This is a genomic window from Pseudomonas sp. LABIM340, from assembly GCF_040017195.2.
Lineage (GTDB): Bacteria > Pseudomonadota > Gammaproteobacteria > Pseudomonadales > Pseudomonadaceae > Pseudomonas.
Genome location: NZ_CM200227.1, coordinates 720,491 through 773,796 on the forward strand (window position 1 = coordinate 720,491; position 53,306 = coordinate 773,796).

Annotated in this window: 61 protein-coding genes and 1 riboswitch (2 of these 62 running past the window's edge); of the genes, 36 read left to right on the forward strand and 25 right to left on the reverse strand. The window is 66.4% G+C overall.

Annotation, left to right across the window (positions count from 1 at the left end):
* The 4 genes from nirA to ABKS89_RS03540 form a co-directional block, all read left to right on the forward strand.
* Positions 1-1,421: the 3' portion of a nitrite reductase NirA gene (gene nirA, locus ABKS89_RS03525; protein WP_348589746.1), read on the forward strand. It extends 256 nt beyond the left edge of the window; 1,421 of the gene's 1,677 nt are visible here — the last part of the coding sequence; its start codon lies beyond the left edge, outside the window; the stop codon is at positions 1,419-1,421.
* The gene (locus tag ABKS89_RS03530; RefSeq protein WP_348589744.1) at positions 1,418-1,906 is read left to right on the forward strand and encodes a DUF934 domain-containing protein; all 489 of its coding nucleotides are present in this window, start codon (positions 1,418-1,420) and stop codon (positions 1,904-1,906) included. The genes nirA and ABKS89_RS03530 overlap by 4 nt, the downstream gene beginning before the upstream one ends.
* A 140-nt stretch (positions 1,907-2,046) precedes the next feature.
* Positions 2,047-2,931, forward strand: coding sequence for a sugar nucleotide-binding protein (locus ABKS89_RS03535; protein WP_348589742.1), 885 nt, complete (start codon positions 2,047-2,049; stop codon positions 2,929-2,931).
* A complete protein-coding gene (locus ABKS89_RS03540; RefSeq protein WP_138216888.1) occupies positions 2,924-3,871 on the forward strand; it encodes an NAD-dependent epimerase/dehydratase family protein in 948 nt (315 codons plus the stop codon). The genes ABKS89_RS03535 and ABKS89_RS03540 overlap by 8 nt, the downstream gene beginning before the upstream one ends.
* On the opposite strand, the gene ABKS89_RS03545 is transcribed toward ABKS89_RS03540, so the two are convergent.
* The 6 genes from ABKS89_RS03545 to ABKS89_RS03570 form a co-directional block, all read right to left on the reverse strand.
* A complete protein-coding gene (locus ABKS89_RS03545; protein WP_348589740.1) occupies positions 3,852-4,208 on the reverse strand; it encodes a SirB2 family protein in 357 nt (118 codons plus the stop codon). The genes ABKS89_RS03540 and ABKS89_RS03545 overlap by 20 nt on opposite strands.
* 57 nt (positions 4,209-4,265) lie before the next feature.
* Positions 4,266-4,985 carry an OmpW family outer membrane protein gene (locus tag ABKS89_RS03550; RefSeq protein WP_138216890.1) on the reverse strand — a complete coding sequence of 240 codons (720 nt, stop codon included), beginning with the start codon at positions 4,983-4,985 and terminating at the stop codon, positions 4,266-4,268.
* Positions 4,986-5,123: 138 nt separating this feature from the next.
* Positions 5,124-5,642, reverse strand: a complete 519-nt coding sequence (locus ABKS89_RS03555) for a DUF3299 domain-containing protein (protein ID WP_138216891.1) — start codon at positions 5,640-5,642, stop codon at positions 5,124-5,126.
* Between the two features lie 53 nt (positions 5,643-5,695).
* Positions 5,696-6,961 (reverse strand): ABC transporter permease, encoded by a 1,266-nt coding sequence (locus ABKS89_RS03560; RefSeq protein WP_348589739.1) that lies wholly within the window; start codon positions 6,959-6,961, stop codon positions 5,696-5,698.
* Between the two features lie 2 nt (positions 6,962-6,963).
* Positions 6,964-7,671: an ABC transporter ATP-binding protein gene (locus ABKS89_RS03565; RefSeq protein WP_348589738.1), complete on the reverse strand. Its 708-nt coding sequence runs from the start codon at positions 7,669-7,671 to the stop codon at positions 6,964-6,966.
* A 10-nt stretch (positions 7,672-7,681) separates the two neighbouring features.
* Positions 7,682-8,263, reverse strand: a complete 582-nt coding sequence (locus ABKS89_RS03570; protein ID WP_348589737.1) for a DUF2796 domain-containing protein — start codon at positions 8,261-8,263, stop codon at positions 7,682-7,684.
* Between the two features lie 129 nt (positions 8,264-8,392).
* Between ABKS89_RS03570 and ABKS89_RS03575 the strand changes: the two genes are divergently transcribed.
* On the forward strand, positions 8,393-8,746 hold the full coding sequence (locus ABKS89_RS03575) for a hypothetical protein (protein ID WP_348589736.1): 354 nt from the start codon (positions 8,393-8,395) through the stop codon (positions 8,744-8,746).
* Between the two features lie 323 nt (positions 8,747-9,069).
* Here the strand turns inward: ABKS89_RS03575 and trxA are convergent, their stop codons facing one another.
* From trxA to ABKS89_RS03590, 3 genes are all read right to left on the reverse strand, one after another.
* Positions 9,070-9,939, reverse strand: coding sequence for a thioredoxin (trxA, locus tag ABKS89_RS03580; protein ID WP_348589735.1), 870 nt, complete (start codon positions 9,937-9,939; stop codon positions 9,070-9,072).
* A gap of 218 nt (positions 9,940-10,157) precedes the next feature.
* The gene (locus ABKS89_RS03585; protein ID WP_138216897.1) at positions 10,158-10,814 is read right to left on the reverse strand and encodes a class I SAM-dependent methyltransferase; all 657 of its coding nucleotides are present in this window, start codon (positions 10,812-10,814) and stop codon (positions 10,158-10,160) included.
* Positions 10,811-11,278, reverse strand: coding sequence for a YbaY family lipoprotein (locus ABKS89_RS03590; RefSeq protein ID WP_348589734.1), 468 nt, complete (start codon positions 11,276-11,278; stop codon positions 10,811-10,813). Before ABKS89_RS03590 ends, ABKS89_RS03585 begins: the two co-directional genes overlap by 4 nt.
* Before the next feature lie 129 nt (positions 11,279-11,407).
* On the opposite strand from ABKS89_RS03590, the gene nrdR reads away from it, so the two are divergent.
* The 13 genes from nrdR to ABKS89_RS03655 all read left to right on the forward strand — a co-directional run bounded on the left by nrdR (position 11,408) and on the right by ABKS89_RS03655 (position 21,131).
* The gene (nrdR, locus tag ABKS89_RS03595) at positions 11,408-11,872 is read left to right on the forward strand and encodes a transcriptional regulator NrdR (protein ID WP_045215192.1); all 465 of its coding nucleotides are present in this window, start codon (positions 11,408-11,410) and stop codon (positions 11,870-11,872) included.
* Positions 11,869-12,969 (forward strand): bifunctional diaminohydroxyphosphoribosylaminopyrimidine deaminase/5-amino-6-(5-phosphoribosylamino)uracil reductase RibD, encoded by a 1,101-nt coding sequence (gene ribD / locus ABKS89_RS03600; RefSeq protein ID WP_348589733.1) that lies wholly within the window; start codon positions 11,869-11,871, stop codon positions 12,967-12,969. The genes nrdR and ribD overlap by 4 nt, the downstream gene beginning before the upstream one ends.
* A gap of 122 nt (positions 12,970-13,091) precedes the next feature.
* Positions 13,092-13,254: riboswitch (FMN riboswitch) on the forward strand.
* A gap of 154 nt (positions 13,255-13,408) precedes the next feature.
* Positions 13,409-14,077, forward strand: a complete 669-nt coding sequence (locus ABKS89_RS03605; protein WP_081517123.1) for a riboflavin synthase — start codon at positions 13,409-13,411, stop codon at positions 14,075-14,077.
* 16 nt (positions 14,078-14,093) lie between these two features.
* Positions 14,094-15,191, forward strand: coding sequence for a bifunctional 3,4-dihydroxy-2-butanone-4-phosphate synthase/GTP cyclohydrolase II (gene ribBA / locus ABKS89_RS03610; RefSeq protein ID WP_138216900.1), 1,098 nt, complete (start codon positions 14,094-14,096; stop codon positions 15,189-15,191).
* A gap of 97 nt (positions 15,192-15,288) precedes the next feature.
* Positions 15,289-15,765 carry a 6,7-dimethyl-8-ribityllumazine synthase gene (gene ribH, locus ABKS89_RS03615; protein ID WP_138216901.1) on the forward strand — a complete coding sequence of 159 codons (477 nt, stop codon included), beginning with the start codon at positions 15,289-15,291 and terminating at the stop codon, positions 15,763-15,765.
* A complete protein-coding gene (gene nusB / locus ABKS89_RS03620) occupies positions 15,762-16,244 on the forward strand; it encodes a transcription antitermination factor NusB (RefSeq protein ID WP_138216902.1) in 483 nt (160 codons plus the stop codon). Before ribH ends, nusB begins: the two co-directional genes overlap by 4 nt.
* Positions 16,245-16,247: 3 nt before the next feature.
* A complete protein-coding gene (gene thiL / locus ABKS89_RS03625; RefSeq protein ID WP_348589732.1) occupies positions 16,248-17,207 on the forward strand; it encodes a thiamine-phosphate kinase in 960 nt (319 codons plus the stop codon).
* A 2-nt stretch (positions 17,208-17,209) separates the two neighbouring features.
* Positions 17,210-17,725 carry a phosphatidylglycerophosphatase A family protein gene (locus tag ABKS89_RS03630; protein ID WP_081517128.1) on the forward strand — a complete coding sequence of 172 codons (516 nt, stop codon included), beginning with the start codon at positions 17,210-17,212 and terminating at the stop codon, positions 17,723-17,725.
* Between the two features lie 9 nt (positions 17,726-17,734).
* Complete coding sequence (locus tag ABKS89_RS03635) at positions 17,735-18,520, forward strand: substrate-binding periplasmic protein (protein WP_138216904.1); 786 nt, start codon at positions 17,735-17,737, stop codon at positions 18,518-18,520.
* 5 nt (positions 18,521-18,525) lie between these two features.
* Entirely contained in the window at positions 18,526-19,170 is a 645-nt protein-coding gene (locus ABKS89_RS03640; protein WP_138216905.1) for a retropepsin-like aspartic protease family protein, read from the forward strand.
* A 118-nt stretch (positions 19,171-19,288) separates the two neighbouring features.
* A complete protein-coding gene (gene ribA / locus ABKS89_RS03645; RefSeq protein ID WP_045215168.1) occupies positions 19,289-19,918 on the forward strand; it encodes a GTP cyclohydrolase II in 630 nt (209 codons plus the stop codon).
* Positions 19,915-20,331: an MFS transporter gene (locus ABKS89_RS03650; RefSeq protein ID WP_348589731.1), complete on the forward strand. Its 417-nt coding sequence runs from the start codon at positions 19,915-19,917 to the stop codon at positions 20,329-20,331. The genes ribA and ABKS89_RS03650 overlap by 4 nt, the downstream gene beginning before the upstream one ends.
* A complete protein-coding gene (locus tag ABKS89_RS03655) occupies positions 20,331-21,131 on the forward strand; it encodes a cobalamin-binding protein (protein ID WP_348589730.1) in 801 nt (266 codons plus the stop codon). Before ABKS89_RS03650 ends, ABKS89_RS03655 begins: the two co-directional genes overlap by 1 nt.
* Before the next feature lie 63 nt (positions 21,132-21,194).
* Here the strand turns inward: ABKS89_RS03655 and ABKS89_RS03660 are convergent, their stop codons facing one another.
* Positions 21,195-22,208 carry a zinc-binding alcohol dehydrogenase family protein gene (locus ABKS89_RS03660; protein WP_518300986.1) on the reverse strand — a complete coding sequence of 338 codons (1,014 nt, stop codon included), beginning with the start codon at positions 22,206-22,208 and terminating at the stop codon, positions 21,195-21,197.
* Between the two features lie 24 nt (positions 22,209-22,232).
* Entirely contained in the window at positions 22,233-22,520 is a 288-nt protein-coding gene (locus ABKS89_RS03665; RefSeq protein WP_138216909.1) for a putative quinol monooxygenase, read from the reverse strand.
* Between the two features lie 103 nt (positions 22,521-22,623).
* Between ABKS89_RS03665 and ABKS89_RS03670 the strand changes: the two genes are divergently transcribed.
* Positions 22,624-23,538 (forward strand): LysR family transcriptional regulator, encoded by a 915-nt coding sequence (locus tag ABKS89_RS03670; protein ID WP_138216910.1) that lies wholly within the window; start codon positions 22,624-22,626, stop codon positions 23,536-23,538.
* A gap of 7 nt (positions 23,539-23,545) precedes the next feature.
* Here the strand turns inward: ABKS89_RS03670 and ABKS89_RS03675 are convergent, their stop codons facing one another.
* Both ABKS89_RS03675 and ABKS89_RS03680 read right to left on the reverse strand, forming a co-directional pair.
* On the reverse strand, positions 23,546-24,862 hold the full coding sequence (locus ABKS89_RS03675; RefSeq protein ID WP_348589728.1) for a bifunctional DedA family/phosphatase PAP2 family protein: 1,317 nt from the start codon (positions 24,860-24,862) through the stop codon (positions 23,546-23,548).
* A complete protein-coding gene (locus tag ABKS89_RS03680; RefSeq protein ID WP_348589726.1) occupies positions 24,859-25,578 on the reverse strand; it encodes a DNA-3-methyladenine glycosylase in 720 nt (239 codons plus the stop codon). The genes ABKS89_RS03675 and ABKS89_RS03680 overlap by 4 nt, the downstream gene beginning before the upstream one ends.
* Before the next feature lie 63 nt (positions 25,579-25,641).
* On the opposite strand from ABKS89_RS03680, the gene ABKS89_RS03685 reads away from it, so the two are divergent.
* On the forward strand, positions 25,642-26,496 hold the full coding sequence (locus ABKS89_RS03685) for a class I SAM-dependent methyltransferase (protein WP_138216913.1): 855 nt from the start codon (positions 25,642-25,644) through the stop codon (positions 26,494-26,496).
* 215 nt (positions 26,497-26,711) lie between these two features.
* Here ABKS89_RS03685 and ABKS89_RS03690 read toward each other — a convergent pair whose 3' ends face one another.
* Positions 26,712-27,938 (reverse strand): alpha/beta fold hydrolase, encoded by a 1,227-nt coding sequence (locus tag ABKS89_RS03690; RefSeq protein ID WP_348589724.1) that lies wholly within the window; start codon positions 27,936-27,938, stop codon positions 26,712-26,714.
* A 346-nt stretch (positions 27,939-28,284) separates the two neighbouring features.
* Here ABKS89_RS03690 and ABKS89_RS03695 point away from each other — a divergent pair, with 346 nt between their 5' ends.
* The 12 genes from ABKS89_RS03695 to lipA all read left to right on the forward strand — a co-directional run bounded on the left by ABKS89_RS03695 (position 28,285) and on the right by lipA (position 39,548).
* Entirely contained in the window at positions 28,285-29,550 is a 1,266-nt protein-coding gene (locus ABKS89_RS03695) for a glutamate-5-semialdehyde dehydrogenase (RefSeq protein WP_348589722.1), read from the forward strand.
* The gene (gene nadD, locus ABKS89_RS03700) at positions 29,550-30,206 is read left to right on the forward strand and encodes a nicotinate-nucleotide adenylyltransferase (protein WP_045215141.1); all 657 of its coding nucleotides are present in this window, start codon (positions 29,550-29,552) and stop codon (positions 30,204-30,206) included. Before ABKS89_RS03695 ends, nadD begins: the two co-directional genes overlap by 1 nt.
* A gap of 19 nt (positions 30,207-30,225) precedes the next feature.
* Complete coding sequence (gene rsfS / locus ABKS89_RS03705) at positions 30,226-30,579, forward strand: ribosome silencing factor (RefSeq protein WP_045215138.1); 354 nt, start codon at positions 30,226-30,228, stop codon at positions 30,577-30,579.
* 7 nt (positions 30,580-30,586) lie between these two features.
* The gene (rlmH, locus tag ABKS89_RS03710; RefSeq protein ID WP_015475414.1) at positions 30,587-31,054 is read left to right on the forward strand and encodes a 23S rRNA (pseudouridine(1915)-N(3))-methyltransferase RlmH; all 468 of its coding nucleotides are present in this window, start codon (positions 30,587-30,589) and stop codon (positions 31,052-31,054) included.
* A 15-nt stretch (positions 31,055-31,069) separates the two neighbouring features.
* Positions 31,070-32,959: a penicillin-binding protein 2 gene (gene mrdA / locus ABKS89_RS03715; protein WP_348589721.1), complete on the forward strand. Its 1,890-nt coding sequence runs from the start codon at positions 31,070-31,072 to the stop codon at positions 32,957-32,959.
* A gap of 44 nt (positions 32,960-33,003) precedes the next feature.
* Positions 33,004-34,107: a rod shape-determining protein RodA gene (gene rodA, locus ABKS89_RS03720; RefSeq protein ID WP_138216950.1), complete on the forward strand. Its 1,104-nt coding sequence runs from the start codon at positions 33,004-33,006 to the stop codon at positions 34,105-34,107.
* 8 nt (positions 34,108-34,115) lie between these two features.
* Positions 34,116-35,138 (forward strand): lytic murein transglycosylase B, encoded by a 1,023-nt coding sequence (gene mltB, locus ABKS89_RS03725; RefSeq protein WP_138216917.1) that lies wholly within the window; start codon positions 34,116-34,118, stop codon positions 35,136-35,138.
* Positions 35,135-36,157, forward strand: a complete 1,023-nt coding sequence (locus ABKS89_RS03730) for a septal ring lytic transglycosylase RlpA family protein (protein WP_192404788.1) — start codon at positions 35,135-35,137, stop codon at positions 36,155-36,157. Before mltB ends, ABKS89_RS03730 begins: the two co-directional genes overlap by 4 nt.
* A 98-nt stretch (positions 36,158-36,255) precedes the next feature.
* Positions 36,256-37,413, forward strand: coding sequence for a D-alanyl-D-alanine carboxypeptidase family protein (locus ABKS89_RS03735; protein ID WP_138216919.1), 1,158 nt, complete (start codon positions 36,256-36,258; stop codon positions 37,411-37,413).
* A 190-nt stretch (positions 37,414-37,603) separates the two neighbouring features.
* Positions 37,604-37,903, forward strand: a complete 300-nt coding sequence (locus tag ABKS89_RS03740; RefSeq protein ID WP_045215124.1) for a DUF493 domain-containing protein — start codon at positions 37,604-37,606, stop codon at positions 37,901-37,903.
* On the forward strand, positions 37,903-38,556 hold the full coding sequence (gene lipB, locus ABKS89_RS03745) for a lipoyl(octanoyl) transferase LipB (protein WP_045215121.1): 654 nt from the start codon (positions 37,903-37,905) through the stop codon (positions 38,554-38,556). The genes ABKS89_RS03740 and lipB overlap by 1 nt, the downstream gene beginning before the upstream one ends.
* The gene (gene lipA / locus ABKS89_RS03750; RefSeq protein ID WP_192290498.1) at positions 38,553-39,548 is read left to right on the forward strand and encodes a lipoyl synthase; all 996 of its coding nucleotides are present in this window, start codon (positions 38,553-38,555) and stop codon (positions 39,546-39,548) included. The genes lipB and lipA overlap by 4 nt, the downstream gene beginning before the upstream one ends.
* 54 nt (positions 39,549-39,602) lie before the next feature.
* Here the strand turns inward: lipA and ABKS89_RS03755 are convergent, their stop codons facing one another.
* From ABKS89_RS03755 to arfA, 3 genes are all read right to left on the reverse strand, one after another.
* A complete protein-coding gene (locus tag ABKS89_RS03755; RefSeq protein WP_348589719.1) occupies positions 39,603-40,865 on the reverse strand; it encodes a lytic murein transglycosylase in 1,263 nt (420 codons plus the stop codon).
* A gap of 218 nt (positions 40,866-41,083) precedes the next feature.
* Positions 41,084-41,383 (reverse strand): hypothetical protein, encoded by a 300-nt coding sequence (locus ABKS89_RS03760; RefSeq protein WP_348589717.1) that lies wholly within the window; start codon positions 41,381-41,383, stop codon positions 41,084-41,086.
* 73 nt (positions 41,384-41,456) lie between these two features.
* Positions 41,457-41,609: an alternative ribosome rescue factor ArfA gene (gene arfA, locus ABKS89_RS03765; protein ID WP_045215115.1), complete on the reverse strand. Its 153-nt coding sequence runs from the start codon at positions 41,607-41,609 to the stop codon at positions 41,457-41,459.
* 178 nt (positions 41,610-41,787) lie between these two features.
* On the opposite strand from arfA, the gene ABKS89_RS03770 reads away from it, so the two are divergent.
* Positions 41,788-42,138 (forward strand): YciI family protein, encoded by a 351-nt coding sequence (locus tag ABKS89_RS03770; RefSeq protein WP_348589716.1) that lies wholly within the window; start codon positions 41,788-41,790, stop codon positions 42,136-42,138.
* A gap of 635 nt (positions 42,139-42,773) precedes the next feature.
* Positions 42,774-43,085 carry a hypothetical protein gene (locus ABKS89_RS03775; protein ID WP_138216925.1) on the forward strand — a complete coding sequence of 104 codons (312 nt, stop codon included), beginning with the start codon at positions 42,774-42,776 and terminating at the stop codon, positions 43,083-43,085.
* 100 nt (positions 43,086-43,185) lie between these two features.
* Here the strand turns inward: ABKS89_RS03775 and holA are convergent, their stop codons facing one another.
* The 3 genes from holA to leuS form a co-directional block, all read right to left on the reverse strand.
* Positions 43,186-44,223, reverse strand: a complete 1,038-nt coding sequence (gene holA / locus ABKS89_RS03780) for a DNA polymerase III subunit delta (protein ID WP_081517157.1) — start codon at positions 44,221-44,223, stop codon at positions 43,186-43,188.
* Positions 44,224-44,259: 36 nt separating this feature from the next.
* Positions 44,260-44,874 carry an LPS-assembly lipoprotein LptE gene (locus ABKS89_RS03785; protein ID WP_138216927.1) on the reverse strand — a complete coding sequence of 205 codons (615 nt, stop codon included), beginning with the start codon at positions 44,872-44,874 and terminating at the stop codon, positions 44,260-44,262.
* 80 nt (positions 44,875-44,954) lie between these two features.
* Positions 44,955-47,576 (reverse strand): leucine--tRNA ligase, encoded by a 2,622-nt coding sequence (gene leuS / locus ABKS89_RS03790; RefSeq protein WP_348589715.1) that lies wholly within the window; start codon positions 47,574-47,576, stop codon positions 44,955-44,957.
* Positions 47,577-47,812: 236 nt separating this feature from the next.
* Between leuS and ABKS89_RS03795 the strand changes: the two genes are divergently transcribed.
* Both ABKS89_RS03795 and ABKS89_RS03800 read left to right on the forward strand, forming a co-directional pair.
* Positions 47,813-48,244 (forward strand): hypothetical protein, encoded by a 432-nt coding sequence (locus tag ABKS89_RS03795; RefSeq protein WP_081517160.1) that lies wholly within the window; start codon positions 47,813-47,815, stop codon positions 48,242-48,244.
* Between the two features lie 46 nt (positions 48,245-48,290).
* Positions 48,291-49,052 (forward strand): YdcF family protein, encoded by a 762-nt coding sequence (locus tag ABKS89_RS03800; protein WP_348589714.1) that lies wholly within the window; start codon positions 48,291-48,293, stop codon positions 49,050-49,052.
* Between the two features lie 48 nt (positions 49,053-49,100).
* On the opposite strand, the gene lnt is transcribed toward ABKS89_RS03800, so the two are convergent.
* The 5 genes from lnt to miaB form a co-directional block, all read right to left on the reverse strand.
* Entirely contained in the window at positions 49,101-50,633 is a 1,533-nt protein-coding gene (lnt, locus tag ABKS89_RS03805; RefSeq protein ID WP_138216930.1) for an apolipoprotein N-acyltransferase, read from the reverse strand.
* Between the two features lie 224 nt (positions 50,634-50,857).
* Positions 50,858-51,697 (reverse strand): CorC family transporter, encoded by an 840-nt coding sequence (locus ABKS89_RS03810; protein ID WP_138216931.1) that lies wholly within the window; start codon positions 51,695-51,697, stop codon positions 50,858-50,860.
* A gap of 21 nt (positions 51,698-51,718) precedes the next feature.
* Positions 51,719-52,180, reverse strand: coding sequence for an rRNA maturation RNase YbeY (gene ybeY, locus ABKS89_RS03815; protein ID WP_348589712.1), 462 nt, complete (start codon positions 52,178-52,180; stop codon positions 51,719-51,721).
* Positions 52,173-53,174: a PhoH family protein gene (locus ABKS89_RS03820; protein ID WP_138216933.1), complete on the reverse strand. Its 1,002-nt coding sequence runs from the start codon at positions 53,172-53,174 to the stop codon at positions 52,173-52,175. Before ABKS89_RS03820 ends, ybeY begins: the two co-directional genes overlap by 8 nt.
* Before the next feature lie 125 nt (positions 53,175-53,299).
* On the reverse strand, positions 53,300-53,306 hold the final stretch of the coding sequence (miaB, locus tag ABKS89_RS03825; RefSeq protein ID WP_348589710.1) for a tRNA (N6-isopentenyl adenosine(37)-C2)-methylthiotransferase MiaB. It continues 1,331 nt past the right edge of the window; the window shows 7 of its 1,338 coding nt (coding positions 1,332-1,338); its start codon lies off the right edge, out of view; the stop codon is at positions 53,300-53,302.

Sequence of the window (53,306 nt, forward strand, 5' to 3'; positions counted from 1 at the left end):
CCACGCGGCAGAACATCCAGTTCAACTGGGTCGAGCTGGCGCGGGTGCCGGACATTCTCGAGCGCCTGGCGGACGTCGAGATGCACGCCATCCAGACCTCCGGCAACTGCGTGCGCAACATCACCACCGAGGCCTTCGCCGGTGTCGCCGCCGACGAGTTCCTCGACCCGCGCCCGCTGGCGGAAATCCTCCGCCAGTGGTCGACGGTGAACCCCGAATTCCTCTTCCTGCCGCGCAAGTTCAAGATCGCGATCTGCGCCGCCGAGGAAGACCGCGCGGCGGTGATGATGCACGACATCGGCCTCTACCTGCGCCGCGCCGAAGACGGCGAACTGCGCCTGAAGGTGCTGGTGGGCGGCGGGCTGGGGCGCACGCCGATGCTCGGTCAGGTGATCCGCGACGACCTGCCCTGGTGGCACCTGCTGTCCTATGTCGAGGCGATCCTGCGCGTGTACAACCGCCACGGCCGGCGCGACAACAAGTACAAGGCGCGGATCAAGATCCTGGTGAAGGCGCTGGGCATCGAGGCGTTCTCCCGCGAAGTGGAGGAGGAGTGGCAGCATTTGCGCGATGGCGAGGCGCAACTGACACTCGACGAGTACCAGCGCGTTGCCGCGGCATTCGATCCGCCGAGCTACAGGGAGAATCAGGAAGCGGCCGACGAGCTGGCCTATGGCAGCGCGTTGGCCGCCGACGCGGCGTTCGCGCGCTGGGTTTCGCGCAATGTGCGCCCGCACCGCGTGGCGGGCTATGCCAGCGTGGTCCTGTCCACCAAGCCGGGCGCCGAGGCGCCGCCGGGGGACGCCACCGCCGAGCAGATGGAGCAGGTGGCCGACTGGGCCGAACGCTTCGGCTTCGGCGAAATCCGTGTCGCCCACGAACAGAACCTGGTGCTGCCGGACGTGCGCAAGTCCGATCTCCATGCGCTCTGGCGGGAAGCCTGCGCGGCAGGCCTGGGCACGCCGAACCAGGGCCTGTTGACCGACATCATCGCCTGCCCCGGCGGCGACTTCTGCGCACTGGCCAACGCCAAGTCGATCCCCATCGCCCAGGGCATCCAGCAGCGCTTCGAGGACCTCGACTACCTGCACGACCTGGGTGATCTCAGCCTGAACATCTCCGGCTGCATGAACGCCTGCGGCCACCACCACATTGGCAATATCGGCATCCTCGGCGTCGATAAGAACGGCAGCGAGTGGTACCAGATCACCCTGGGCGGCGCGCAGGGCGTGAAGAGCGCGCTGGGCAAGGTGATCGGCCCGTCGTTCAGCGCGGCCGAGGTGCCGGACGTGATCGAGGCGCTGGTGCACACCTATGTGGAGCAGCGCGGTGCCGGTGAGCGCTTTGTGGAAACGGTCGAGCGCATCGGCCTGGAGCCTTTCAAGGCGCGGGTCTACCGCCAGGCGGAGGTGCCAGCATGAAGAACCTGATTCATCTGCGAGACGGTGTGGCGGAAGTGGCGCCGGGCGATCCCTGGGAGTTGCTGCGCGAAGTGCCGGAGGCCCTGCCCGAGGGGCGACTGATCTTGCCGCTGAAGAGCTGGCTGGCGCTGGAGTCCGGTGCGGGATTCGGTGTCTGGCTGGCGCCGGAGGACGATCCCGAAGACCTCATCTGGCGCCTGAAGGAGCCGGCACTGATCGCCATCGACTTCCCCAGCTTCCGCGATGGCCGCGGCTACAGCCTGGCCTACCTGTTGCGCAGCCGCCTTGGCTGGCGCGGGGAGTTGCGCGCGGTGGGCGACGTGCTGCGTGACCAGTTGGCGCACATGCGCCAGTGCGGTTTCGATGCCTTTGCCGTGCGCGAGGACAAGTCCGTGGAAGACGCGCTGAAGGGCCTGGCGGGCCTTAGCGTGCTCTATGGCCGCTCGGTGATCGAGCCGCGTCCGCTGTTCCGTCGCCGCTCCTAGACAGGAGTCGCCGCGCGCGGCGAAGGCGGCAGCGGGTCGGCCAAGCTTGACGCTGTGCCGGGGCACAGGAAAAATGCGGGCATCATCCCCGGCGCCGTGCGCGCCGGCGGTAACCCACGGATTCGAGTGACCCCCAGAATATGCGCATGCGCCTGATGCTGTTGGGTGGCGGTAATGCCCTTGGACAGGCGCTGATCCGCCTTGGCGCCGAGGAAGACATCGGCTTCCTCGCCCCCCGGCCGCCCGAACAGGGCTGGGACGCTTCCAGCCTCACCGTCCTGCTGGACGAGACCCGCCCCGACGCGGTGATCAACCTCGCCTACTACTACGACTGGTTCCAGGCCGAGGCCGTCGACGCCGCTCGCCTGGCCAGCCAGGAGCGTGCGGTGGAGCGTCTGTCCGAACTCTGCCAGCACCACGAGATCCTGCTGATCCAGCCGTCCAGCTACCGCGTGTTCGATGGCGCCCGCGCCACCGCCTACAGCGAGAAGGACGAGCCGTTGCCCCTGGGCCCGCGTGGCCAGGCGCTGTGGCGCATGGAACAGTGGGTGCGGGCGACCAGCCCGCGCCATGTGCTGCTGCGTTTCGGCTGGCTGCTGGATGACAGCGCCGACGGCGTGCTCGGCCGCTTCCTCGGGCGTGCCGAGAAGGAGCAGGTACTGTTCCTCGCCGACGACCGGCGCGGCAACCCGACCCCGGTGGATGACGCCGCGCGGGTGATCCTCTCGGTGCTCAAGCAACTCGACTGCCAGGCACCGCTGTGGGGCACCTACCACTACGGCGGCCTGGAGGCCACGACCACCCTGTCCCTGGGCCAGGTGGTACTCGGTGAGGCCCGCGCCTTCCATACCCTGGCTGTCCAGGAGCCGAGCCCGCAGGCCCACGCCGCGCGCCCGGACGCCGGTGACGAACCGCAGCATGCGGTGCTCGCCTGCAAGAAAATCCTCCATACCTTCGGTATCAAGCCGCGCGCCTGGCGCGCCGGCCTGCCCGCCTTGCTGGATCGCTATTACCGCCATGTCTGATCGTCTTTCCCCCTCCGCGCAGCCCATCCTCATCACCGGCGGCGCGGGGTTCATCGGCTCCCATCTGGCCGACGCGCTGCTGGCGCAGGGTTTCGCCGTGCGCGTGCTGGACGACCTGTCCACCGGCCGGCGCGAGAACCTCGACAGCCGTGTCGACCTGATAGTCGGCAACGTCGCCGATGAAGCCACCCTGCGTGGTGCGCTGAACGGTTGCCAGGGCGTCGTGCACCTGGCGGCCATCGCCTCGGTGCAGGCTTCGGTGGAAGACCCGGTGGGCACCCACCGCGCCAACTTCATCGGCACCCTGAACCTCTGCGAGGCCATGCGCCAGGAAGGCATCCACCGGGTTTTGTTCGCGTCCAGCGCGGCGGTCTACGGGCAGAACGGCGAAGGCTCCGCCATCGACGAAGACGTGGTAAAGGCGCCGCTGACGCCCTATGCCGCAGACAAGCTGGCCAGCGAGTACTACCTGGACTTCTACCGTCGCGAACACGGCCTGGAGCCGGCGATCTTCCGCTTCTTCAACGTCTATGGCCCGCGCCAGGACCCGTCGTCGCCCTATTCCGGGGTGATCAGCATCTTCGCCCGGCGCGCCGAGCAGGGCCTGCCGATCACCGTGTTCGGCGACGGCGAGCAGACCCGCGACTTCATCTACGTCGGCGACCTGGTGAAGCTGCTGGTGACCGCGCTGCTGGCCGAAGACGTGGCCGAGTCAGCGATCAACGTCGGCCTCGACCAGTCCACCAGCCTCAACCAGTTGCTGGCCGAGATCGGCAAGCTCACCGGTGGCCTGCCGGAGATTACCTACCTGCCGGCGCGCCACGGTGATATCCGCCATTCCCGCGCGGACAACCGCCGCCTGCTGCAGCGCTACAGCCTGGATGCGCCTACGCCGCTGGCCGAAGGCCTGGCCCAACTGATCACCACCAGGGTTTGTTGACCGCCAGGTAGAAGATGCCGGCCAGCGAGCCCAGCGCCAGAACGCTGAGCAGCGCCTTGGCTGGCTTCGACGCGCTGCGCAGGGCGAACGCCGCCAGCACGATGTAGAGCACCAGCAGGCCGAGCTTCACCTGCAGCCAGACCGGCAGTGGCCAGGGCATCGCCAGGTGTACCAGGCCCAGGGCGCTGAGCAGCAGCAGGGTGTCGATCAGATGAGGCAGCCCGCGCTGCCAACCGGTTGGGCGCCTGCCCCACCAGCTAAGGCCCAGGCGCAGAAGGAAAAGCAGGGTGCTGATGATCGCAAGGCTGACGTGCAGTGCTTTGAGTTCGAGGTACATACCGGTTCCCTGAAAGTGAAAAAGGCGCCCTTGGGCGCCTTTTTCATGTTTGCTCCGTCAGAAACGGTAGCCGAAACCGACCATGTAAACCCAGGGGTCGACGTCAACCTTGACCTTGGTTTCCTTCACGCCCAGGGCAGACGGGCCGTCGACGCTGGCCTTGGTGTCGATGTCCATGTACCAGACTGCGGCGTTGACGAAGGCGTGCTCGTTGAGCATGTAGTCCATGCCCAGTTCGGCGGCCAGGCCCCAGGAATCCTGCAGCTTCAGGTTGCTGAAGCCCTGGTCCTTGCGGTTGCTGGCCAGGTCTTCGTCGAAGAAGGTGGTGTAGTTGATGCCCAGGCCGCCGTACGGCTGGAAGGCAGAGTTGGTACCACCCATGGGGTAGTACTGCAGCAGCACGGTCGGCGGCAGCTGCTTGATGTCGGCCAGCTTGCCGTCCAGGCCGGTCAGGCCGGTGGCGCGGTTGAGGCCCTTGACGTCGACCTGGTGGTTGAACGGGGTGGCGGCGACCAGTTCGATACCGATCTTGTCGGTGAGCAGGTACGCGAAAGTCAGGCCCAGCTGGGTGTCGCTGTCGACGGTAGCCTTGGTGCCCCCCACCTTGCCGCCGTCGAGCTTGATGTCGGAGCTGCTGTCGTTGGGTGCCACGGTGGCGAAACCGCCGCGTACCAGGAAGTCGCCAGCCTGGTGGCCGCGGATGTCGGCGGCCTGGGCTGCGACCGGCGCTGCGACGGCAAGTGAGAGAAGCGAGGTGGTGAGCCAGGACTTACGCATGATGAGCTCCAATATCTCTTTGGTATAAGTGTTGGTGCCCAGAATAGTAGACAGCGCTAAAAGCGCTCTTTTGATTTGGCTCAATAAAGCCCGCAAGCTTTGTAGGAATTGGGGGTGCGACAAGGTGCCGCGCAGTGCTTACTGCCCGGTGTATTCGTAGGGTTCGATGCTGCTGGCCTGCATCTGGTAGCCGGCCTCGGCGAGGTCGCTTTCCATCGCCTTCACGCTCATCCTGCCGATGATCCAGAAAGGCTGATAAAGCTCGTCGACTTTTACGCCCTTGCCGCCTCGAACATAGACGATCTGGTTGGACGGCGGCGCCGGCACGTGGATGCAGGCACCGTAATAGGGCACCAGCAGGAAGTCGCGCACGGTCTGGCCGTCTTCCTCCACTTCCAGCGGCACGATGTAGCCCGGCATCTTCACTTCCTGGCCGTCGAGCTGCTGTACCACGGGAGCGTTGGGTATCTGCTGCTTCACCGCCGGGCCACTTTCCGAATTGAGTACATCGGAGAGCTTGGACATGTCGTGCAGCGGCACCGGCGGCGGGGGCGGCGGCGCGCCTTCGGGGATCAGCTCGGGCCAGCTCAGCTCACGCGGCGCCGCCCAGACGGTGGCGCTGAACGCGAGGAGCAGCAGGAACAGCAGGCGGCGCATGGGACTTTCGTTCACGGGGCTGGCTCGCAGGGGCTGGCTCGCTGGTAGCTGAATCAGAGACGGATCGACAGGCCATCGGCCAGCGATTGCCGATAGGCACGCCACGCCGGCACACAGCCGATCAGCAGCGCTGCCAGGAGTATGCCGCCCAGCAGTGACCATTCATAGGCGCTGGGTAGCGCCAATGGCAGGAAGATGCCGTAGTTCGCCTGGACGAAGCCCTGGCTGCCGGCGATGCCCGCGTAGAGCAGCCCGACGCCCAGTGCCACGCCCGCCAGCGCCAGGGCGAAGGCTTCCGCCACCAGCAGACTGAAGATGTGCCAGGGCCGCGCGCCCACCGAGCGCAGGATGGCCATCTCCCGGCGGCGTTCGTTGAGGCTGGTGAGGATGGCGGTGAGCATGCCGATCAGGCCGGTCAGCACCACGAACAGCGAGACCACGAACAGCGCCTTTTCCGCCGTGCCCATCAGTCCCCACAGCTCCTGCAGCGCGACGCCCGGGAGGATCGCCATCAGCGGCTCGCCGTCGTATTCGTTGATCTGCCGCTGCAGGGTGAAGGTCGCCACCTTGCTCTTCAGGCCCAGCAGGAAGGCGGTGATCGCCTTGGGCTGCAGGTCCATGCCGCGCGCCTGGTCTTCGCTGACGCGGTCGGCGCCGCGTGCCGGGACGCCGTTCTTCCAGTCGACGTGCAACGCCTCCATGCCCTGCAGCGAGATGTGCAGGGTGCGGTCCACCGGCGTACCGGTGCGCTGGAGGATGCCGACCACGGTGAACGGCTTGTCGTCGTGCTGCACCAGGCTGATGGTGCTAACGCCGTGGGCCAGGACGATCTTGTCGCCCAGTTTGTAATGCAGGGCCTGCGCGACTTCTGCGCCGAGCACCACGTCGAACAGGTCCTGGCCGAACGGCCGGCCCTCGGCCAGCTCCAGCGTCTGGCCACGGCCGAAGCGGTAGTGCTCGAAGTAGCCGGTGTCGGTACCCATGACGCGGTAGCCGCGGTGCGAGTCGCCCAGGGAAATCGGGATAGCCCATTTCACCAGTGGGCTGTGGGTCACCGTCTCGTAGCTTTCCCAGCGAATGTTGTTGGTGGCGTTGCCGATGCGGAACACCGAGTAGAGCAGGAGGTTCACCGAGCCAGAGCGGGCGCCGACGATCAGGTCGGTGCCGGAGATGGTGCTGGCGAAGCTGGCCTTGGCCTCGGTGCGCACGCGCTCCACCGCCAGCAGCAGGCAGGCGGAGAGGGCGATGGCGAAGATGGTCAGCAGCGCGGTGAAGCGGCGGTTGGACAGGCTGGCGAGCGCCAGGCGCAACAGGTACATGCTCAGATTCCCGGGGCGCGGGCGGCGCGGTTGAGGTCGGTCAGCGACAGGCTGCGATCGAACAGGGCGGCCAGGCTCTGGTCATGACTGACGAACAGCAGGCTGGCGCCGGCCTCTCGACATTCGGCGAACAGCAGCTGGAGGAAGGCTTCGCGGGCGTCGGCGTCCAGCGCCGAGGTCGGTTCGTCGGCGATCACCAGTTCCGGCTGGCCGATCAGCGCGCGGGCGGCGGCGACGCGCTGCTGCTGGCCGATGGACAGGCTGTCGGCGCGACGCTCGATCAGCGCCACATCGCCCAGCCCCAGATGACCCAGCAGCGCCTCGGCGGCCTTGGCCACGCTGCCGTGGCGCAGTGTCGCGCGCTCGGCGCGGCTGTGGGAGAAATGACAGGGCAGCTCGACGTTCTCCCGCACCGAGAGGAATGGCAGCAGGTTGAACTGCTGGAAGATGTAGCCGGTGTGGTCGACGCGAAAATGATCGCGGCGCGCCGACTTCATCTGCGCGATGTCCTCGCCGAGCAGCTTCACGCTGCCCCGCTGGGGACGCTGCACGCCGCCGAGCAGGCCGAGCAGGGTGGTCTTGCCGCTGCCGGACGGGCCCTTGAGGAACAGGGTCTCGCCACGGGCCAGGGCGAAGGCGGGGATGTCCAGCAGCTCCGCCTGGCCGGGCCAGGCGAAGCCAAGGTTGTCGAGTTCGAGCAGTGCGGTCATTTCAGGGCTTTCAGAAGTTCAGGGTCGGGTTGGCGGCGGTCAATTCTGCACCTTGCTGGCCGCTCGGGCCGATCAGTTGTACCTGAATCTTCTGGGTCGCCGGGAATCGCTTGAACAGCGGTGCGAAATCGAGGGTGGCGAGATCCTGCGGCTGGGCGCAGGTCAGCTGGTAGTGGGCGTCGATGTCGGCGTGCTGGTGGCCTTCGTGCTCGTCATGGTCGCCGTCGGCGTGCTCGTGGTCATGATCGTGGTCTTCCGCCTTGGGCGCATCGCCGAACAGCGGGCTGGAGAGCTCCACCGACTGCACGCTGCACCGGGCCGAGGCGGGCAGGGTGAGCAGTTGCAGCGGCTGCTTGAGCTGGGCCTGCACGGCGGCGACCGTGGCCTTGTCGGCGTCGCTGGTGGCGGCGTGCTCGAAGCCGACGAAGTTCATCGCCGGGCTGTCCATCTCCAGTTCCAGGGTCTTGCCGTCGAGGGCGACGTTGAGCTGGGCGACGCCATGCTCGTGCTTGCCGAGGCTGCCGTGTTCATGTTCGTCGTGGGCTTGGGCGGCCAGGGGCAGCAAGGCGACAGCGAGGAGCAGGGGGCGCATGGGAAACTCCGGTCCGTTGAATGATTTTGTTACGTTATAACAGATGAATTATTAACGCCAGCTTAGCGTGCGTTTGGCGCGAAGGGCGCGCCGTGGGAGCATGCGCGAAAGGCCGCGAGGAGAAGGGCGATGCTGAGAATCAAGGGCACCATCGGCGACTGGCCGGTGGATCTCACCGTGGAGATGGATGACGCCGATTGGGCGCGGCTGGCGCAGAACCTGCCGGCTGCCGCCGTGGCGCCGGTGGCTGCTGCTGCGCCGGCACCTGTGGCAGGCGCGCCAGTGGATCAGCTGTGGCTGGCCGCGCAGGACCTGCTGCGCCGCAGTGGCAGCAGCGAGGGGCCGCAACTGCTGGATGAGCTGGCGGCGCTGGCGGGGAGTTCAGGGGCAGCGAAGGGGTTGCTGGTGCGCCTGCGGCACAGTCCGAAGGTGAAGATCGAGGTGCGCGAGGGTGTGCAGGTGTTCAACTGGGTCGAGGAGTAGAAGCCTTCGCGGCCTGCTCTGGTAGGGCGGATAACGCGCCAGCGTTATCCGCCGCGAGTTTGATGGCGGATAACCTGTTCCAGGTTATGCGCCCTACGGTTCTGCATGAGATTTCTGCGCTCGGATCGGCCCTCACCCCAGCCCTGGCTGCGCGCCCCGCTCCGAAGCGAGAGGGAGCCGATTGTGCCGGCTGACGCCATTGTTTCATCCAGTGCCGAACAGTCCCCTCTCCCTCTGGGAGAGGGTTAGGGTGAGGGAAAAGCATCGGCACGGACCCAATCCGTATCGCCATGAAAAAGGGCGCCTAGCGGCGCCCTGATCATTCAGTACAACACGTTCGCCAATTTGCGCCGGTAGGCGAGCACCAGCGGGTGGTCGTTGCCCAGCAGGTCGAACACCTGGACCAGCGTCTTGCGCGGCAGGTCCTCGCCGTAGCTGCGGTTGCGCACGAACAGCTTGAGCAGGGCGTCCAGCGCCGCCTCATACTGCTGGCGGGCCAGTTGCTGGACGGCCAGCTGGTAGGTGGCTTCGTCGTCCTTGGCGTTGGCGGCCAGGCGGGTCTTCAGCGTGGCAGCGTCGGGCAGATCGGCGGCCTGGCGCAGGAAGGTCAGCTGGGCCTTGGCGGCGGCCAGCGCCTGCTTGTGCTCGTCGCTCTTCACCGCGTCGAGCACGGTCTCGGCTTCACCCAGCTCGCCGCGCTCGGCGAGGCAGCGGGCGTAGAGGATCAGCGCGGCGGCATTGGTGTTGTCTTCGCCCAGCAGCGCCTTGAGTTGCGCCTCGGCTTCGGCGAAGCGGCCTTCGTTGAAGGCGCTCTGCGCAAGCTCCAGCGGGTTGTCGGCGGCCGGAGCGGGCGGTTGTACGTGCTGCTCGAGCATCTGGCGGATCGCCGATTCGGGCTGTGCGCCAGCAAAACCATCCACCGGCTGGCCGTCCTTGAACAGCACCACGGTGGGCAGGCTGCGGATGCCGAAGCGCATCACGATGTCCTGCTCGACGTCGCAGTTGACCTTGGCCAGCAGCAGCTCGCCCTGGTAGGACTCGGTGATCTGCGCCAGCAGCGGCATCAGCGCCTTGCACGGGGCGCACCAGTCGGCCCAGAAGTCCACCAGGACCGGCTTGTGGAAGGAGTTCTCGATGACGACCTGATCGAAGTTGGCGATGCTGGCGTCGAAGATGTAGGGCGTATCGCTCATGGGGAATCTCGAATCGAGTGGGGCGATGAAGGTGGTTGCCACTATAAGTGGGGGCGCCGGTGAACGGAAACAACCCAGATGCCGGGCGCCGGCCTTCCCCTGTAGGAGCGGGCCATGCCCGCGATCGCGCCCATGGGGCGCTCCTGCACGGTGCACTGGTCACGCATCGAGCGTAGGGGCGGACGTTGTCCGAGATCGTTTGACCCGCCGCGCCCGCGCTACCCGCGGCGCGCGTGATAGAGGCTCACATGGCGGAATTCGGCCGGCTCGGCCAGGTCCGGCCAGGTGCAGCCGTCGAGAATGCCCAGGCGCTGGTACAGCGGATGGCTGAAATCGCGGACCCGCGAGTCGGCCACCAGGGCCTCGCGGCCACGGCTGAGGAACTCGTCCAGCAGCGGCAGGTTGGCGCGGTCGTAAAGCACGTCGGCGACGATGATCAGGTCGTAGCGGTCCTCCTCCTGGAAGAAGTCCGCCGAGTAGGTCAGCTCCACGCCGTTCAGCTCGGCGTTGGCGCGGCAGGCATCCAGCGCCAGCGGGTCGAGGTCGCAGGCCACCACTTCGGCGGCGCCGGCCTTGGCCGCGGCGATGGCGGCGATGCCCGAGCCCGCGCCGAAATCCAGCACGCGCTTGCCGCGCACCCATTCGGGTTTCTCGGCCAGCCAGTGCGCCAGCACCAGGCCGCTGGCCCAGCAGAAGCACCAGTAGGGCGGTTCTTCGAGGATGCGCCGGGTTTCGTCGGGGCTGAACTCGCGGTCCATGTTCTGTGCGTCGATCAGCCAGAGGCGGATGTCGGTGCCGGGCAAGGTTTCGGCGGACAGGCGCGCGTCGCCGAGCAGTTCACCGAGGGCCGTCTGCAGGGAAAGCGGTGGCGTCACGGCGCGCGCTCCAGGCGCAGCTCGCCGAGGGCGCGGGTTTCCGGCTGGGTGATGCGCACCGGCGGCAGGCGCCAGGCCAACTGGCCGGACTGCGAGACGCGGCCGTGCAGTTCGACGCGGGCGCCGGCCGGGAAGGACTGCGGGTTGAACACCACGCGGAACGGCAGGGCCTGGCCGGTGGCGATCATCTTCTCGCTGGAGAGCAACTGCTGCGGGCGGTCGCGCTGGTCGATCACCAGCAGCGCCAGCTCCACTTCGCTGCCGGCCGGCAGGAAGCCCTGGGAGCTGCTGAGCTGGCCGCTGAGGGCGCGCATGTTGGCCGGCACGGGCTCATCCAGCGGGGAGGTCGATGGCTTCGTGACGGCGACCGGCTGGGTGACCGGCGCGGGCTTCTCGCTGGCGCAGGCGGCCAGCAGGACAGTAAGGGACAGGCAGAGCAGGCGGGCGAACATGGCGGGCTCCATCGCAACAGATTCCAGGCGGGCGCCTATATAGCCTAATGCCTGCGGCCTGTCTCGTGGGAGCGGGGTTTATTCGGCCAGTCGATGCGCTACCATGAGCCTCTTACCTTTCCTGACTGCCCAAGACTCGCCATGCACTGTCCTTTCTGCGGCGCCCACGATACCAAAGTCATCGATTCGCGCCTGGTCGCCGAGGGCGACCAGGTCCGCCGGCGCCGTGAGTGCCTGAACTGCGGCGAGCGTTTCACCACCTTCGAAACCGCCGAACTGGTCATGCCGCGCCTGATCAAGCAGGACGGCAGCCGCCAGCCCTTCGACGAGGACAAGCTGCGCGCCGGCATGCAGCGTGCGCTGGAGAAGCGCCCGGTGAGCATCGAGCGGCTCGAGGAGGCGATGGCGCACATCAAGCACAAGCTGCGCGCCACCGGCGAGCGCGAGATCAAGTCGCGAGTGCTGGGCGAGCTGGTGATGGCCGAGCTGCAGAAGCTCGATGAAGTCGCCTACATCCGCTTCGCCTCGGTCTATCGCCGCTTCCAGGACCTCAACGAATTCCGCGAGGAGATCGAGCGCCTGGCCCGCGAGCCGTCGAAGGAATGAGTGGCATGGACGAGCTCTGGATGGCCCGCGCCATTGAGCTGGCCCGCAAGGGCTGGTACACGACCCATCCCAATCCGCGCGTCGGCTGCGTCATCGTCCGCGATGGCGAGGTGGTCGGCGAAGGCTGGCACGTGCGCGCCGGCGAGCCCCATGCGGAAGTCCACGCCCTGCGCCAGGCCGGCGACAAGGCCCGTGGTGCCACCGCCTACGTCACCCTGGAACCCTGCAGCCACTTCGGCCGCACGCCGCCGTGTGCTGACGCGCTGATCGGCGCCGGCCTCGCCCGCGTCGTCGCGGCCATGCAGGACCCGAATCCGCAGGTCGCCGGCAGCGGCATGCGGCGCATCGCCGAAGCCGGCATCGAAGTGCGCTCCGGCGTACTGGAAAACGAAGCCCGCGCGCTGAACCAGGGTTTCCTCAAGCGCATGGAAACCGGCCTGCCGTTCGTCCGCGTGAAGCTGGCGATGAGCCTGGACGGTCGCACCGCCATGGCCAGCGGCGAGAGCCAGTGGATCACCGGCCCGGCCGCGCGCCGCGCCGTGCAGCGCCTGCGTGCGCAGGCCAGCGTGGTGCTGTCCGGCGCCGATACCGTGCTGACCGATGACGCCCGCCTGACCGTACGCCCGGACGAGCTGGGCCTGGATGTCGAACAGACCGAACTGGCCTCCCAGCGCCAACCGCTGCGCGTGCTGATCGATGGCCGCCTGCGCGTGCCGCTGACCGCCACCTTCTTCCAGGCCGGTCCCGCGCTGGTGGTGAGCACCCAGGACGACCCGAACTACGCCGTGGTCGGCCACGAATTGCTGAACCTTGCCGGCCTCGACGGCCAGGTCGACCTGATGGCGCTGCTGGCCGAACTCGGCCGCCGTGGCATCAACGAGGTGCTGGTGGAAGCCGGTCCGCGCCTGGCTGGCGCCTTCGCCCGCCTCGGGCTGGTGGACGAATACAGCATCTTCATGGCGCCCAAGCTGCTCGGCTCCTCCGCGCGCCCGCTGCTGGAGCTGCCGCTGGAGCGCATGAACGAATCCCGCGAGCTGAAGATCGTCGACATCCGCGCAGTGGGAGACGACTGGCTGGTCACGGCCAGACCGCTGTGATGGCGCGCTGGCGCCACTGACTTGGGCTTGCCGCCGGGCGCGGAGCGATCAATAGGAAGCTTCCGACTTGCGCCGGCCTGTGGTAAAACGCCACACGCGGTCGACGCTGTAACGACCGCGATTGACGTTCTCAGGGCGGGGTGCAAGTCCCCACCGGCGGTAATGGCGCGCAATGCGTCTAGCCCGCGAGCGCCTGTCCAGACCGGTTCGCCGGATGGCCAGGGTCAGCAGACCCGGTGTGATTCCGGGGCCGACGGTAATAGTCCGGATGAAGAGAGAACGGGATGAGCCATCGGGGCGTGCCTGCGCGCGTCCGTGAAATCCCTTCGATCGATACGCCCTGTTTTTTAACCAAAACAGGAGTTCGCCACATGCATCATCTTTCCCAGTTGGCTACGCGGCCTTGCCGGCCAGCGGCCTTTGCCGTGCGGGAGGCCTCATGTTCACCGGCATAATCGAATCCATCGGCACCATCGCATCCATCACCCCGAAAGGCGGTGACGTGCGTCTGTACGTGAAGACCGGCAAGCTCGACCTCGCCGACGTCAAGCTCGGCGACAGCATCGCGGTCAACGGCATCTGCCTGACGGCGGTGGAGCTGCCCGGCGACGGCTTCTGGGCCGACGTCAGCCGCGAAACCCTGGCACGCACCGCCTTCGCGCAGCTCAAGATCGGCAGCCGGGTAAACCTGGAAAAGGCCCTGACACCGACCACCCGCCTGGGCGGTCACCTGGTCAGCGGCCACGTCGACGGTGTCGGTGAGATCGTCAAGCGCGAGGAAAACGCCCGCGCCATCCAGTTCACCGTGCGCGCACCGCGTGAGCTGGCCAAGTACATCGCGCTCAAGGGCTCGATCACCGTGGACGGCACCAGCCTGACGGTGAACGCGGTCAACGGCGCCGAGTTCGAGCTGACCATCGTCCCGCACACCGTGCAGGAGACGATCATGGCGGACTACCGCGGTGGTCGCCTGGTCAACCTCGAAGTCGACCTGCTGGCGCGCTACCTGGAGCGCCTGCTGCTCGGCGACAAGGCGGCGGACCCCGCTGCCGGCGCTGGCGGCATCACCGAAGCATTCCTGGCCGAAAACGGCTTCATGAAACACTGATAAGGCTCTTCCCCGTATGGCACTCAACAGCATTGAAGAACTGCTCGACGACATGCGTCAGGGCAAGATGGTCATCCTCATGGATGACGAGGACCGCGAGAACGAAGGCGACCTGATCATCGCCTCCGAGTGTGTCCGCACCGAAGACATCAACTTCATGGCCCGCTTCGCCCGTGGCCTGATCTGCATGCCGATGACCCGCGAGCGTTGCGAGCGCCTGGGCATCCCGCTGATGGTGCAGCGCAACGGTTCCGGCTTCGGCACCAAGTTCACTGTCTCCATCGAGGCCGCCGAAGGCGTCACCACCGGCATCTCCGCCGCTGACCGCGCCCGCACCGTGCAGGCCGCCGCCGCGAAGAACGCCGTCGCTGCCGACATCGTCAGCCCCGGCCACATCTTCCCGCTGATGTCGCAGCCCGGCGGTGTGCTGGCTCGCGCCGGTCACACCGAAGCAGCCTGCGACCTGGCGCGCATGGCCGGCTTCGAGCCGTCCGGGGTGATCTGCGAGATCATGAACGACGACGGCACCATGGCCCGTCGCCCGGAACTGGAAGAGTTCGCCCAGCAGCACGGCATCAAGATCGGCACCATCGCCGACCTGATCCACTACCGCCTGATCCACGAGCGCACCGTCGAGCGCCTCGCCGAGCAGCCGCTGGATACCGAACTGGGCCAGTTCAACCTGATCACCTACCGCGATTCCGTGGAAGGCGACGTGCACCTGGCGCTGACTCTGGGCAACGTCTGCCCGGAAGAGCCGACCCTGGTGCGCGTGCACAACCCCGATCCGCTGCGCGACCTGCTGATGGTCAACCAGGCAGGCCGCTGGAGCCTGCGCGCGGCCATGGCCAAGGTGGCCGAGGCTGGCACCGGCGTCGTCCTGCTGCTGGGCCACCAGGTCGGCGGCGACGATCTGCTGGCGCATGTCCGCGAGATCACCAATACCCCGGCGCCCGTGCAGAAGCCGACCACCACCTACAGCACCGTAGGTGCCGGCTCGCAGATCCTGCGCGACCTGGGCGTTCGCAAGATGCGCCTGATGTCGGCACCGATGCGCTTCAACGCGATATCCGGTTTCGACCTGGAAGTTGTAGAATACCTGCCCGCTGAATGAACCTCGCCGCCGTGCCCTGGCACGGCGGTGCCGTTCTTCTACCCTATTTGCGGAGCGCCACTGTGACGCTCCGGCTCTTTAACAGTGAGACTTGTCCATGACCCTGAAGACCATCGAAGGTACCTTCATCGCCCCCAAAGGCCGCTTCGCCCTGGTGGTTGGCCGCTTCAACAGCTTCGTGGTGGAAAGCCTGGTGGAAGGCGCCGTTGACGCGCTGGTGCGCCACGGCGTCGCCCAGAGCGACATCACCGTGATCCGTGCTCCGGGCGCCTTCGAAATCCCGCTGGTGGCGCAGAAAGTCGCCCAGCGTGGCGAGTTCGACGCCATCATCGCCCTCGGCGCGGTGATCCGTGGCGGCACCCCGCACTTCGAATACGTTGCTGGTGAGTGCACCAAGGGTCTGGCGCAGGTTTCCCTGCAGTTCGGCGTGCCGGTCGCCTTCGGCGTGCTGACTGTCGACTCCATCGAACAAGCCATCGAGCGCTCCGGCACCAAGGCCGGCAACAAAGGCGCCGAAGCTGCCCTGTCCGCCCTGGAAATGGTGAGCCTGCTGTCGCAGCTGGAGGCCAAGTGAGCACCCAGGACGGCAACAACACCCCGGCAAAGCCCGCCAAGCCGAACAAGATCGCCATGCGTCGCAAGGCCCGCAGCCTCGCGGTGCAGGCCCTGTACTCCTGGCAGATGGCTGGCCAGCCGCTCAACGAGATCGAGGCAACCTTCCGTACCGACAACGATTTCAGTGATGTCGACGGCGCCTACTTCCACGAGATCCTGCACGGCGTACCGCGCCTGAAGACCGATCTGGACGAGGCGTTCACTCCTTGCCTGGACCGTGCGCTGGAAGAGATCGACCCGGTGGAGCTGGCCATCCTGCGCCTGGCCACCTACGAGCTGCGCAATCGCCTGGACGTGCCGTACAAGGTCGTCATCAACGAAGGTATCGAGCTGGCCAAGACCTTCGGCGCCACCGACGGACACAAGTTCGTCAACGGCGTGCTGGACAAGCTCGCTCCGCGCCTGCGCGCCGCCGAACTGCGTGGCGCCAAGCGCTGAGGCATGGGTGAGTTCGAGCTGATCCGTCGCTACTTCGCCTCGGCCGCCTGTGCGGCCGGCGGCGAGGCAGTGGCATTGGGGATCGGCGACGACTGCGCGCTCCTCGCGCCCAGGGCCGGCGAACAGCTGGCGATCTCCACCGATACCCTGGTCGTCGGCGTGCATTTCCCCGCCATCTGCGATCCCTTCCTGCTCGGCCAACGTGCCCTGGCGGTGTCCGCCAGCGACCTGGCAGCCATGGGCGCATCACCCATTGGCTTCACCCTTGCCCTGACCCTGCCCGAGGCCGACCCGGCCTGGCTGGAAGGTTTCGCCCGTGGCCTGAACCAGAAGGCGCAGGAATGCGCGCTGGCGCTGATCGGCGGCGACACCACCCGTGGCCCGCTGGCGATGACCGTCACCGTGTTCGGCGGCGTGCCCGCCGGGCAGGCGCTGACCCGCGCCGGTGCGCGGCCGGGTGACCTGCTCTGTGTCGGTGGTCCGTTGGGCGAGGCGGGCGGGGCGTTGCCGCTGGTACTGGGCGAGATGACCGCCGAACCGTCCGTCGCCGAGCCGCTGCTGGCGCGCTACTGGTCGCCGCAGCCGCAGCTGGACTTCGGCCAGGCGCTGCGCGGCAAGGCCACGGCGGCGCTGGATATTTCCGACGGGCTGCTCGCCGACTGCGGCCACATCGCCCGCGCTTCCAGCGTGGCGCTTATCGTCGAAGCCGACAGACTGCCCGAGAGCCCCGCGCTGGAAGCCCTGCTGGGCGCCGAACGCGCACAGCAGCTCAAGCTGGGCGCCGGTGACGACTACGTGCTCGCCTTCACCCTGCCTGCCGAGCATCTGCCGGCACTTTCGGCGAACTGGCCGGCCCTGCGCGTGGTCGGTAGGGTGGAAGCCGGTTCGGGCGTGCGTGTGCTCGATGGCAGTGGTGCCGACATCACGCCGCGTCAGGGCGGCTACCTGCATTTCATGGAGTGACCGTGACAGAACACCCCAACCAGGCCCCGGCCCAACCCGTACCCCATTCGGTATGGAGCAATCCCTGGCATTTCCTGGCCTTCGGCTTCGGCTCGGGCACCCTGCCCAAGGCGCCGGGCACCTGGGGTTCGCTGGTTGCGCTACCCTTCATACCACTCTGGCAGATGCTGCCGGACTGGGGTTACTGGCTGATGCTGGGCGTCACCATGCTGTTCGGCTTCTGGCTGTGCGGCAAGGTTGCCGACGACCTGCGCGTGCACGATCACGAAGGCATCGTCTGGGACGAGATGGTCGGCATGTGGATCACCCTCTGGCTGGTACCGGAAGGCTGGTGGTGGCTGCTGGTCGGTTTCGTGGTGTTCCGCATCGTCGACATTTCCAAGCCCTGGCCGATCAGCTGGATCGACCGCAACGTCCATGGCGGCGTCGGCATCATGCTCGATGACGTGCTGGCCGGCGTTTTCGCCTGGCTGGTGATGCAAGGCCTGACATGGGGTTGGGCCCACTGGCTGATCTGAGGAAGATCAATGCGCCGACTGCTATGCCTGCTCCTCTGCCTGTGCTGGCTGCCGGCGATCCCCGTGGCGTCGGCCCTGGCCGCTGACAAGGTCGCCGAAGCGCCTGCCGGGCTACCCACTGAAGTCCGGGTGGTCAGTGAGGTCTGGGTCAACTACAGCCAGGCCGACGGCCGTGGCCTGGCCTGGGACCTGCTGCGGGCCATCTACGAGCCCGAAGGCGTGCGCCTGGCCCTGCGCAGCGAGCCCTACGTGCGCTCGGTCGGGCTGGTGCAGCGCGGCGAGGCGGACGCCTGGGTCGGTTCCTATCGCAATGAAATCGACCACATCATCTATCCGCACTGGCCCTATGACGTCGATCCCATCGGCGCGCTGGGCCTGAAGACTTCTCCCCAGCCGACACTGGCCACGCTCGACCGCTACCGCCTGGCGTGGATGCGCGGCTATGCGTTCGACCGCTACCTGGACCACCTCAAGCAGCGCAATGAGCTGCAACGGCGAAGCTCCGCGCTGCCGATGCTCGACGGCCATCGCATCGACTACTTCATCGACGCGCGGCCCGAGCTGGAAGAGATGATCGAGGCCAAGGGCGTTGATGCCAGCGTCTACCGCATCACCGATGTCGGTTCGATTCCGCTGTATCTTGGCTTCGCCAACAATGACCGTGGGCGGGCATTGGCGAAACTCTATGATTCACGCATGCAGGTGCTTTACCGCAGCGGCGAGCTGGAACGCATCTTCGCCCGCTGGCACTGGCCCTACGCCCCGCTGAAACCGCTGCTGCCGCCCAAGGAGTGATCGCCATGCGCCTGTCCGCCCTGATCTGCCTGTCCCTCTGTTCCCTCGCTGCCTTTGCGGCGCCTCAGGTGCAGGTGGTGGGTCTGTTCCCCGGCGCCGCGGTGCTCAATATCGACGGCCAGCGCAAGCTGGTGAAGGTCGGCCAGACTGGCCCGGAAGGCGTTCAGGTGGTCAGCGCCGACAGCCACAAGGCGGTGCTCCGAGTGGGCGGGGTCGAGCAGACCTATGAATTGAGCCGCGAGTACAACAGTGCGGGTTACGCCACGCCGTCCGCGCACACCGAGACCAGCATCGCCCGCGGTACCGGCGGCCATTACTGGGTGGCCGGCACGATCAACAACCAGAATGCGCAGTTCCTGGTGGATACCGGCGCGACCTCGATCGCCATGAATGAAGGTCAGGCCCGGCGCCTGGGGCTGGATTACCGCGCCGGTGGTACGCCGATGATGGCCTCCACCGCCAGCGGCACGGCCAAGGGCTGGAGGGTGACTCTCAACAGCGTGAAGCTCGGCGGCGTCGAGGTGCTGGGCGTCGAGGCCGTGGTCCTCGAAGGCGACTTCCCCACCGAAATCCTGCTGGGCATGAGCTACCTCAACCGCGTCGGCTGGCGCGAAGACCAGGGCATGATGTACATCCAGGCCAAGCACTGACGCGGCTTCTATCAAAAGCATCGATGCTTATCTTGCAGAATTCGCAATGACGGTGCGGCCGGTGCAGCTGTTACAATCCCGGTCCTCCTTCCTTAGATAAATCTTTCAGGAGTTTCCGGTGTCTGTCGTTTTCGTCGCCGCCTCCAAGCTGCCCACCCCCTTCGGCGAATTCACCATGCATGGCTTCCTCGACGAGGAAACCGGCAAGGAACACGTCGCCCTGACCATGGGCAAGCTCGACGACGGCCAGCCGGTGCTGGGGCGTCTGCATTCCGAATGCCTCACCGGCGATGCGCTGTTCAGCCTGCGTTGCGACTGCGGTTTCCAGCTCGAGGGCGCGTTGTCGGCCATCGCCAAGGAAGGCCGCGGCGTCCTGCTGTACCTGCGTCAGGAGGGCCGTGGCATTGGCCTGCTCAACAAGATCCGCGCCTACGCCCTGCAGGACGAAGGTGCCGATACCGTTGAAGCCAACCTGGCCCTGGGCTTTGGCGCCGACCAGCGTGACTACGCCATGTGCCTGCCGATGCTCAAGCACCTGGGCGTCTGCTCGCTGCGGTTGATGACCAACAACCCGCGCAAGGTGAAGGCGCTGGAAGGCTACGGCCTGACCGTTGCCGAGCGCGTGCCGCTGCAGAAGGGCCTGAACCCGCACAACAAGCGGTACCTGCAGACCAAGGCAGGCAAGCTGGGCCACATGCTGGGCAACATGCATCAGGGCGAAGCCGAGGCCGAGGCATCCGCTTCGTGAATCGCGCCGCTGCCCGGCGCCGGCTGAATCTGCTCTGGTGGTTGCTGCTGGCGCTCGCGCTGGCGCCGCAGCACCTGATGCTGGCGCTGGTGGGTGATGCGCCCGGGCCGGAATCGCTGGCCACGCCGGTGTTCGTCGTCGGCCTGCTGTCGATGTTCCTCACCTTGCCGCTGTTCCGCCGTTACAAGCATGCGCTGATTGCCACTGGCAAGGCCCGCGACGGCGCGGATGAGCCCTCCGCCTGGCAGGCGCTGGGCGCCGCACAGCGCCGTGGCGCGCTGGTCGGCAGCCTGCCGGCGTGGATCGGTGCCCTGGCGGTGCTGGTCGACCTGCATGGCGTGCCTGTCCTGCTGCTGGGCTTCGCCAGCCTGGTCATTCTCTGGCTGTACCGCCTGCCGCGCCAACTGGCCTGATGCGCCGTTTTCTCTGCCTGCTCCTGCTGCTTGCCGGTCTGCCCGTCGCGGCGGCGGAGCGGGTGGTCAGCCTGGCGCCCTCGCTCACCGACATGGTCCTCGAACTGGGCGCCGCCGACCGGCTGGCCGGCCTGCTCGACGGCGGGCCGCGCCCGGAATCCCTGAAAGGCCTGCCGTCCGTCGGCCGCTACGGCCAGGTCAACCTCGAACAGATTCTTGCCCTGCAGCCCGACCTGCTGCTGGTCTGGCCTGGCGCCGTGCCCGAAGCGCAGCTGCAACGCCTGACGTCCGTGGGCATCCCGGTCTATGTGGCCGATCCGCACCGTCTGGAGGATATCTCCCGGCAGTTCCGCGAGCTGGGCGAGCGTCTGGGGCGGGCGGAGAAGGGGCGTGAACTGGCGCAAACCTTCGAGGCGCACATGGCGCAGTTGCGGGCGCAGTACCACCGCGAGCCGCCGCTCAGGGTGTTCTATCAGGTGTGGGACCGTCCGCTCTATACCGTTGGTGGCCGGCAGATCATCAGCGAGGCGCTGGAGGTCTGCGGGGGCCGCAACCTGTTCGCCGACCTCGACCTGCCGGCGCCGCAAGTTGGCCAGGAAGCCGTGCTGGCGCGCGATCCGCAGGTGATCCTGGCGGCCAGCGACGACCAGTTGCGCAGCTGGACCGGGATGCAGCAACTCAGCGCCGCGCGGCTCAGGCAGCTCTGGGTGGTGCCGGATCGCAACCTGGAAAAGCCGAGCTTCGCGATGCTCGAGGCCACCGAAAAGCTCTGTCGGTTGCTGTCCAAGGCGAAAGAGTAACCCTGTAGGAGCGGGCCATGCCCGCGATCGCGCCCATGGGGCGCTCCTACAGGGAGCGGCAGATCAGAAGCCTTCCAGCACGATCTTGCCCTTGGCCGTGTTGCTTTCCAGCAGTGCGTGGGCGCGGCGCAGGTTGGCCGCATCGATCTTGCCGAAATGCTCGCCCAGGGTGGTCTTCAGCACGCCGCTGTCGATCAGCCCGGCCACGCGCTGCAGCAGCTTGTGCTGCTCGATCATGTCGTCGGTCTGGAACATCGAGCGGGTGTACATGAACTCCCAGTGCAGCGACAGGCTCTTCTGCTTGAGCAGGCGCACGTCGAGGTTCAGCGGGTCGTCGATCAGCGCCAGGCGGCCCTGCGGGCGCAGGCTGGCGACGATTTCGGCGAGGTGCTCCTCGGTCTGGTTGAGGCTGGCCACGTGGGTGACTTCGCCGACGCCAATGCGCTTGAGCTCTTCACTGAGCGGCTTGCGGTGATCGATCACATGGTGCGCGCCGAGGTTGCGCACCCATTCCTGGGTTTCCGGACGCGAAGCGGTGCCGATCACGGTCATGCCGGTGAGCTGGCGCGCCAGCTGGGTGAGGATCGAGCCGACGCCGCCGGCGGCGCCGACGATCAGCAGGCACTGTCCGGCGCTGGCCTTGCCTTCGGCCACCTGCAGGCGGTCGAACAGCAGTTCCCAGGCGGTGATGGTGGTCAACGGCAGCGCGGCGGCGTGAGCGAAGTCCAGGCTCTGCGGCATCGGGCCGACGATGCGCTCGTCCACCAGTTGCAGTTCGGCGTTGCTGCCGGGGCGGGTCAGGTCGCCGGCGTACCAGACCTTGTCGCCCGGCTTGAACAGGCTGACTTCGCTGCCCACTGCGCGAACCACGCCGGCGGCGTCCCAGCCGAGCACCTTGTGCTGGCCTTCGGGAGGCTGGGCGCGCTGGCGCACCTTGGTGTCCACCGGGTTGACGGAGATGGCGCGCACTTCCACCAGCAGGTCGCGCGGGCCGGGCGTGGGCTCGGGCAGCTGGATGTCGAGCAGGGAATTGGCGTCGCTGCTGGGCAGGCTCTGGGTGTAGCCGATGGCTTTCATGGTCAATCCTGTTCGCTGAAATGATCAGTCAATTCGGTTCATCAGGCGGATATCGAGTTCCGCCAGATCAGCTTCGGCGGCCTTCACGAAGGCCTGGAAGTGCGGGCTGGCCTCATGCTCGGCCAGGGCTTCCTCATCGCGCCACTGCTCGATCATGTAGATCAGCTCGGCGTCCTTGATGTCGCGGTGCAGGTCGTACTGCAGGCAGCCGGCCTCGGCGCGGGACGGCGCGAGCATGCCGTGCAGGCGCTCCTGCAGGCTGTCGGCGCGGCCGGGCTTGGCGCGAATGATGGCGATCAGGGTCAGGCTCATCCGGGTATCTCCAGTGGGGCGGGGAAGGTGAGGGCATGCTGCTCTCTTTCACCGGGAAGAAAAACCGCGTAAGTAGAGAGTCTCTTTCAAAGGATTTTTGAAAATGCTGCGTTTCGACGACCTGCAGATCTTCGTCCGCACCGCCGAGCGCGGCAGCCTTTCCGCCGCCGCCCGCGAGCTGGAGCTGTCGCCGGCGGTGGCCAGCGCAGCGCTCAAGCGCCTGGAAAGCGAGCTGGATGTGCGCCTGTTCGCCCGCTCCACCCGCAGCCTGCGCCTGACTGCCGAAGGCGAGCTGTACCTGGCCCACGCCCGTGCCGCGCTGCAAAGCCTGGACGACGGCCGCCAGTTGCTGGCCGGCGGCAAGAGCGAGATCGCTGGCAATTTCCAGGTCTCGGCGCCGTCGGACTTCGGGCGCAACGTGCTGCTGCCCTGGCTCGACGAATTCCAGGGACTGCATCCGCGGATGAGCCTGCGTCTGCTGATCAGCGACCGCCAGGCCGATCTCTACCGGCAGCCAGTGGACGTGGCCTTCCGTCTCGGCCAGCCGGGTGATTCGAACCTGGTGGCGCTGCCGCTGGCCCCGGACAACCGCCGCGTGCTCTGTGCCGCGCCGGAATACTTCGCCCGCCACGGCAGGCCGACCCACCCGGATGAGCTGCACCGGCACAACTGCCTGCTCTACATGCTGGGAGGACGCGCCCATGAGCGCTGGAGCTTCAGCGACAGCCGCAAGCAGCATGTGGTGGCGGTGCGCGGTGACCGCCTTTGCGACGATGCCGACGTGGTGCGGCGCTGGGCCGTGGCGGGGCAGGGGCTGGTCTACAAGTCCTGGCTGGACGTCGCGGCCGACGTGCGCGCCGGCCGGCTGGAAGTGGCGCTGGCGGACTACCTGGGCGAAGCCACGCCGATGAACCTGTTCTGCACCCACCGCGCCCAGCTCAGCCGGGCGGTGACCCAGTTGCGCGAGTTCGTCCAGTTGCGCTGCGCCGAACTGATGCGCGAGCGCCCCTGGGCCTGACGCCGGGTCAGAGCGGCGTGTAGCGGTGAATCGCCGCTGACAGGCCCCAGGCGCTGGCCACTGCCAGCAGCACCATGGCGGTCGGCAGCAGGCTCCACCAGATGCGCGGCGCCAGGGCCGGCAGCTCGCTGCTGCGCTGGCTCAGCCACAGGCTGGCGGCGCACACCGAGGCGCCGAGCAGGGCGCCGGCGATGATGTCGCTGGGCCAGTGGGCGCCCAGGTACACGCGCGACAGCGCGATGCTGGCGGCGGGGATCACCGCCAGCAGCATCCAGGTCAGGCGCACGCGCGGGGATTTCTCCCGGCTGGCCAGCACGCCGAGCACCAGGAAGAAGGCGAAGGACGCCGAGCTGTGTCCGCTGGGCATGCTGAAGGCGGACAGCGGGTCGGCGATCACTTCCGGGCGTGCGCGGCTGAACAGGTGCTTGAGGGTGGTGTTGAGCAGCGCGGTGCCGACCATGGTGCCGGCGGCGAAGAACGCGTGGCGCCACAGTCGCAGCGCGGCCAGCAGCACTGCCAGCAACGCGCCGGCAATGAACTGGGTGCGGAAGTCTCCGACACGAGTGACGGCCACCATTACATCGTCCAGCCAGGCGTGGCGGTGTTCCTGCACCAGTGTCATCAGCCCCTTGTCCAGGGCGTCGAGGTGCGGCCAGCCGATCAGCATGGCAATCAGCAGCGCGAAGCAGCCGACGGCGCCGAGCAACGCAGCCTTGCGCTCCTTGCGCAGCTCGGCGTGGATGATCAGTGCCAGCACCGCGGCGACGCACGCGGCGACCACCCCGGCCTCCGGCCAGAAGCCCTCGGGCAGTGGCAGGCGCATCGCCGCGCCGGTGGCCCAGCCGGGCACCAGGTAGGCGATCGACCAGCCGGCGGCGGCCACGACGGAGACCGCCAGGAAGCGTCCGAAAGGCATGTCGAGCATGCCGGCGATCATCGGCAGGAAGGGCCGCAGCGCCCCGATGAAACGGCCCACCAGCAGGCTGGCGACACCGTAGCGGTGGAAGAAGCCTTCGGCGGCCGCCATCCATTCCGGATGGTGGCGCAGCACCGGCAGGCGGCGGATATCCTGGTGGAAGTGGCGGCCGATCCAGTAGGACGACACATCGCCCAGCAAGCCGCCGAAGAACGCCAGCGCCAGGGTTTCCCCCAGCCCGAGGGCGCCGCTGCCGGCCAGCACGGCGATGGCGAAGAGCATCACCACGCCGGGCAGGATGATGCCGATGACGGCGGCGCATTCGAGGAAGGCGACCAGGAACAGGACCAGGGCGAGCCATTGCGGATGGGTGGCCATCCAGGTGTTGAAGGCGGCGAGATCGATCATCGGAAGGTGGCGTCCTGGGTTCCGAGCAGGTGGTAGTCATGGCCTTCGACCTGCCCGCGGCGCAAAGGGTTGCGCGTGCAGAAGCTGGCGAAGGCGGCATCGACGAAGCGGTATTGCAGGTTTTCGTCGCGGCCGTGGGGAATGCCCAGGCGCGCGGCCTGGATGACCAGCGAGGGCTGCTCGCCGAGGTCGTCGACGAACAGGCGCTGCGGGTCGAAACGCTGGGCGTCCCAGTCCGGCACCTTCAGGCCCATGGCGCGGCAGAGCAGGGTCTGGCCGGAGCACAACTTGCCCAGCGCGCGCTCGCTGCCGTCGGCGGCGGGGTTGAGCTGGCGCATGCAGGCCAGGGCGGCGTCGCCGGAAATGCGATCGAGCCAGGGGTGGCCGGACTTGATCAGTACCGCATTGCCCGCGCCGCCGGCGCTGAAGTTCAGCGAGTCGCCGCCGCGGGCGTAATACATGTAGATGTGCCCGCCATCGAGGAACAACGCCTTGCGCTTCTCGGTGTAGCCCAGCGAGGCGTGGCTGCCTTTTTCGGCGAGATAGTAGGCCTCGGTCTCGATGATCCGCGCCGACAGCCACAGCTCGCCGACCCTGTGGCGGATCACCTTGCCCAGCAGCTCGCGGGCGACGGTGAGGGCGTCGCGGTTGAAGAAGGCGTCCGGCAGCGGATTCGCATCGGGCCAGGGCAAACTTAGGTTGGGTTCGGCGGGCATCGGATTGTCGCGGTTCTCGGGCCGGTCTTAGGCTGGGGGATCATAACAACAAGATTCTTAAGCATGGCTGAACGGATCCGGGCCGACAGCGCCCACATCACCCCCAGCGCGCACTACACCGGTTACGTCTGGTATCGCCACCAGCTGGCCGATCCGGCCTTCGCCACGGCGTTCGGCCGCTGGGTGCATGGCTGCGTGGCACCGATCAACTGGGGCGCGCGGATCGGCTTCGGGCTGAATATCGAAGACTTCCTGTTACAACGTCACCTGCTGATCGATGCCCGGCTGACCCAGGCCATCGAATTGCGCGGTGTTACCCAGGTGGTGGAGATCGCCTGCGGGCTTTCGCCCCGTGGCCGGCGCTTCCGTGAGCGCTATCCCCAGTTGACCTACCTCGAAGCCGACCTGCCGCCGATGGCTGCGCGCAAGTCGGCGCTGTTGCAGGAGCAGGGCTGGCTGGACGGCAAGCACCGCGTGCGGGCTGTGGATATCCTCGCCGAACAGGGCGAGCAGTGCCTGGCGGCGCTGCTTGCTGAACTGGACCCGGACCGCCCGGTGGCAGTCATTACCGAGGGCCTGGTGAACTACTTCCAGCGACCGGTGATCGAGGGCTTCTGGCGCCGTCTGGCCGCTGCGCTGCGGGTGTTCCCGGAAGCGACCTACCTGACCGAACTCTATCCCGACCTGCGCGAGCATCCGCGCTACCGGCAGATCCGCTGGGGCGTCGGGCTGATCGGCCGGCTGACCCGTGGCGGCTATCCGCTGCATTACCGCAGTGCCGGCGAGATCGAGCAGGCGTTCAACGGCTGCGGGTTCGGCCGGGTGGGCGTGCTCGATCCGCAGGTGGATGGTGCGGGGCTGGGGTTGCCCAAGGGGCGGATGCCGAGTCTGGTGCGGGTGATCGAGGCGCGGGTTTAGTTCCTGGGCTCGCGAACAGTGCCAATGCAGGTCGACGGTGTCAGCGCGTTTCCCTCACCCCAGCCCTCTCCCAAAGGGAGAGGGAGCCGATCATGCCGGCTGATACTGCCGTTTCGCCTCACGCCGAACAGTCCCCTCTCCCCTTGGGAGAGGGTTAGGGTGAGGGGAATGCCTGAGCGCCGGGGCGCCCAGGGTTTCAACCAGCCAGCGGTCCTTCAAGCCGCACACGCCCCCTGCTGCATCGGCACCACCATTGCCGCCAGCGCCGCGCTGGCCTGCGGGTCGCCGTGGGCGAAGATGAAGGCCAGGCCGTCGCCGCTGTAACGCAGCGGCAGGATATCCAGCTCCGGCAGGCCGGCGGCGGCCAGTTTCCAGCCGCGCGAAGGACGATCGGCCGGCAGCGCGACGCGGATCAGTCCGCCGAAATACCCCAGCTCCGCCAGCTCGCAGCGCCATTCGCCACCTTTCCCGTTGCGCAGCACGGCGCGCGTGTCGGCCGGCGCCAGGCGCGGTTCGAAGCGGCGTTCCAGGTGCAGCAGCTGCTGGCGCTGGAAGCGTGTGCTGCCGGCGGCGCTGCGCGGCAGTGCTTCACCGCGCAGGAACGGGTTGTACAGCCGCGCGCAGGCATCGCGGCGCTCGAACTGGGCCAGGTGGTCGGCGTTGTGGATCAGCGCGAACTCGGCGTCCGTGCAGGCGTGGGCAAATTCGGCATGCTCCCAGGGCTGGGTGAAGTGGTCGTACTCGCCGGCCAGCACCAGGGTCGGGCACTGCGGGTGGCGGTCGAAGCCGCCGAAGGCCAGCAGGCGCTGGCTGTTCTGCCGGTAGCGCTCGATCTCCGCCGGGGTCAGACGCTGCAGCTGGCGCAGCAGGGCCTTGCGGAATACCGGGGAAACTCCCGTATCGGCCAGGCGCAGCGGGTTGATCAGGCCGGTCAGCACACCGTGGGCGAAAGGCGTCTGCTCGCCCAGTTCCAGGCGCGCCAGAGCCTCCACCAGCAGCGCGCGGGCGCCGGGGCGGCCGAAGGCAGTGATGCCGGCCAGCAGCAGGCGGCCGCAGCGCGCCGGGTGGCGGGCGGCGAACAGCGCGGCGAGCGCCGAGCCGTAGGACAGCCCGATGGGCATCAGCGGCGGCAGTTGCAGGGTTTGCGCAAAGGCGGCGATCAGGTCAGCCAGGTCTTCCAGGCTCAGCTGCGGCGCCAGTTGCAGGTTGCCGCCCTGGCTGGGCAGGTCGAGCAGGATCACCGGGTGCCCGGCGAGCAGCTCCGAGACCTCGCAGGCGAAGGAGCGGAAGCTCTGGAACGCGCCGCCCAGCAGCAGGACGGGCGGGCGTGGATCATCTTCCCTGGAGGAAAAGGCCTGGTAGTGCAGTTGCCAACCGTCCAGTTCCAGCACCGCGGGGGCGGCGGTCAGGGACTGGGCGCTGTAATCGGTGCGATAGCGCATGGCAGTTCTCCGGCGGTGGACCGCCTCTTGTTGTTCTTCCCTGGCCTGAGTCCCTGGCATGCGAGCACTGCGGGGGCAACTAGCCGCGTGGGCCGTTGCCTTTTATTTATGGCCAAGGAAAAGTGGCAACGGCCCCCGGGCAAGGTAACCAGCGGATACGAATTTGGTTACCCAACCTTCGGGCGGCAGGGCGGGGTGGGGAGTGACAGATGTAACCGGCAGGCGGGGGATGGCGGGCGCTGGCGTTACGCGAAGCGCGTCGCTGACCGGCGGGCTGCTGTGGCTGGCCGCTGAGGGGGCGCTCCCGCTATACTTGCGCATTTCCCTCACGCAGACGCGTTAGATCATGACCGAGTCCGTTCTCGACTATATGAGCCGCCTGGGCCGCGCCGCCCGTGAAGCGTCGCGCGTTGTCGCGCGCGCCACGACCGCGCAGAAGAACCAAGCCCTGCTGGCCGCAGCCGATGCCCTGGACGCCGCCCGCGCCCAGTTGACCGAAGCCAACGAACAGGATCTGGCCAATGGCCGTGCCAACGGTCTGGAGCCAGCCATGCTCGACCGCCTGTCCCTGACGCCGGCGCGCATCGACGACATGATCGAAGGCCTGCGCCAGGTCGCTTCGCTGCCGGACCCCATCGGTGAGATCCGCGACATGCGCTACGTACCGTCCGGCATCCAGTTGGGCAAGATGCGCGTGCCCCTGGGCGTGGTGGGGATCATCTACGAATCCCGGCCGAACGTGACCATCGACGCCGCCAGCCTGTGCCTGAAGTCCGGCAACGCCACCATCCTGCGCGGTGGCTCCGAGGCGATCCACTCCAACCAGGCGATCGCTGCGTGCATCCAGACCGGTCTGGCCGCCGCCGGCCTGCCGGCCAGCGCCGTGCAGGTGGTGGAAACCACCGACCGCGCCGCTGTCGGCGCGCTGATCACCATGCCCGAGTACGTGGACGTCATCGTTCCGCGCGGTGGCAAGGGACTGATCGAGCGCATCAGCCGCGACGCCAAGGTCCCGGTGATCAAGCACCTGGACGGCATCTGCCACGTCTACATCGACGTCGCCGCCGACCTGGACAAGGCGATCCGCGTCGCCGACAACTCGAAGAACCAGCGCTATGCGCCGTGCAACACCATGGAGACGCTGCTGGTTCACGCCGGCATCGCCGACCGCGTGCTGCCGCCGCTGGCCGCCATCTACCGTGACAAGGGCGTGGAATTGCGCGGCGACGCCGCCACCCGCGCACTGCTGGGCGCCGACGTGCTGGAAGCCACCGAGGAAGACTGGCGCACCGAGTACAACGCACCGATCCTGTCGATCCGTATCGTCGACGGCCTCGATGCGGCCATCGAGCACATCAACACCTACGGCTCGCAGCACACCGATTCGATTGTGACCGAGAACTTCACCGACGCCCGCCGCTTCCTCACCGAAGTGGACTCGGCCTCGGTCATGGTCAACGCCTCGACCCGCTTCGCCGATGGTTTCGAATACGGCCTGGGCGCGGAGATCGGCATTTCCACCGACAAGCTGCACGCCCGCGGCCCGGTCGGCCTGGAAGGCCTGACCAGCGAGAAATACGTGGTGTTCGGCGACGGACACGTGCGGACCTGATGAACAAGGCGCGTTCCCGTCGGGTCGGTCTGTTCGGTGGCACCTTCGACCCGGTGCACATCGGTCACCTGCGCAGTGCGCTGGAGATGGCCGAGCAGTTCGAATTCGACGAGTTGCGCCTGATCCCCAACTTCCGCCCGCCGCACCGCGACACCCCCCAGGTGAAACCGGAGCAGCGGCTGGCGATGGTCGAACTGGCGGTAGCCGGCGTGACCCCGCTGGTGGTCGATGACCGCGAGCTGAAGCGTGACAAACCCTCCTACACCATCGACACCCTGGAGTCGCTGCGTGGGGAGCTGGATGAGCAGGACCAGTTGTTCCTGCTGGTCGGCTGGGACGCATTTTGCGGCCTGCCGACCTGGCATCGCTGGGAAGAGTTGCTGGAGCACTGTCATATCGTCGTGCTGCAGCGCCCGGATGCCGACAGCGAGCCGCCGGAAGACCTGCGCGACCTGCTGGCGGCGCGCAGTGTTGCCGACCCGAAGGCGATGACCGGCCCCGCCGGGCAGATCACCTTCGTCTGGCAGACGCCGCTGGCAGTATCCGCCACCCAGATCCGCCAACTCCTGTCGCAGGGGCGCTCGGTGCGCTACCTGGTGCCGGATGCGGTATTGAACTATATCGAGGCGCACGGCCTGTACCAGGCGTCTCACTGATCAAGCTAGAGAGTCATACATGCAAACCGAACAACTGGTCGAACTGACCATCGCCGCCCTGGAAGATCTCAAGGCGCAGGACATCACCGTCATCGACGTGCGCGAGAAGACCAGCATCACCGACGTCATGGTCATCGCCACCGGCGCCTCCAGCCGTCAGGTCAAGTCGCTGGCCGACAACGTCCTGGAAAAGGTCAAGGAACAGGGCGTTCGCCCGATCGGCAGCGAAGGCCAGGAAGGCGGCGAATGGGTCCTGATCGACCTCGCCAACGTCGTGGTCCACGTCATGCAGCCGGCTACCCGCCAGTTCTATGACCTGGAACGCCTGTGGCAGGGCGCCGAGCAGAGCCGCGCTCACCACAGCGCCGAGTAAGCCTGCCGTGCGTCTGCGTCTGATCGCGGTCGGCTCGCGCATGCCGCGCTGGGTGGAAGAGGGCTGGGCGGAGTACGTCAAGCGCCTGCCCTCGGAGCTGTCCCTGGAACTGGTGGAAATCCCGCTCAACACGCGCGGCAAGAATGCCGACGTGGCGCGGCTGATCCGCCAGGAAGGCGAGGCCATGCTGAGCAAGGTCCAGCCGGGGGAACGCATCGTCACCCTGGAAGTCGAAGGCAAGCCCTGGAGCACCCCCCAGCTGGCGCAGGAACTCGACCGCTGGCGCCTGGACGCGCGCACCGTCAACCTCATGGTCGGCGGGCCGGAAGGCCTGGCGCCGGAGGTCTGCGCGCGCAGCGAGCAGCGCTGGTCGCTGTCGCCGCTGACCCTGCCGCACCCGCTGGTGCGGATCCTGGTCGGCGAGCAGATCTACCGCGCCTGGACGGTTCTGTCCGGGCACCCCTACCACAAGTAGTCGTAGCCGTTTTCGATGCCGCAGCCGATACAGCTCAAGGACCACGAGAAGGACGCCCGTCTGGTCCGCGCCCGCGTCATCGTCGGCGGGGTGGCGATCTTCCTGCTCGCCCTGGTGCTGGTGGCGCGCATGTATCACCTGCAGGTGACGCAGTACGACTACCACTCGACGCTGTCGGAGAACAACCGCGTCCATGTGCAGCCGATTCCGCCCAATCGCGGGCTGATCTTCGACCGCAACGGGGTGATCATCGCCGACAACCGCCCCAGCTTCAGCCTGACCATCACCCGCGAGCGCACCGAGAACCTGCAGGAGACGCTCAAGACCCTGGTGGAGATCCTCGGCCTCACCGAGGAAGACAAGGCCATCTTCGAGAAGCGCATGAAACAGGGGCGCCGGCCATTCGAGCCGGTGCCGATCATGTTCGAGCTGTCCGAGGAGCAGATCGCCCGCATCGCGGTGAACCAGTATCGCCTCAACGGCGTCGATGTGGCCGCGCAATTCGTCCGCCATTACCCGCTGGGCGAGCACTTCGCCCACTCGGTCGGCTATGTCGGGCGGATCAACGAGGCGGAACTGAAGAAGCTCGACCCGGTGGCCTATTCGGGCACTCACCACATCGGCAAGACCGGCGTGGAAAAATTCTACGAGGACGCACTGCACGGCACGGTGGGCTACGAGGAAGTCGAGACCAACGCCCGTGGCCGCGTCCTGCGCGTGCTCAAGCGCACCGAGCCGGTCTCCGGCCGCGACATCGTGCTGAGCATCGACAGCAAGCTGCAGGCCGCCGCCGAGGCCGCACTGGCGGGCCGTCGCGGCGCCATCGTGGCGATCCAGCCGTCCACTGGCGAGGTGCTCGCCATGGTCAGCCAGCCGAGCTACGACCCCAACCTGTTCGTCACCGGCATCAGCTTCAAGGATTACGCGGCCCTGCGCGACTCCGAAGATCGCCCGCTGTATAACCGCGTGCTGCGGGGTCTGTACCCGCCGGGTTCGACGGTGAAGCCGGCGGTGGCCATCGCCGGCCTCGATGCGGGCGTCGTGACGCCAACCAGTCGCGTGTTCGACCCTGGCTATTACCAATTGCCGAACTACGACCACAAGTACCGCAACTGGAACCGCACGGGTGATGGCTGGGTCAGCCTGGAGACCGCGATCATGCGCTCCAACGACACCTACTTCTACGATCTGGCCCATAAACTGGGGATCGACCGCCTGCACGACTACATGAGTGAATTCGGCTTCGGCCAGCGGGTATCCCTGGACATGTATGGCGAAGCGGAAGGCCTGATGCCGTCGCGCCAGTGGAAGCGTGCCCTGCGTCGGCAGGCCTGGTTCCCCGGCGAGACGCTGATTCTCGGCATCGGTCAGGGCTACATGCAGTCCACGCCCCTGCAACTGGCGCAGATGACCTCCCTGATCGCCAACAAGGGCAAATGGATTCGTCCGCACCTGGCCAAGACCATCGACGGCAAGCCGCCAGTCGACGAGGACCCGATGCCGGATATCAAGCTCAAGGATCCGAACAACTGGAGTCTGGTCGATAACGGCATGCAGCAGGTGGTGCACAACGCGCGGGGTACTGCGCGCAAGGTCGGCGCCACCTCGGTCTATCGGATTGCCGGTAAATCCGGTACCGCACAGGTGGTCGCGATCAAGCAGGGCGAGAAATACGACCGCTCCAAGGTTCTCGAGCGCCACCGCGACCACGCCCTGTTCGTCGGCTTCGCTCCGGCGGACAACCCGCAGATCGCCGTGGCGGTGATGGTGGAGAACGGCGAGTCCGGCTCCGGCGTCGCCGCCCCCGTACTCAAGGCCGTGACCGACGCCTGGTTGCTCGACGAGACCGGCAAGCTCAAGGCCGAATACGCACCGCAGACCACGGCGGAGGCGCCCAAACCATGACCATGAACGGAAATTTCGACCGCACGCTGTCCAGCGAAGACGTGATGAAGCGGCGCTCCAGCCTGCTGCAGCGCCTGCACATCGATGGCCTGCTGCTCCTGCTGCTGGTGACCCTCGGCTCGGTCGGCCTGTTCGTCCTCTATTCCGCCAGCGGCAAGAGCTGGGACCTGCTGATCAAGCAGGCCTCGTCCTTCGGCCTGGGCCTGGGCGCGATGTTCGTGCTGGCGCAGATCGAACCGCGTTTCCTCGCCCGCTGGGTGCCGCTGGGCTACCTGATCGGCGTGGCGCTGCTGGTGGTGGTGGACGTGATGGGCCACAACGCCATGGGCGCGACCCGCTGGATCAACATTCCCGGGGTGATCCGCTTCCAGCCGGCGGAGTTCATGAAGCTGCTGATGCCCATGACCATCGCCTGGTACCTGTCCAAGCGCTCGCTGCCGCCGGGTTTCAAGCACAGCGTGGTGGGGCTGGCGCTGATCGTCGTGCCCTTCGTGCTGATCCTCAAGCAGCCGGACCTGGGCACCGCCATGCTGGTACTGGCTTCCGGCTCCTTCGTGCTGTTCGTCGGCGGGCTGCGCTGGCGCTGGATCATCATGGCCGTGTCGGCCGCGGTGCCGGTCGCCGTGGGCATGTGGTACTTCGTCATGCACGACTACCAGAAGCAGCGCGTGCTGACCTTCCTCGATCCGGAAAGCGACCCGCTGGGCACCGGCTGGAACATCATCCAGTCAAAAGCGGCCATCGGTTCCGGCGGCGTGTTTGGCAAGGGCTGGCTGCTGGGCACGCAGTCCCATCTGGATTTTTTGCCCGAAAGCCACACGGACTTTATCATTGCCGTGCTCGGCGAAGAGTTCGGCCTGGTTGGCGTATGCCTTCTGCTGGTGCTGTACCTGCTGGTGATCTACCGGGGGCTGGTGATCACGGCGCAGGCGCAGACGCTGTTCGGCAAGCTGCTGGCCGGCAGTATCACGATGACCTTCTTCGTGTATGTGTTCGTCAACATTGGTATGGTCAGCGGACTGTTGCCAGTGGTGGGGGTACCGCTGCCCTTTATCAGTTACGGCGGAACTTCGCTGGTGACCCTGATGTCAGGGTTCGGCGTTTTGATGTCGATTCACACCCACCGGAAGTGGATCGCCCAGGTTTGATGACAAGAGTGAAGAAAGGAATGCAAGTACTGCGCGCCTGGGCTGCCAGGGGGGTGCATTGGGTCGGAATCGCGGGGGCGATCGGCATGTCCGGCGCTGCTGGCGCGGGCGACTACGATGGTTCGCCCCAGGTCGCCGAGTTCGTCAGCGAGATGACCCGTGACTACGGCTTCGCCGGCGAGCAGCTCATGGGCCTCTTCCACGACGTGGAGCGCAAGCAGTCCATCCTCGACGCCATCTCCCGCCCCGCCGAGCGGGTGAAGACCTGGAAGGAATACCGTCCGATCTTCGTCACCGACGCGCGTATCAACCGCGGCGTGGACTTCTGGAATCAGAATGCCGAGGCCCTGGCCCGCGCCGAGCAGGAATACGGCGTGCCGGCCCAGTACATCGTCTCCATCATTGGGGTGGAGACCTTCTTCGGCCGCAATACCGGCAACTTCAAGGTGATGGACGCGCTGTCCACCCTGGGCTTCGACTACCCGCCGCGCGCCGACTTCTTCCGCAAGGAACTCAAGCAGTTCCTGCTGCTGGCCCGCGAACAGCAGGTCGACCCGCTCAGCCTGACCGGCTCCTACGCCGGCGCCATGGGCCTGCCGCAGTTCATGCCAAGCAGCTTCCGCGCCTACGCCGTGGACTTTGACGGCGACGGGCACATCAATATCTGGAGCGACCCCACCGATGCCATCGGCAGCGTCGCCAACTACTTCAAGCAGCACGGCTGGCATACCGGCGAGCCGGTGGTGTCGCAGGCGGAAATCGGCACCTCCACCGCCGAAGACGCGCTCACCCAGGGCCTGGAACCGCAGATGAACCTCGGTCAGCTACGCTCTCAGGGCTGGCGAACCCATGACGTGATCCGCGACGACCTGATGGTGACCGCCATGCGCCTGGAAGGCGCACAGGGCACCGAATACTGGGTCGGGCTGCCGAACTTCTACGTGATCACCCGTTACAACCGCAGCGCCATGTACGCCATGGCGGTCCATCAGCTGGCCGGCGAGATCGCCAAGGCACGAGGTGTCCATTGAGCAAGCGAATCGCAAGTCCCGGCCTCTGGTCGTTGGCCGCCTGCGTTGGCCTGAGCACCGTGTTCCTCGCCAGTTGCACCGGCAACCGCGCGCCCCAGCAGCAGCCGGTGGCCAGCAGCGGCATTTCCGGGCCTTATGACTACAACCGCCCGCACCGCGACGGCGCACCCTGGTGGGACGTCGACGTCTCGCGCATCCCCGATGCCGTGCCGATGCCGCACAACGGGCCGTTCAAGAACAACCCCTACACGGTGCTGGGCAAGACCTACTACCCGCTCAACAACGCGAATACCTACAACGTGGTCGGCACCGCCTCCTGGTATGGCACCAAGTTCCATGGCCAGGCCACCGCCAACGGCGAGCAGTACGACCTCTACGGCATGACCGCCGCGCACAAGACCCTGCCGCTGCCCAGCTACGTCCGCGTGACCAACCTGGACAACGGCAAGAGCGTCATCGTCCGCGTCAACGACCGAGGCCCGTTCTATTCCGACCGGGTGATCGACCTGTCCTTCGCCGCCGCCAAGAAGCTCGGCTATGCCGAGACCGGCACCGCCCACGTCAAGGTCGAAGGCATCGACCCTGACCGCTGGTGGGCCTCCCAGGGCAAGCAGCCGCCGATGATCATGGCCCTGCCGAAGATGGCCTCGCAGCCTGCCGCGCAGCCGCAGGCGGTCGCCATGGCACAGCCCATCGAAACCTACACCCCGCCGCCAGCGCAGCACGCCGCGCCTGTGGCGCCGGTCCAGATCGACTCAAAAAAAAACGCTTCATTACCAGCCGATGGCCTGTATCTCCAGGTGGGTGCCTTCGCCAACCCGGACGCTGCGGAGCTTCTCAAGGAGAAAGTCGGCGGCCTGACGGGGGCGAAATCCTTTATCAGCTCGGTCGTGGTCAACCAGCAGACCTTGTACCGAGTGCGACTGGGACCGATCGGAACGCAGGATGAAGCAAGTCGGATGCAGGACAGCATCCGCGTGGCCAACCTAGGCCAACCCAAGCTCGTGCGCCTGGACTGAGATTCCACCGCACGTGCCGCAGCGGCCCGACAGAGGTCGCAGCACCCGAGTTCCCCCCAAGGGGATTGTTTGACCATTAGTGAACCCCAGAGAGACGGATGAACATCTTCAACTTCGCCAAACGCCTGTCCTTGCTCGTGTTGTTCAGCGCCCCCGTGGCCAGCTGGGCAGCTGAAGTCGTTCCCGCCGCCCCGCAGCTCGCGGCCAAGGCCTGGGTGCTGATGGACGGCGCCAGCGGCAACATCCTGGTCGAGAACGCCGGTGACGAGCGCCTGCCGCCCGCCAGCCTGACCAAGCTGATGACCGCCTACATCGCCACCAAGGAAATCGAAGGCGGCCGCATCGCCGAATCCGACCTGGTCACCGTCAGCGAACACGCCTGGCGCACCGGCGGCTCGCGCATGTTCATCAAGGTGGGCTCCCAGGTTTCGGTGAGCGACCTGCTGCACGGCATCATCATCCAGTCGGGCAACGACGCCTCCGTTGCCCTGGCCGAGCACATCGCCGGCAGCGAAGACGCCTTCGCCGACATGATGAACACCACCGCGCAGAAGCTGGGCATGACCAATTCCCACTTCATGGACGCGACCGGCCTGCCCAACCCGGACCACTACTCGTCCGCCAAGGACATGGCCACCCTGGCCCGCGCCATCATCTACGGCGAGCCGACTCACTACGCCATCTACGCGCAGAAAGAGTTCTTCTGGAACAACATCAAGCAGCCCAACCGCAACCTGCTGCTGTGGCGCGACAAGACCGTCGACGGCCTGAAGACCGGCCACACCGACGAAGCCGGCTACTGCCTGGTGGCTTCCGCCGTGCGTGACGGCCAGCGCATGATCGCCGTGGTGTTCGGCACCAACAGCGAACAGGCCCGCGCCGCCGAGACCCAGAAGCTGCTGACCTACGGCTTCCGCTTCTTCGAAACCCAGACCTTCTACAAGAAGGGTGCCGAGCTGACCAAGGCCATGGTCTGGAAAGGCTCCGAGCACGAAGTCAAAGCCGGCCTGTCCGAAGACCTGACCATGACCGTGCCGCGCGGCCAGCTCAAGCAGCTGCAGGCCAACATGGTCGTCGAGCCGAACCTGATGGCGCCGATCCAGCAGGGTCAGGTCATCGGCAAGGTCGAGGTCAAGCTCAACGACAAGGTCGTCCGCACCGCCGACCTCGTCGCACTGAACGCCGTGGAAGAAGGCGGCTTCTTCCGCCGCATCTGGGACAGCATCCGCCTGTTCTTCTTCGGTCTGTTCAACTGACCGCCCGTCCCGGTCTTGTACTTTTGTATACAAGACCGGGATTGACCCGCCCGCGCAGTCGCAAACTCGGGTAAAATGCCCGCCTGCGACTGCCTGGTCCCCCCGTGGCCCGGCGGCCGTCGTCCGATCCACCCGGAGCGCCCCCATCCCGGACGCTCATGCGGAGGCGGGCCACACGCCCGCGAGAGCCATGACTGATACTCCTGATTCCGTCGACACCAGCGAACAGCCCGCACCGAAGATCGAGTTCCCCTGCGAACGCTACCCGATCAAGGTCATCGGCGACGCCGGCGAAGGCTTCCCCGACCTGGTCGTCGAAGTCATCCAGCGTCACGCTCCGGACCTCGACATCACCACCCTGGTCACCCGCGACAGCCGCAACGGCCGTTTCCTGTCCGTGCAGGTGCTGATCACCGCCACCGGCGTCGACCAACTGCAGAACATCCATAAAGACCTGCGCGCCACCGGCCGCGTCCACATGGTGCTCTGATGGGCGAAACGCTGGGCTTTCGTGAGCTGGGGATCCTTCCTTACGAGCCGACCTGGCACGCCATGCAGCGCTTCACCGCCGAGCGCGAACCCGTCACGCCCGACGAAGTCTGGCTGCTCGAACACGAACGCGTGTTCACCCAGGGCCAGGCCGGCAAGGCCGAGCACGTGCTGTTCCCCGGCGACATCCCGGTCGTCCAGGTCGACCGCGGCGGCCAGGTGACCTACCACGGCCCCGGCCAGCTGGTCGCCTACCTGATGCTCGACGTGCGCCGCTCCGGCATTGGCGTGCGCGACCTGGTTTCGCGCATCGAGCAGAGCCTCATCGGCCTTCTCGACAGTTACGGCGTCACCGCTGTGTCCAAACCCGACGCTCCGGGCGTCTATGTGGACGGCGCGAAGATCGCATCCCTCGGCCTGCGCATCCGCAATGGCCGCTCCTTCCATGGCCTGGCCCTCAACGTGGACATGGACCTGGAACCCTTTCGACGCATCAATCCCTGCGGTTACGCAGGCATGGCCATGACCCAGCTGAGTCAGCTGGCCGGCCCCATCGCATTGGCCGATGTGCGCGAGCGCCTGCGTGGCGAACTCGTCGAACGCCTTGGCTACGCGGCACAGAAGACCCTAACGGGCGGGATCCAACCTAGATGAGCACTGTTGTGGAGAATTCCGGTCAGGCCGCCCCGGCCGCCAAACCGGGCAAGGTGGAAGTCGGCGTCAAGCTGCGCGGCGCAGAGAAGGTCGCGCGCATTCCGGTGAAGATCATCCCCACCGACGAACTGCCGAAGAAGCCCGACTGGATTCGTGTGCGCATCCCCGTTTCCCCCGAGGTCGACCGCATCAAGCAACTGCTGCGCAAGCACAAGCTGCACAGCGTCTGCGAAGAGGCCTCCTGCCCGAACCTGGGCGAGTGCTTCTCCGGCGGCACCGCGACCTTCATGATCATGGGCGACATCTGCACCCGTCGCTGCCCGTTCTGCGACGTCGGCCACGGCCGCCCGAAGCCGCTGGATGTCGATGAGCCGACCAACCTCGCCATCGCCATCGCCGACCTGCGCCTGAAGTACGTGGTGATCACCTCGGTGGACCGCGACGACCTGCGCGACGGTGGCGCCCAGCACTTCGCCGACTGCCTGCGCGAAATCCGCAAGCTGTCCCCTGGCGTGCAACTGGAAACCCTGGTCCCGGACTACCGCGGCCGCATGGACATCGCCCTGGAAATCACCGCCAACGAGCCGCCGGACGTGTTCAACCACAACCTGGAAACCGTGCCGCGCCTGTACAAGTCGTCCCGCCCAGGCTCCGACTTCGAGTGGTCGCTCGACCTGCTGCAGAAGTTCAAGCAGCTGGTCCCGCACGTACCGACCAAGTCCGGTCTGATGCTCGGCCTGGGCGAGACCGACGAGGAAGTCATCGAAGTCATGCACCGCATGCGCGAGCACGACATCGACATGCTGACCCTCGGCCAGTACCTGCAGCCCTCGCGCAACCACCTGCCGGTGCAGCGCTTCGTCCACCCGGACACCTTCGCCTGGTTCGCCGAGGAAGGCGAGAAGATGGGCTTCAAGAACGTCGCCTCCGGCCCGCTGGTACGTTCCTCGTACCACGCCGACCAGCAGGCACACGGCACCAAGATCGGCTGAGCCGCCGTTCCCTGAAAAAAGGCGCCCTTGGGCGCCTTTTTTCTTTCCAACCGGTCAGTGTGCGTTGCGCAATTGCTGCAGCAGCGCCGGGGTGGGATAACCGTCGGCTGGCTGGCCAATGGACTGCTGGTAGGCGCGGATGGCGGTGCGCGTATTGGCGCCGATAATTCCATCCACCGTGCCAGGGGCGAGGCCGCGGTCGGCCAGCGTCTGTTGCAGTTCGATGCGCTCGGAGCGGCTCAGCGGTGTGTCTTCCACCGGCCAGTGTCCGGCCAGTTGGCCGCCGCCTTTGAAGCTGTCCGCCAGCAAGCCGACGGCCAGGGCGTAGGAGGTGGAGTTGTTGTACTTGAGGATGGCGCGGAAGTTGTCCGTCACCAGGAACGCAGGGCCGCGATAACCCGCTGGCAGCACCAGCGAGACACTGGCCTGCGGGTCCGAAGGCAGGTTGCCGCTGGCTGGCCGCACGCCCAGGCGCAGCCATTCGGCCATGGGTTTGCGGATGCTCATTTCCGCCAGGGCGTAGTCGAAGCCCTGCGGCAGACGCACTTCGAAGCCCCAGCTCTGGCCATGCTGCCAGCCGGACGTCTTCAGGTAGTTGGCGGTGGAGGCGAGGGCGTCGGGGGGCGAGCCCCAGATGTCGCGCCGGCCGTCGCCGTCGAAGTCCACGGCGTACTGGTTGTAGGTAGTCGGAATGAACTGGGTCTGGCCCATGGCGCCGGCCCAGGAGCCGATCATGTTGCTCGGCGGCACGTCGCCGTGCTGGAGGATCTGCAGCGCGGCGATCAACTGGTCGCGGCCGAAGTCCGGGCGCCGGCCTTCATAAGCCAGGGTGGCCAGGGAGCGGATGACGTTCTTGCTGCCCATCTGCTGGCCGAAATTACTCTCCATGCCCCAGATCGCCACGACGGTTTCGCGATCCACGCCGTAGGTGCTGTCGATGCCTTGCAGTACTTCGGCGTTCTGCAGCAGGCGGTCCTGACCATTGCGCACCCGTGCGGGCGAGACGGCGCTCTCCAGGTACTGCCAGACCGGACGGCTGAACTCGGGTTGGCTGCGGTCAGCGGTGACGACGGAGTCGTCCGGCTCAATGCCCTCGAACGCGGCGTCGAAGGTCTGCGCGCTGATGCCGGCGGCGAGTGCCTGCGCGCGGAAGCCGTCGCGCCACTGGGCGAAACTCTGCGTGGGTTGTGCGTGTTCTGCGGCGGCGCCCTTGGGCGGCGGCTCGGTGCAGGAGGTCAGCAGGCCGAAGGTGGCCAGGGACAGGGCGGCGACGAGCAGGCAGCGTTGGCCGACAACAGGTGAAACAGGCTTGCGCATTGCTCTCCTCGGGAACTGGCAGGGGAGGGGCCACCTTAACATGGCCGCTGTGACGCGTCTGCGTTGGGCAGACGCGGCGGGTGTGCAGATTCGATGACGCGAGTGCGCGAAAATTCCCCTGGCGGCAGGACAGTCGTCGGGCGGCGCGGCATGGTGTCTTGTGCAGGAGCGCCCCGTTGGCGTGATCGCGGGTGTGGCCGCTCCTACAGGGGCGAAAGCTACTGCATGGGCTGGTTGCCGGTTTCCTGATCGACCTTCGGCGCGCTCTGGTTCAGTTCCTTGAGCATGTCGTCATAGGCGGCGCAGTCGTCCGGGCGCTGTTCGCTGGAGCGGGACTTTTTCATTTCCGCGAGTTTCTCATTGAGCTTCTGTGCGCGCTGTGGATCGCTGCGGGTAACTTCGGTGACCTTGGCGGCGACTTGTTTGCCCTTGGCTTCGGCTTCCTGGTCGGAGCAGAACGCATGGGCGGAGAGGCTGAAGGGAAGGGCGAGGATGGCGAGGATCAGCGGGGCTTTCATCGTGAGGACCTCCAGGGCTTGGCTGTCCGGTTGAAAGCTAAAGGGCGGGGATGGTTCAGGTTTTCTGAGGATTTCAGGCCGCCAGAAGCGAAGAAGCCTCCCAATTTCGGGAGGCTTCGCGGCGGTAGCTGCCTTTGCCTTTGAGCGGCTGTTCCTGGCGGCTGCGGAACAGGGGCTGTGCGACCAGGGACTTGGCCTTGTTCGGCCGTTTGGATTTCTTCGCCATCTGACTTTCCTCTTTGAGGCCGGCGCCGTTGCCGGCGCGCGCATCTTCCGCCTATCTGGCACGCTTGTCCATGCCACTGGTCTACCGGCGGACGGGCCAAGGCAAGCTCGCGGCGATCAGGGCTACGCTGGGACGACGGACCTTTCTGACATCACGGACAAGAACGAGGACAAGGGCGATGAAGTTTCTCTGCATGATCTACTTCGACGAGCGCAAGGCGGCCGAGCTGCCGGAAGCCGAGCTGCGTGGCATCGTTGACGAGTGCATGACCTACAGCGAGCAACTGCGGCGCAGCGGCAATTACATCGCGGCCAATGCGCTGCTGCCGACGACGACCGGGCGCACGTTGCGCGGGCAAGGTGAAAAGCTCGCCGTTACCGACGGGCCATTCGCCGAGACGCGGGAGCAGCTGGGCGGCTTCTACCTGATCGAGGCGCAGAGCATGGAGGAGGCCGAGCGCATTGCGGCGAAGATTCCGCCGGGGCGGCTGGGGTGCGTGGAGGTCCGCCAGGTACGGGAGTGGGAGTGAGGTACGGCGGGCGGCCGCAGGGCGAGTGACGCGCAGTGTTGTCCGCCGGAGGCGGGACGGTGGATAACTCGTTCCTCGGCGCGTGGTGCCGGGTTGCAGGAGCGCGCCGTACGCGCGTTCGCGGGCATGGCCCGCTCCTACAGGGGGATGCGGCCTTCAGAATGGTGGCTGGCTATTTCCTGAGAGGTGAACCGGGCCACGCTATGCGGCGAAACGTCCGGGTTTGAGCTGTCAGAACAGTGAAATCTCCTACCTTCTTTTAGCCTTGAGGGCCTACGTGCGTGCTCGCTAGATTCCGTCTGCCACGGTCAATCCCGTGGCCGGGTGTCGCAGCCCGGAATGTGAGAGGAGAGTCCACGTAGCGCCATGGCTATCGGTACAGGCATGTTCAATTGCTTGTCGCCGCAGTACTTTTATGGCGGATCGTGCGGTGCAGGCTCACGCCTGGCCGGTTCTTGGCTCTCGTCTCCCGGTACTGCGACCTCCGCACGGTCCGCCTCCCTTACTCGCGTCGCAGCGAGAGTGGGGGCGCTTCTTCGGCATACGAGAGCCCCGAACTATGCACTATCCATTTTTTACCCCCGCGCCCCGCCCCCGCTTTTGCGATCCCATCGTGCCTCTCCCGGAGGTACTCCATGACTGAATTCCTGCCCGTCCCGCTGGAGTCCCGGCCCTATGAGGACGTGATGTTCATCAATGCCCTGGCTTCGATCGAGCAGTTACGCGACGCCGCGCTGCGCCGCCTGACTGCGGTGGAAGACCTGCTGTGCCTGCTGGAGGATGACTCCGATCCTGGCCTGATCCGCGCGACGTCGCGGCTGGCTTCGGCGTTGTCGCCGTTGGTCAGCGAGGCGCGGCAGCTCTACGAATTGGCGCTGGACCGGCCGACCCAGGAGCGGGCAAGAGGGCGCAATGTGCTTCAGGACGTCGACGCAGCGGTCCGCTGAATGGCGTAGGGCGGATAACGCGTCAGCGTTATCCGCCGGGAGATGGCCGGCGGATAACCTGTTCCAGGTTATGCGCCCTGCAGTTGGGGCGATGTCAGATTCAGGCCGAAGGCAGGCTGATGCGCTGGCCGGCGACCAGCAGGGCGAGGCGGGCGAGGCTGTTCCAGACGTTGCCGGGAGCCTGGCCCTTGATCTGTGCGTCGATCAGCTGGGCGTCCTGCAGCATCTGGTTCCAGCGCTGCGCGGTGTGCCGCTGCAGGGCCTTGCTCATCAGTGGGCGGCGCTTGTCCCAGATGGGTGGGCGGCACTGGCTGAAGGCCTTGTCCAGCGGGATGCCCTGGCTGAATTGCTGGGCGAGGCTGGCGAGCACGCGAACTTCCCGGGCCAGGGCCCAGAGGATCACCGGCGGCTCGACGCCTTCGCCGCGCAGGCCTTCGAGCATGCGCAGGCAATGGGCGGCTTCGCCGTTGAGGGCGGCATCGATCAGGCCGAAGACGTCGAAGCGCGCGCTGTCGGCCACGGCGGCCTGCACGGTGTCGGCGTCGATCTGCTGGCCGTCGGCAAGCAGCTTGAGCTTTTCGATCTCCTGGGCAGCGGCCAGCAGGTTGCCTTCGACGCGCGCAGCGATCAGGTCAACGGCTTCCTGGCTGGCGGCGAGGCCGGCCTGGGACAGGCGCTGGCGAATCCACTGCGGCAGCTGGTGCACGTCGATAGGCCAGATCTGGATGAACTGGGCGGCGTCGCCGTCGATCAGGGCCTTGGCCCATTTGGTCTTCTGCGTGCTGCCGTCGAGCTTGGGCAGGCTGACCAGCAGGACGGTGTCTTCCGGCGGGCGTTGCAGGTATTCCTGGAGGATCGCCGCGCCCTTGTCGCCGGGCTTGCCGGAGGGCAGGCGCAGCTCGATCAGGCGCTTTTCGGCGAACAGCGAGAGGCTGGCGCCGGCTTCGAGCAACTGGCCCCAGTCGAAGTTGGCTTCGGCGTTGAACACCTGCCGTTCGCCGAAATCACGCTGGCGGCAAGCGGTACGGATGGCGTCGCAGGCTTCCTGGCAGAGCAACGGTTCGTCGCCGCTGACCACGTAGACGGGCGCGAGGTTGCCTTGCAGGTGCTTGGCGAGTTGTCCGGGATTGAGCTTCATAATGAGAAAGGGGCCGGTTGGCCGGCCCCTTGTCGCTTACTGCGCTTTCGGGAATTCGATCGGCGATTGCTGCGGCTGAGACTTGGCAGCCTCGTCCGCGGCCTTCATCGCGTCCGCTTCGGCCTTGGCCTTGGCTTCTGCCTTGACCTGCAGGTCGTCGAGCTGTGCCGGGGTGATCATCTGCAGGCGGGTAACCATCTGCTGGACCAGGTCACGGCGCATTTCGGCACGAATCTGCTGGGCTTCCTGGTCGGAACCGATCAGGTTGTTCTCATCCTGCACGTAGACCTTGCGGACCTGAACCTGGTTGGCGAGCAGCAGCAGGTTGTCGGTGCCACGAATCTCGTAGCTCAGGGTGTTGGTCAGTTCGTTTTCCGCGCTGCGCGCCGAGCTGGTGTAGCTGACGCTACGCTGGGTCACCTCTTCGCGGGCGAGGATCAGGTGGTACGGCGCACGCGAGACGACTTTCACGCCGCTGCCTTCAAGCACCTGCTTGAGCTGCGTGACGGTGTCGCCATAGGCGTTGCGCGCGCTCACGTCGATTTCCTTGAGCGCAAAGTTCGTATCGCCCAGGCCACGCAGTTGGAAACCGCAGGCGCTCAGCACGCTGGCCAGGCCGATCAGCGCGAGGCTGGTCAGGATACGTTTCATCAAGCTTCCCTCACTCCTGTTGATCCGGTATGCCCGTGGCGAAGGTGCCACGGGCGAATGGGTCTTTTCCAGCGTTGCTTTTAGTTGGCGACGATATTGACCAGCTTGCCGGGCACCACGATGACCTTGCGGATGGTCAGGCCGTCGGTGAAGCGCAGCACGTTCTCATTGGCGCGGGCGGCCGCTTCGACGTCCTCGCGGCTGGCGCTGGCGGGCATTTCGATGTGGCCGCGCAGCTTGCCGTTGACCTGTACCACCAGTTGCAGGCTGTCCTGCACCAGGGCAGCTTCGTCGACCTGCGGCCAGCTGGCGTCGATGACGGCGCCGTCCTTGCCCAGCTCCTGCCAGACCACGTGGCAGATGTGCGGGGTGATCGGGGCGAGCAGCAGGGTGACGGTTTCCAGGCCTTCCTGCAGCAGGGCGCGGTCGGCGGCGGATTCGGCCGGGGCCTTTTCCAGTACGTTCATCAGGGTCATCACGGCGGCGATGGCGGTGTTGAACTTGTGGTGCTGGCCTACGTCCTGGCTGGCCTGGCGGATGGCCAGGTGGATGGCGCGGTGAATGGCCTTCTGTGCATCGTCCAGCGCGGATTTGTCCACGGCACCGGCAGGGCCCGCGTTGACGTGGGCCTGGGCCAGACGCCAGACGCGGCGCAGGAAGCGGTTGGCGCCTTCGATGCCGGAGTCGGACCATTCGCAGCTCATGTCCGGCGGCGAGGCGAACATCATGAACAGGCGGCAGGTGTCGGCGCCGTAGGCGTCGATCATGGCCTGCGGGTCCACGCCGTTGTTCTTGGACTTGGACATCTTCTCGGTGCCGCCGATTTCCACCGGCAGGCCATCGATCTTCAGGCGCGCGCCGATGACCTTGGCCTTGGCGTCACGCTCGACTTCCACGTCCGCCGGGTTGAACCATTCCTTGCCACCGTTGGCGGCGACGCGGTAGTAGGTCTCGGCGACCACCATGCCCTGGGTCAGCAGGTTCTTGAACGGCTCGTCGGAGTCGATCAGGCCTTCGTCGCGCATCAGTTTGTGGAAGAAGCGCGCGTAGAGCAGGTGGAGGATGGCGTGTTCGATGCCGCCGATGTACTGGTCGACCGGCAGCCAGTAGTTGGCGGCCTTCTTGTCCAGCATGCCTTCTTCGAACTGCGGGCAGGCGTAGCGGGCGAAGTACCAGGACGATTCGACGAAGGTGTCCATGGTGTCGGTTTCGCGCTTGGCCGGCTGGCCGCATTTCGGGCAGCTGCACTCGTAGAACGACGGCAGTTTGGCCAGCGGCGAGCCGGCGCCGTCCGGCACCACGTCTTCGGGCAGGACGACCGGCAGCTGGTCGGCCGGGACCGGCACGTCGCCACAGGTGTCGCAGTGGATGATCGGGATCGGGCAGCCCCAGTAGCGCTGGCGGCTGATGCCCCAGTCGCGCAGGCGGAACTGGGTGCGCTGCTGGCCCAGGCTCTTGGCGTCGAGGTCGGCGCCGATGGCGTCGAACGCGGCCTGGTAGCCGAGACCGTCGTACTTGCCGGAGTTGACGGTGATGACGCTCTCGTCCTTCAGGCCGTACCACTCTTTCCAGGTGCCGGCTTCGAAGTCGTTGTCGCCTTCTGCCTTGGCGATGACCTGGACGATCGGCAGGCCGTACTTGTTGGAGAACTCGAAATCGCGCTCGTCGTGACCCGGTACGGCCATCACGGCGCCTTCGCCATAGGTCATCAGGACGTAGTTGGCGATCCACACCGGCAGCTTGTCGCCGGTCAGCGGGTGCTCGACGAACAGGGAAGTGGCGACGCCTTTCTTCTCCTGGGTGGCGATGTCGGCTTCGGCGACGCCGCCGCGCTTGCACTCGTCGATGAACGCCTGCAGCGACGGATCGCGCTCGGCGGCCAGGGTGGCCAGCGGATGCTCGGCAGCCACGGCGACGTAGGTGGCGCCCATCAGGGTGTCCGGACGGGTGGTGAAGACCTTCAGCTGGCCGGCTTCGCCGATGGAAGCCTGGTCATAGGGGAAGGCGATCTCCATGCCGCGGGACTTGCCGATCCAGTTGCGCTGCATGGTCTTGACCTGTTCCGGCCAGCCCGGCAGGTCGTCGAGGCTGGACAGCAGCTCTTCGGCGTAAGCGGTGATCTTGAAGTAGTACATCGGGATTTCGCGCTTCTCGATCAGCGCGCCCGAACGCCAGCCACGGCCGTCGATGACCTGCTCGTTGGCCAGTACGGTCTGGTCCGCCGGGTCCCAGTTCACGGTACCGTTCTTGCGGTAGATCACGCCCTTCTCGAACAGGCGGGTGAACAGCCACTGTTCCCAGCGGTAGTAGTCCGGCTTGCAGGTGGTGACTTCGCGGGACCAGTCGATCGCCAGGCCCAGGCTGTTGAGCTGGGATTTCATGTAGGCGATGTTGTCGTAGGTCCAGGCCGCCGGGGCGACGTTGTTCTTCATCGCGGCGTTTTCCGCCGGCATGCCGAACGCGTCCCAGCCCATCGGCTGCAGGACGTTCTTGCCCTGCATGCGGTGGTAGCGGCTGATCACGTCACCGATGGTGTAGTTGCGCACGTGCCCCATGTGTAGCTTGCCGCTCGGATACGGGAACATCGACAGGCAGTAGAACTTCTCCTTGCCGGCGACTTCGTCGACGCGGAAAGAGTTGTGTTCGTTCCAGAAGTTCTGGGCCTGGGATTCGATCTCGAGAGGCTGATATTGCTCGTGCATGGCGCGATTTGAACCTGTACGGAAAAGAATTGTGCAGCCAGGAAGGTCGAGTGGCCCTTTCGCTGAACCGACCCCTGAGAAGACACGGGCCGGGCGGCTACAGAAAGCCTCGTAGCATACATGACCCCCACTCGAGCCGGTAGCCCGCGCCGTTTGTCGCGCGCTCGGTGTCGCACGGGGTGGGCCGCTAAGCTTTGCCTGAGGGCGGGAGGTTTCCGCCTGTCTTGAGGTGACTGATGGCTGAGCTGCATCGCGCAAGTGCTTCGGGTTCCGGTCTGTATGAACGGTTGTTGCAACGGCTCGCGCTGGCCCTGGATGAGGCTGATACCGCAGAGCGACTACGTGACGAATGCCCCGTGGAACTGGAGTTGCGCGGTTTGAGCAGTGCCGAGATGGAGTTGATCAGGGCTTATCTGGACCAGGATGTGAACTGGCTGCGCGGCTGGCATGCCGCGGCGGAGGAACTCGCCATGCTGGAGCGTGCCCCGGCCCGCGCGCCGCGCCACGTGCGCCAGCCCACGCCGCCCAGCCGCCCGCGTCTGGTCACGCGCCCGCAGCAACTGCAGTGCGCGCTGTGTGGTTCGCCGGTGGCCTGGAGCCGCAATCAGGGTGTGCTGCCCTGCACGTCCTGTGGCTCGCAACTGTTCCGCAACGCGAAGGCACGCTGACATTTCCCCGATCCGTTAGGCTTGGCGCCTCGACAAGGAGTCGCCAATGCCTATCCGCTTCATCCTCAAACAGATTTTCATGCCGCCGGGATTGCTGCTGCTGTTGCTCTTCCTGGGTTTCGTGCTGCGCCGGCGCTATCCGCGCTTGTCGGTGTTCTGCTTCTTTTCCGGTTTTCTCGGCCTGCTGGTGATGAGCCTGCCGGTGACGGTGGAGTGGGGCGCGCGCCAGCTGGAGCAGCAGGACGCGCTGAAACAGGCGGAGTGGGCGGGGCTGGCGCAGCGCGCCGACGCCATCGTGGTGCTCGGCGCCGGTCGGGTGCGCGGGGATCGTGCCTGGGATGAAGACCAGCCTGGCCTGATGGCCCGCGAGCGCATTCGTTATGCCGCACGCCTGGCCAAGGCCAGCGGCCTGCCAGTGCTGACTTCCGGCGGCCTGCACTACGGCACGCCGCCTTCTGAGGCGCGGATCATGGCGCAGAGCCTGCTGGACGATTACGGCGTGCCGGTGCGCTGGGAAGAGGGCCGCAGCCGTACGACCTGGGAGAACGCACGGTTCAGCGCCGACATGTTGCGCGAGGCCGGCGTCAAGCGAGTGGTGCTGGTCACCAGCGCCATCCACATGCCGCGCTCGATCTGGAGCTTCCAGAAGGCCGGGCTGGAAGTGGTGCCGGCGCCTTCGGGCTATATCGGCACGGACGATGCGGTGCCCATGGGCGGCTGGCTGCCGGAAGGGCGGGCGATCTGGCAGAGCGGGCAGTTGCTCAATGAGGCGATCGGGCTGGTCGGCTATCGGTTGTTCTACCGCTAGCCTCCGCCATGAAAAAGGGCCTCGCAATGAGGCCCTTTTTCGTTGGAATCAGCCGAACAGTCGGCGTTCTTCCGGGTGCGTACGGCGGCGTACCAGCGCCCACACCAGCAGTACGGCGCTGAGGATCGCCAGCGGCCAGACGCGCCACTTCAGGTACGGCGTCAGGCCCTGCATCGGCACCACTTCGCCGCGCAGCACGCCTTGCTGGAACTGCGGAATCTGCACCGCCAGCTTGCCGAACGGATCGATCAGCGCGGTGACCCCGTTGTTGGTGCCGCGCACCATCCAGCGGCCGGCTTCCAGGGCACGCATCTGCGCCATCTGCAGGTGCTGCAGCGGGCCGATGGAGGTGCCGAACCAGGCGTCGTTGCTGATGGTCAGCAGCAGCTGGCTCTGCGCGGCGAGCTCGGCGGCGAATTCCGGATAGACCACTTCGTAGCAGATGTAGGGCGCAACGGAGTAGCCCTTGGCCTTGAGCAGCGGCTGGTCGGCCGGGCCGCGGGCGAAATCGGACATGGGCAGGTCGAAGAAGCTGATCAGGCCGCGCAGCAGGTCCTGCAGCGGGACGTATTCACCGAAGGGCACCAGCTTCTGCTTGAGGTAGTTGCCGCTGCCTTCGCCGACCACGGTGATGCCGTTGTAGTAGCGAATGCCTTCGGTGGTCTTCTCGCGTACCGGTACGCCGGTGATGAGCGCGGCCTTCTTGGCGGTGGCGACGCCGTTGATCATCTCCAGGTAGCCGGTGGCCTGGTCCTTGAGGACCGGCACGGCGGTTTCCGGCCAGACGATCAGGTCGACGTCGTTCTGCTCGGCGGTCAGGTCGCGGTACAGCTCCAGCTGGTGGGTGATGGCCTTCGGGTCCCACTTCATTTCCTGGGCGATGTTGCCCTGCAGCGCGGCGACCTTCAGCGGTGCGCCAGCCGGTGTGGTCCAGGCGTGGCCCTTGTAGCCCAGGCCTACGGCCCAGGGGGCGATCAGCAGGATCAGGCCGGTGACCAGGCGCGCGGGGCGGCGGGTCAGGGCCGGGATGTTGATGATCAGCGCGCCGCTCAGGGCGATGCCGAAGGACACCAGCCAGACGCCACCCAGCGGGGCGAGGCCGGCCAGCGGGCCTTCCAGCTGGCTGTAGCCAGCGTAGAGCCAGGGGAAGCCAGTGAGGAACCAGCTGCGGAACAGTTCCAGCACCACCCACAGCGCGGCGAAGGCCAGCGCGTCGCTGACCGGGGCATTGTTGCGCCGGAAGAACTTCGCCCAGGCCCACGCCGGCAGGGCGAAGAAGAAGGCGACGCCGGCACTGAAGCCGCCGACCAGGAAGCCGGCCAGCGGCCCGGACGCGCCACCGAAGTTATGGATGCTGAAGTAGATCCAGCTGGTGCCGGCGATGAAGGCGCCGAAGCCGTACCACCAGCCGCGCCAGAGCGCCGCGCCCGCGGTGGTGCCGCGCAGGCCGAGGTAGAACAGGGCCAGCGAGAGCACCGCCAGCGGCCAGTAGCCGAACGGGGCCAGGGTCAGCGGCGTAAGCGCGCCAGCGGCCAGGGCGAGCAGGTGGCCTGGCAGGCCGGGGCGGGTGATCCAGCGCATCGGAAATCCTTGTTGCGGTTAAGCGATGCGCAAGAGTAATGGAGAGACGAACGGTAGGCTATGGGGATGAAAGCCAAAAGCCATGAGCTGACTGCGGCGGGATGTTGCAGGACGCGGAGGTTTTTTCTGTATGAATTCAGCGAGGGGAGTTTCGCGCGTTCCTGTAGGAGCGGACATTGTCCGCAATCGCGGGCGTGGCCCGCTCCTACAGGGTGCGCGGTGGCTCAGTCCTGCAGCGGGGTGAGGCGCAGCAGGTGCAGCCGGCGGCTGTCCGCGTTGAGCACGCGGAAACGGAAGCCGCCCAGTTCGGTGGTTTCGTTGCGCTTGGGCAGGTGGCCGAAGGCGCTCATCACCACGCCGCCGACGGTGTCGAATTCTTCTTCGGAGAATTCCGCACCGAAGAAGTCGTTGAAGGCTTCCACCGGGGTCAGCGCCTTGACGATGAAGTCACCGCTGGGCAGCGGCTTGATGTAACTGTCTTCCTCGACGTCGTGCTCGTCCTCGATGTCGCCGACGATCTGCTCCAGCACGTCCTCGATGGTCACCAGCCCTGCCACGCCGCCGTACTCGTCGATGACGATGGCCATGTGGTTGCGGTTGGCGCGGAACTCGCGCAGCAGCACGTTCAGGCGCTTGGACTCGGGCACGAAGGTGGCCGGGCGCAGCAGGTCCTTGATGTTGAAGGCGTGGTTCTGGTCATGAAGGATCAGCGGCAGCAGGTCCTTGGCCAGCAGGACACCCATGATGTCGTCCAGGCTCTCGCCGATCACCGGGTAGCGCGAGTGCGCCGCTTCGATGATGGCGGGGAGGAAGTCGGCAGGCTTCTGCGTCGACTTGATGGAGATCATCTGCGAACGCGGAATCATGATGTCGCGGACCTGGAGGTCCGCCACCTGGATCGCGCCTTCGACGATCGACAACGCTTCGCTGTCCAGCAGCTTGTTGTCGTGGGCTTCGCGCAGCAGCTCAAGCAGCTCCTGGCGGTTTCTCGGCTCATGGGCAAAAGCCTGGGTGATCTTGTCCAACCACGACTTGTGCCCATTGCTCGATCGGTCTTCGCTCATCTTTTCCTTGCTCGGTGGCTTTTATTCTTCATCGGCCGCGTACGGGTCCGGGTGACCCAGTTCGGCCAGCAATTCCCGTTCCAGGCCTTCCATCTCCTCGGCTTCTTCGTCTTCGATGTGATCGTAGCCGAGCAGGTGGAGGCAGCCATGGATGACGAGGTGGGCCCAGTGGGCCTCGGCGGACTTGCCCTGTTCGGCGGCCTCGCGGGTGACTACGGGGGCGCAGATCACCAGGTCGCCGAGCAGCGGGATGTCCAGCAGCTCATCGGGAACATCGGCGGGAAAGGACAGTACGTTGGTGGCGTAGTCCTTGTGTCGCCAGGTCTTGTTCAGTTCGCGCCCTTCTGTTTCGTCCACCAGGCGGATGGTGAGTTCCGAATCATTCTGGCGCTGGCGCAGGGCCAGTTCGCACCAGTGGCGGAACTGCGCTTCGCTCGGCAGGCCGGGCGCTTCGGAGGCGATCTGCAGGTCCAGTTCAAGCATGCTTGTTGCCCTGGCCTTCCACGCCGGTCAGGCGGTTCTCGTAGGCGTCGTAGGCATCGACGATGCGCTGCACCAGCGGGTGGCGCACGACGTCCTTGGACTTGAAGTGGGTGAAGCTGATGCCGGGGACGTCGCGCAGCACTTCCATCACGTGCTTCAGGCCGGAGCGGGTGCCTTTGGGCAGGTCGACCTGGGTGACGTCGCCGGTGATCACCGCGGTGGAACCGAAGCCGATCCGGGTGAGGAACATCTTCATCTGTTCCATCGTGGTGTTCTGGCTTTCGTCGAGGATGATGAAGCTGTTGCTCAGCGTGCGGCCGCGCATATAGGCCAGCGGCGCGACTTCGATCACCTGGCGCTCGATCAGCTTGGCCACGGTCTCGAAGCCGAGCATCTCATACAGCGCGTCATACAGCGGGCGCAGGTAGGGGTCGATCTTCTGCGACAGGTCGCCGGGCAGGAAGCCGAGCTTCTCGCCGGCTTCGACCGCCGGGCGCACCAGCAGGATGCGGCGAATCTGCTCGCGCTCCAGGGCGTCCACGGCGCAGGCCACGGCGAGGTAGGTCTTGCCGGTGCCGGCCGGGCCGATGCCGAAGTTGATGTCGTGGTCGAGGATGGCCTTCACGTAGCGCTGCTGGTTCGCACCGCGCGGGCGGATGTGCGCCTGGCGGGTCTTGAGCGTGACGAGTGGGGCGGCGGGCTCCACGGAGAGCTCTTCCAGGCCGGACTCCTGCAGGAACAGGTGGACCATGTCAGGCGTCAGCTCGGTGCCGTTCTGCACTTCGCGGTAGAGGCGTTGCAGGAGGTTTTCGGCCGCCTGGGTGCGCTCGGGGTCACCGACCAGTTCGAACTGGTTGCCGCGGTTGCGGATCTCGATGCCGAGGCGCTTCTCGATCTGGTGCAGGTGTTCGTCGAACTGGCCGCACAGGTTGGCGAAGCTGCGGGCCTCGAAGGGCTCGAGCATGAAACGATGGATATCCAGGGGGGCGTTCAAGGTGTTGTCTAAGTCGCCGTGCTTCAAAGGGAGATGGTCGAAGAATAACCCCACGCGACCGAGTACGAAAGTTCAGTCGCCAATGGGGTAGTCAACGGTCGGTCGTCAGTGACGTGCTTCTACGGTCAGTGA

What these genes read in the sequence shown, in the direction of transcription:
- ABKS89_RS03555 (WP_138216891.1), bottom strand. Translation starts at nt 5,642, where the DNA reads ATGCGCCGCCTGCTGTTCCTGCTGCTCCTCGCGTTCAGCGCCACCGTC.
- ABKS89_RS03575 (WP_348589736.1), top strand. Translation starts at nt 8,393, where the DNA reads ATGCTGAGAATCAAGGGCACCATCGGCGACTGGCCGGTGGATCTCACC.
- ABKS89_RS03670 (WP_138216910.1), top strand. Translation starts at nt 22,624, where the DNA reads ATGCTGCGTTTCGACGACCTGCAGATCTTCGTCCGCACCGCCGAGCGC.
- nrdR (WP_045215192.1), top strand. Translation starts at nt 11,408, where the DNA reads ATGCACTGTCCTTTCTGCGGCGCCCACGATACCAAAGTCATCGATTCG.
- ABKS89_RS03545 (WP_348589740.1), bottom strand. Translation starts at nt 4,208, where the DNA reads ATGTACCTCGAACTCAAAGCACTGCACGTCAGCCTTGCGATCATCAGC.
- ABKS89_RS03665 (WP_138216909.1), bottom strand. Translation starts at nt 22,520, where the DNA reads ATGAGCCTGACCCTGATCGCCATCATTCGCGCCAAGCCCGGCCGCGCC.
- ABKS89_RS03775 (WP_138216925.1), top strand. Translation starts at nt 42,774, where the DNA reads ATGACTGAATTCCTGCCCGTCCCGCTGGAGTCCCGGCCCTATGAGGAC.
- ABKS89_RS03740 (WP_045215124.1), top strand. Translation starts at nt 37,604, where the DNA reads ATGACTGATACTCCTGATTCCGTCGACACCAGCGAACAGCCCGCACCG.
- ABKS89_RS03735 (WP_138216919.1), top strand. Translation starts at nt 36,256, where the DNA reads ATGAACATCTTCAACTTCGCCAAACGCCTGTCCTTGCTCGTGTTGTTC.
- ABKS89_RS03540 (WP_138216888.1), top strand. Translation starts at nt 2,924, where the DNA reads ATGTCTGATCGTCTTTCCCCCTCCGCGCAGCCCATCCTCATCACCGGC.
- ABKS89_RS03675 (WP_348589728.1), bottom strand. Translation starts at nt 24,862, where the DNA reads ATGATCGATCTCGCCGCCTTCAACACCTGGATGGCCACCCATCCGCAA.
- ABKS89_RS03635 (WP_138216904.1), top strand. Translation starts at nt 17,735, where the DNA reads ATGCGCCGACTGCTATGCCTGCTCCTCTGCCTGTGCTGGCTGCCGGCG.
- ABKS89_RS03560 (WP_348589739.1), bottom strand. Translation starts at nt 6,961, where the DNA reads ATGTACCTGTTGCGCCTGGCGCTCGCCAGCCTGTCCAACCGCCGCTTC.
- lnt (WP_138216930.1), bottom strand. Translation starts at nt 50,633, where the DNA reads ATGCGCTGGATCACCCGCCCCGGCCTGCCAGGCCACCTGCTCGCCCTG.
- ABKS89_RS03760 (WP_348589717.1), bottom strand. Translation starts at nt 41,383, where the DNA reads ATGAAAGCCCCGCTGATCCTCGCCATCCTCGCCCTTCCCTTCAGCCTC.
- rsfS (WP_045215138.1), top strand. Translation starts at nt 30,226, where the DNA reads ATGCAAACCGAACAACTGGTCGAACTGACCATCGCCGCCCTGGAAGAT.
- rodA (WP_138216950.1), top strand. Translation starts at nt 33,004, where the DNA reads ATGAAGCGGCGCTCCAGCCTGCTGCAGCGCCTGCACATCGATGGCCTG.
- trxA (WP_348589735.1), bottom strand. Translation starts at nt 9,939, where the DNA reads ATGAGCGATACGCCCTACATCTTCGACGCCAGCATCGCCAACTTCGAT.
- ABKS89_RS03590 (WP_348589734.1), bottom strand. Translation starts at nt 11,278, where the DNA reads ATGGAGCCCGCCATGTTCGCCCGCCTGCTCTGCCTGTCCCTTACTGTC.
- lipA (WP_192290498.1), top strand. Translation starts at nt 38,553, where the DNA reads ATGAGCACTGTTGTGGAGAATTCCGGTCAGGCCGCCCCGGCCGCCAAA.
- thiL (WP_348589732.1), top strand. Translation starts at nt 16,248, where the DNA reads ATGGGTGAGTTCGAGCTGATCCGTCGCTACTTCGCCTCGGCCGCCTGT.
- ABKS89_RS03695 (WP_348589722.1), top strand. Translation starts at nt 28,285, where the DNA reads ATGACCGAGTCCGTTCTCGACTATATGAGCCGCCTGGGCCGCGCCGCC.
- ABKS89_RS03785 (WP_138216927.1), bottom strand. Translation starts at nt 44,874, where the DNA reads ATGAAACGTATCCTGACCAGCCTCGCGCTGATCGGCCTGGCCAGCGTG.
- ABKS89_RS03640 (WP_138216905.1), top strand. Translation starts at nt 18,526, where the DNA reads ATGCGCCTGTCCGCCCTGATCTGCCTGTCCCTCTGTTCCCTCGCTGCC.
- ABKS89_RS03565 (WP_348589738.1), bottom strand. Translation starts at nt 7,671, where the DNA reads ATGACCGCACTGCTCGAACTCGACAACCTTGGCTTCGCCTGGCCCGGC.
- ABKS89_RS03770 (WP_348589716.1), top strand. Translation starts at nt 41,788, where the DNA reads ATGAAGTTTCTCTGCATGATCTACTTCGACGAGCGCAAGGCGGCCGAG.
- ybeY (WP_348589712.1), bottom strand. Translation starts at nt 52,180, where the DNA reads ATGCTTGAACTGGACCTGCAGATCGCCTCCGAAGCGCCCGGCCTGCCG.
- ribD (WP_348589733.1), top strand. Translation starts at nt 11,869, where the DNA reads ATGAGTGGCATGGACGAGCTCTGGATGGCCCGCGCCATTGAGCTGGCC.
- mrdA (WP_348589721.1), top strand. Translation starts at nt 31,070, where the DNA reads ATGCCGCAGCCGATACAGCTCAAGGACCACGAGAAGGACGCCCGTCTG.
- ABKS89_RS03655 (WP_348589730.1), top strand. Translation starts at nt 20,331, where the DNA reads ATGCGCCGTTTTCTCTGCCTGCTCCTGCTGCTTGCCGGTCTGCCCGTC.
- lipB (WP_045215121.1), top strand. Translation starts at nt 37,903, where the DNA reads ATGGGCGAAACGCTGGGCTTTCGTGAGCTGGGGATCCTTCCTTACGAG.
- ABKS89_RS03660 (WP_518300986.1), bottom strand. Translation starts at nt 22,208, where the DNA reads ATGAAAGCCATCGGCTACACCCAGAGCCTGCCCAGCAGCGACGCCAAT.
- ABKS89_RS03605 (WP_081517123.1), top strand. Translation starts at nt 13,409, where the DNA reads ATGTTCACCGGCATAATCGAATCCATCGGCACCATCGCATCCATCACC.
- arfA (WP_045215115.1), bottom strand. Translation starts at nt 41,609, where the DNA reads ATGGCGAAGAAATCCAAACGGCCGAACAAGGCCAAGTCCCTGGTCGCA.
- ABKS89_RS03685 (WP_138216913.1), top strand. Translation starts at nt 25,642, where the DNA reads ATGGCTGAACGGATCCGGGCCGACAGCGCCCACATCACCCCCAGCGCG.
- nadD (WP_045215141.1), top strand. Translation starts at nt 29,550, where the DNA reads ATGAACAAGGCGCGTTCCCGTCGGGTCGGTCTGTTCGGTGGCACCTTC.
- ABKS89_RS03570 (WP_348589737.1), bottom strand. Translation starts at nt 8,263, where the DNA reads ATGCGCCCCCTGCTCCTCGCTGTCGCCTTGCTGCCCCTGGCCGCCCAA.
- ABKS89_RS03550 (WP_138216890.1), bottom strand. Translation starts at nt 4,985, where the DNA reads ATGCGTAAGTCCTGGCTCACCACCTCGCTTCTCTCACTTGCCGTCGCA.
- ABKS89_RS03795 (WP_081517160.1), top strand. Translation starts at nt 47,813, where the DNA reads ATGGCTGAGCTGCATCGCGCAAGTGCTTCGGGTTCCGGTCTGTATGAA.
- ABKS89_RS03690 (WP_348589724.1), bottom strand. Translation starts at nt 27,938, where the DNA reads ATGCGCTATCGCACCGATTACAGCGCCCAGTCCCTGACCGCCGCCCCC.
- ABKS89_RS03800 (WP_348589714.1), top strand. Translation starts at nt 48,291, where the DNA reads ATGCCTATCCGCTTCATCCTCAAACAGATTTTCATGCCGCCGGGATTG.
- ribBA (WP_138216900.1), top strand. Translation starts at nt 14,094, where the DNA reads ATGGCACTCAACAGCATTGAAGAACTGCTCGACGACATGCGTCAGGGC.
- ABKS89_RS03810 (WP_138216931.1), bottom strand. Translation starts at nt 51,697, where the DNA reads ATGAGCGAAGACCGATCGAGCAATGGGCACAAGTCGTGGTTGGACAAG.
- holA (WP_081517157.1), bottom strand. Translation starts at nt 44,223, where the DNA reads ATGAAGCTCAATCCCGGACAACTCGCCAAGCACCTGCAAGGCAACCTC.
- ribH (WP_138216901.1), top strand. Translation starts at nt 15,289, where the DNA reads ATGACCCTGAAGACCATCGAAGGTACCTTCATCGCCCCCAAAGGCCGC.
- ABKS89_RS03535 (WP_348589742.1), top strand. Translation starts at nt 2,047, where the DNA reads ATGCGCATGCGCCTGATGCTGTTGGGTGGCGGTAATGCCCTTGGACAG.
- leuS (WP_348589715.1), bottom strand. Translation starts at nt 47,576, where the DNA reads ATGCACGAGCAATATCAGCCTCTCGAGATCGAATCCCAGGCCCAGAAC.
- ABKS89_RS03530 (WP_348589744.1), top strand. Translation starts at nt 1,418, where the DNA reads ATGAAGAACCTGATTCATCTGCGAGACGGTGTGGCGGAAGTGGCGCCG.
- ABKS89_RS03755 (WP_348589719.1), bottom strand. Translation starts at nt 40,865, where the DNA reads ATGCGCAAGCCTGTTTCACCTGTTGTCGGCCAACGCTGCCTGCTCGTC.
- ABKS89_RS03680 (WP_348589726.1), bottom strand. Translation starts at nt 25,578, where the DNA reads ATGCCCGCCGAACCCAACCTAAGTTTGCCCTGGCCCGATGCGAATCCG.